Genomic DNA, 42,518 nt, shown 5'->3' on the forward strand with positions numbered 1-42,518 from the left:
CCTCCATCGTGCGGTATGCCCCGCACAGTGCGTTCTCATCACACACCCATAATGGTGGTGAAGAATTTTTGGTATTGGAGGGGGTATTTTCGGATGAACATCAGGACTACCCGGCAGGCACCTACGTGCGCAATCCTATTGACACCTCTCACACTCCGCGCATCGGCAAGGAAGGCGCAACGATACTGGTGAAACTGCATCAGTTCGATCAGGACGACACCGAGCAGAAAGTTATCGACACCCTGAACACGCCCTGGCGACCGGGGCTCGTGGAGGGGCAGGCATTCTAATTCGGGACACGCATAAATTTAATCAAAAGAAATCCTCATCAATCAGCATGCGATTAGGTTTTGTCCCGACACCCATTTACGGCCTGTCGAGGCGGCATAGGCTTTCAATCTTTCCAGGCTGCCGACCGCAACAGGCAGTCTCTGCTTGCGCGGCTGCATATGCCGCAGCCAGGCTCTTTCATCAATACCAAGGCGATCCAGAACCCCTGCGGCTCGCTCCGAGATTGCACCACGCTTGTCTACACGCACCGCCCTTCCCGTACTGTCCACGAGCTCCAGATAGTCCATCAACCGAAAACGGCAAACCGTATCATCGTCTTCAACTTCCACTGTCTCACTATCCACCATCGGTAGCAGGCGAGGCATTTTCTTCGTTGCGTGGCGACACTTAACCTCGCTGGCTCGTTGTTTCACCGAGGTATAATCCGAAGCTTCAGGAGTACTGGCCATATCCGCCCGAACAGGATTGAGGTCCACATAGGCCATACACTGGAATAGCGCCTTTTCATCCAGTAACGCCTGGCACTTGTAACGACCTTCCCAGAAGCGTCCCTTACAGCAATCCTCTTCATTCGCCCGCCGGGCGAGGTATTCATTCAGGCATTTCATGAACCAGCCAAGATCATAAAGCCGCTCCCGCCATTGGCCGACGATCTCAAGCGCTTTCAATGCCTCACCATCCGCTGACTTCCCGCTCAGCCAGCGCTTCACAATCAGTGGCCCACTGAATAACCGCATCCATCGCTCAGCGACTTCAGTATCGGACCAGGCCTGCGCCTGCTTCTGATTGAGCCGAACAACAACGTGATAGTGATTGGACATTACCGCATAGGCACAGAGATCAATGGCAAACACCTCGCCCAGCACCGCAAGGCGATCCACCACCCATTGGCGGCGATGCTCGTAATCCTGGCCGGAATAGTGGTCCTGACCACACAGAAAGGCTCGCCGCACACAGCGACAGATGCAGTGATAGTAGGGAGTGGAGTCCAGAGAAACCTGGGTATAGCGAGCACGAGTCATGGAGCGCCTCCTTGCTTATCCATGACATCAATGTACTGACCTTAAAGACAGTCAAGTATCAGACATCGTGCATTTTCAGCGTAGGAGATCTTCCAATTTATGGGTGTCCCTTATTTTTCCTTAGTGCGTCAAACAATCAGCATCAATCACAATGAACTTAAATGAAAAAGCCGCCAAACCGGCGGCTTTTCCGCCCCAGGCAAACATCAACTTAATAATGCCTGCGAGGGGTGAGTTGTGACTTGATTATTAAACAGTCTTCATAACTGGTCAAATCGCCCGCCTCACCGCCTTAGATCCTCGACGTTTCCCTTAGAAAACACCCCATAAAGACTCGGCAACACCAACAACGTCAACGCCGTGGCCGATACCAGCCCACCCACAATCACCACCGCCAGCGGCCGCTGCACTTCACTGCCCACGCCGGTGGCCAGCAACATGGGAATCAGCCCCAGCATGGAAGTGAGCGCGGTCATCAATACCGGGCGCAGGCGGGATACGGCGCCTTCGAAGATCGCGGTCTCCAGCGCTTCGCCATCACGAAGCCGATGATTGATGGCTTCTACCATGACCACACCATTGAGCACCGCCACCCCGAACAGGGTGATAAAGCCCACGGAGCTGGGCACGGACAGGTATTGGCCGCTGATCGCCAGGGCGAGGATGCCGCCGATGAGGGCCAGGGGCACATTGACCAGAATGAGAGCCGCCTGGGCCACGGAACCGAAGGCGAAGTAGAGCAGCAGGGCAATCAGGCCCACGGCCACGGGCACCACCATGGCCAGGCGTTGCTGGGCACGCTGCTGGTTTTCGTATTGGCCGCCGATGTCCACGCTGTAGCCGGCGGGCAGGTCGACGTCGCTGTCGATGGCCTGCTGGATGTCGGCCACTACGGAGCCCATGTCGCGACCAGCCACATTGGCCTGGATAACCACGCGGCGTTGCACGTCATCGCGGCTGATCTGTGGCGGGCCGGAGACCAGGGATACGTCTGCCACATCCATGAGGCGCACCCAGGCACCGTCGGCGGCTTTGAGGCGCAGGTTGCGGATGGCTTCGGCGTCCATGCGGGCGTTTTGCTCCAGGCGCACGTAGATATCGTAGCGTTCGTTGCCATTGATCACCTGCCCGGCGCTGCCGCCGCCCAGGCCGTTGCTGACCAGGTCCATGACCTGATCCACACTCAGGCCGTAACGGCTGAGGGCGTTGCGGTCCGGGGTGACCACCAGCTGGGCTTCCCCGGCGATCTGTTCCAGTTGCACGTCGGTGGCACCCTCCACTTCCTTGACGGCCTGGGTGATGGCTTCGCCTTTCTCCTGCAGCACGTCGAGATCCGGGCCGAACAGTTTGATGGCGAGCTGGGCCTTTACGCCGGAGAGCAGTTCGTCCACGCGCATGGCGATGGGCTGGGAAAAGTTGAGCAGCAGGCCGGGGTGTTTTTCCAGTTTCTGCTGAATCTTTTCCTGTAGCTCAAGGCGATTGCTGGCGCTCTCCCATTCATCTACAGGCTTGAGACCGATATAGATTTCCACGTTGCTCACCGGTTCCGGGTCGCCACCGATTTCGGCACGCCCTACCCGGCTGAGCGCGTAGGTGACTTCCGGGAAGGCCATGATTTCCTTCTCCAGTTTTTTCCCCACGTCCAACGCAGTATCAAGGCTGGAGGACGGCGCCAGCGTCACACGTAACGCCAACGTCCCCTCTTCCAGTACGGGCACGAATTCAGTGCCAATAAACGGCGTGGTAGCCAGCGCCAGGGCAAACAAACCCACCGCTCCACCGACCACCACTTTACGGGCCTGCATGGCTTTGCCCAGCAGGGTGCGATAGCGGGCTTCCAGCCACTGCATCAGTTTGTTGGGTTTTTCTTCCACGCCATTACGGAACAGGAACCCGGCCAGTGCCGGCACCACGATCAGCGCCACCAGTACGGCGGCGGTCATGGCAAGCATGATGCTGATAGCCATGGGCACGAACATCTTCGCTTCCACCCCCTCGAAGGCGAACAGGGGCAGGAACACCACCAGGATAATGCTGGCGGCAAAGAACACCGGCCGCGCCACTTCCTGGGCGGCGTCTTTGACTCTCAAGGCAATGCCGCCCTGTGAGTCGTGACTGCCCTCTTTCTGACTCAGGTGTTTAAAGATGTTTTCGACCATCACCACGGAGCCATCCACCAGCATGCCGATGGCCACGGCCAGGCCACCCAGCGACATCAGGTTGGCGGACATGCCCAGGCTTGCCATCGCCAACAAGGCCAGGCCGATGGAGAGCGGAATGGACAGCAGCACCAACGCGGTGGCGCGCAGGTTCATCAGGAAAAGAGCCAGCACGATGACGATAAACACGAAGGCCAGCAGCAAGGCGGTGACCACGGTGCTCACCGCTTTTTCCACCAGATCCGCCTGATCGTAGAACACCTCGAACTGCACACCGTCCGGCAGGGCCTGCTGGATGCGCGCTTCGCGGGCCTTGATGCCATCGATGGTGGCCTTGGTATTGGCGCCCATGCGCTTGAGCACGATGCCGGCCACCACTTCGCCCAGGGCTTCCGGTTCGCCGTTGGCATCGCGGCGGGTCATGGTGAGGGCGCCCTGACGAATCTCGCCGCCGAACTCCACCTTGGCCACATCTCTGACGCGCACCTGGGTGCCGTCCACTTCCTTGAGGGGAATGGCGGCGATATCACCGAGCCCTTGCTCACCGCTGCCTACCCAGCCCATGCCACGAATTACCAATTGCTCGGCGCCGCGATCCAGATACCAGCCACCGGCGTTGCGGTTGTTGGCGGCGATGGCGTCCATGACCTGTTGCAGTGACAAGTCGTAGGCCAGCAAACGGGTGGGGTTAACGTTGACCTGATACTGGCGCACTTCACCGCCATAGCTGAGCACATCGGTGACGCCGCCCACCGGCATCAGCAACAGTTTCACCACCCAGTCGTTGAGGCTGCGCAACTGCATGGCATCCACATTGGAGCCCGGCTCGGCGGTGAGCAGGTATTGATACACTTGGCCCAGGCCGGAAGTGTTGGGGCCCATTTCCGGGGTACCGACGCCGTCGGGGATATCTTCCCGTGCCGCCTGCAAGCGTTCGAACACCAGCTGGCGGGCGAAGTAGATATCCGTGCCTTCCTCGAACACCACGGTAACGATGGACAGGCCGGTCTTGGAGATGGAGCGCACCTCGGCCACCTGGGGCAACGCGTACATGACCGCCTCGATGGGATAGGTGATCAGTTGCTCCACTTCTTCCGCAGCCAGGCCTTCGGCTTCGGTGTTCACCTGTACCTGGACGTTGGTCACGTCCGGGAAGGCATCCAGTTTCAGGTTGGGGAGTTGCCAGCCGATCACGCCGATGGTGATGATCAGTAGTAGCAAGACAATGAGGCGGTTGTTCACCGCCCAATCGACAAGTCGATTAAACATGACGGTGATCCTCAGTGATTGTGAATATCGAAACCGGACTTGGCCATTTCACTGGCCAGGAAAAAGGCACCACGGGTGACCACGCGTGTGCCCGGTTTCATGCCAGTGACGATGCGGCGGTTTTCCAGTTGGCCGTTGAGTTGGATTTCCACGGGTTTGTAGTAACCCGGCTCTTCTTCCACGAACAGTTGCCAGTCGCCATCGGCGCTTCGAGTGAGCGCCTCTTCGGGCACGGTGAGCGCATTGTTGGGAGCAGCCAACGACAACGCCACATCGGCGAACATGCCCGGGTGCAACAGGTGGCCGGCATTGGGGATGGCCACGCGTACGGACAGGGTGCGGGTGACCGGGTTCAGGCGGTGGCCGGATTGGATCACTTGGCCGTCCACGGTGGTGTCACCCACAATGACCCGCGCCGGGGTGCCGGTGGCGATCTGCAGACCCGGCGTGGGAGGCAGCGCCGCTTCTGCCCACAGTTCGGATTCATCCACCAGGGTCACCAGGGCGCTGCCGGCGGTGAGCCACTGGCCTTGCTGAAAAGCATCTTCCAGCACCAGGCCGTCATCCGGGGCGGTGAGAGTGTAGACGCCCTTTTCGCTTTTGCCGGCTTCGATGGCAGCGATGGCTTCGTTATCCAGGCCATAGCCTTTAGCGCGGGCGCGCAGGGCCTGATAGTCGCCACGGGCATCCAGGTAACGCTGGTTGCCCACGGTGCGACGGCCCAGATTGTTGACCCGCCGCCAGGCATCGGCGGCCACCTGCAAATCACTTTGCAATTGCGCCATGGCCGGGCTGAACAGGGTGGCGATGGGCTCGCCCTTTTCCATGTGCTGACCCAGGGTAGCGCTGCGCGATTGCACCTGGGAGTCGATGCGTACCGGTACTACCCAGGTGCGATACTGGTTGCTGATAATTTCTGCCGGGACGGTCAGGGTCCGGGTGGCGTTGGGTTCCGGCTGCAGGGTGATGACCTGCAGGTTCAGCATGTTCTGCTGTTCGGTGGTTAGCTCCAGGACCGTTTCTTCCTCATGGGTATCTTCGGAGGCATCACCGTGGTCATGGCTATCGTGGCCGGCATTGTCGTCCGGTGCCAGTTGCTGGGCATGCTGCTGTGTTTCGTTGCTTTCGTTGTGGGCATGGGCGTGGTTTTCTTCGCCCCAGGCGGGGAGAGATAACGTCGCCAGCAGCGCTATCGCCAATGGCTTTTTCTGAAGTTTCATTTTGATTTTCATAAAATTTCCAATTTTTTTGTAGGAGCGCCGTTAAGGGCGCGAAGAAGTTGGCACCGCTTGTCGCAGAAACCATTCGCGCCTCAAGTGGCGCTCCTACAGCAATTGTTAAGGTCAGTCGTAACCTGATGGATTAGTTCGCCAGCTGATTCAGCCAGTCGTTGAGCTGGGCACTTTCCCGGAGCCATCGGACCCAAGCCTGTTGCATGGCTTCGCGCAGGGCGATACCGGACAGGCGGGTATCGAGACGCTGGTTAAGGGCCTGCAGGTAGTTCTGGGTGGTGAGCTCGCCTTGTTGCCAGACCCTTTCCAGCAGTGCGTCGCTGCGGGCCAGGGTGTCGCCGGTCAGTTGCTGCCAGGTTTGCCAGCGCTCACGACGCTGCTGGTAATCGCGCAGGGCACCGTCCAGGCGGGCGGCGATATCGGCGCGGGTTTTCTCCAGCAGGGCACGGCGGGCGTCGCTGTCGGCCAAGGCGGCCTGGTAGCCGGCTTTGCCGGTATTGAACAGTTTCAGGGGCAGGCTGATGTCCACGCCCCACAGGTTATCGTCGCCTTCCTTGCCGACACTGACACCCAGGGTGGGATCGGCCCGGCGCTGCCGGCCCGCCACGGTGGCGTCCTGCTCGGCCAGCGCCAGCTGCTGCTGGGCCAGACGCAGATCGAAGCTGGCCGGCAAGCGTTGTGAGGCATCGGTACTGACGGCAACCGCCTGCCAATGGCGAGCCGCCGGTAGAGGTTGGCCCGGCTGGGCACTGGCCAACACCTGCCGCAGCCGGGTGGCGGCAGCGGTGGCGTCACTTTCCGCTTGCGCCAGGGTCTGCTGGGCCTGGGCCAGCGATAGCCAGGCCAGCTGTGCATCCACCTGCCCCAGGTCACCGGCCTGTTCGCGGCGGCGTATCAGCTCGCTGAGTGCAGACAGCTGCTGTTCCTGTTGTCGGGTGGCCGCCAGGCGGGTACGGGCGGCATCGAATGCCACCAGGGCATTGAGGCTGTCGGCCAGCAGGCTGGCGCGGGCCTTATCGGCGCGCAGTTGTGCCAGGGTGTCGCGTACCACTACCGCATCGCGGCGGGCGCGGGCCTTGCCGGACCAGTCCAGGGTCTGGCTGAGGCCCACGGTTCTGGTGGTGTCGGCACTGTCTTCATAGCCGATGTTCAGTTCCGGGTTATAGAGCGGCTGGGCCGCATCGCGGTTTTCCGCCATCCAGCGCTCCTGCTCGGCATTGATGGCCCGACTGGCGGGCAGGCGGTTGAGTTGTTGCTGCAGCCAGCCGGCCCACTGGCCGGGGGGTGTTTCTGCCTGCGCGCCGGTGGCGCATAGCAGCAGTAGCAGTGCGCAACGGCGCACTACTGCGGACAGACTTTCCATGGGAAAGCTCCTGATCGATTATCCGAAATCTGTCGCGCTCAGGCGCGACACGGGGTCGGGAAAACGATCAGGCGATGGGAGGGCGGAACGGATTGTCAGCCGGGGCATCCGGCAAGGGAGGGCGCAGCGCCAGCACCCGGGCCGGCGGTGCGGGCAACCGTGCGGGGGCGCAATCCGCGCTGGCCATGAAACCATGGCACTGGCAGCAGTGATCACCACCGGCATCGAGCACATCCAGCTGAGCGGGAGCGGCGTCGAGCTGCTCCATGGCCACGTCGGCATCGTGCTCATGATGCATGGCATCAAGCACCAGCACGTGTGTGCAGATGATCAGCAACAATGTCCAGACCAGTGCTTTCATGGTGCCAGCCGTGGGTTAAGGGGGTTCTACTCTGCGGATAGTGAAGACCCCGGTCAAGGGATTTAGTTTCATTCGGTCATTCACAGCCCGCATCGCACGAGGCAGAGTAATAGCCCCCTTTACCTGACGAGAGAGACCATGAGCCGCCTGGAAGAAGTCCATGATTCCGTTCTTGCCCACCCCCTGCATAGCGCCTGCGAGCTGGAATTGCTGAGCGCCGGCGAAGGCCGCAGCGAGGTGCGTTTTGCGGTGAACGATTTCACTGCCAATCCCATGGGCGCCCTTCACGGCGGCATTGTCTATGCACTGATGGACGTGGCCTGTTTTTTTGCGGTGGTGCCGTCGCTGTCCGAAGATCAGCAGCCAGTCACCGTCGAAACGCACAGCAGCGTCCTGCGTGCCGCCATGAAGGGCGAAAGTGTGGTCATCCGCGCCCGGCTGGATCGACTGGGCCGCACCCTGGCAGCCATGCGCGCGGAAGCCCTGGCGGTGAATGCCAGCGGCGAAGAGCGGCTGATTGCCACCGGCTCGGTGACCAAGGCCATTACCACTGTCCGCTAGCGACGATTTTCCGAAATCGGGACATCCCTGACCAACGGCAGAACAGGCAGCATGACTGGGACACAGCACGGCCTGCCATCAATTGTCAGCACCGACACCGGCGAGTATCGTCAAAGATGACGGCCCGGCGCAGCCTCCCCCAATGCATTATTTAGCACTGCGCCCACAAGGCCAAGGATGAGGATCGCGATATGTATCAGGTCATGCTTGTCGATGATGAGGATTACATCCTCAAGGCCCTGAAGCGCACCATCAACGCGTACACCGACTGGGACGTGGAAACCTACCAGGATCCACGAGAAGCCTTACGTCGGGCACGCACTACCGTTTTTGACGCGGTCATTACCGATTACATGATGCCGGAGATCAACGGCCTGGAGCTGTTGCAGGAACTGCGCGATATCCAGCCGGATACCATCCGCATCCTGCTCACTGGCGTGATTGATATTGAAACCGTCATGTCCGCTATCAACAAGGCCGGCGCATTCCGTTTTATTCCCAAACCCTGGGATGACGAACAACTACTCGACAATATTCGTGAAGGACTGAAGTTCCGGGATATTCTTCTGGAAAATCGCATCCTGGCGGAAACCGTTCGCGAACAGAAAAAAACCCTGCGCAGTCTTGGCTATGAAAGCTGATCACGGCTAGCCAAATACGGGAAGGCGTTTTCCATGGAAAGCATCATGAACAAAACCGATATCGGTTTCGGCATGGAGGCACAAGGACTGTTCCTGGTCTCCTCCACTGTCATTCTCCTTATCATTATCTTCTTTCTCTATAAAACCTATCGCACTTCCATCAATGTGGAAGCCAAGCTGTCCGAGTTCGCCTCCCTGACAGACAACCGTTTCGGGCGCAAAATGCATCTGATCGAGGTCAATGCGGACGAATACAAGCTCAACAAAAGTTTGCTTGGGCCTCTGGCACGTATCATTGATGAATACTGTGTGCTGACCACAGACAGCCAGGGCACCATCACGTTTGCCAATGGCAAGTTCCTGTCACTCAGCGGCCATACCTTTTCCCATCTGGTCAGCAAAAACGAAAGCATCAATCATCCACAAGGCCATGACAGCTGCCTCCCCATCATGCAGTGCAAGCATGCGGAGAACGGTGTCTGGAATGGCGAGGTCTGCAATCAGCGCGCGGATGGCAGCCTTTACTGGATGAACATGTTCCTGTTCCCGCTTTCCTATATTTCGGATGAGGACGATGGCTACATTTACTTCGGCACGAACATTACCGATATCAAGACAGAGAACAATCAGCTGATCCAGGAGGTCAAGGAGAAGGACCAGAAACTAAGCCATGTGGAAACCATGCTACTGCACTCTGAAAAAATGGCATCCCTGGGCACTATCTCTGCGGGCATTGCTCATGAAATCAACAACCCGATTGCCATGCTGTCATCCAACCTGAATCGCTCTCGGGAATATATGGATGCCATGTCGAAAGTGATCAGCGGTCTGCAGAAACGCATCAGCGAAGAGAAATTCGAGCAGTTTCTTCAGGCTGAGACCAAACTGAAAATTGATCACAAGAAACTTCGCTTTATTCTGGAAGACCACCCCGCGCTGATTGATGAAACCAGCGAGGGCATTGAGCGCATCAAGCAGATCATCCGCGACTTGAAAAACTTCTCTCACAATCAGCCGGAATTCTTTTCACCTACCAACATTGCCACCTGCATCGCCACGTCGCTGAATCTGGCCAAGCACGAGCTGAAAAACCGTATCAATGTCACCCATACCAACCTGGAAACCCTGCCATTGATTCCTGGCTCGGAAAGCCAGCTTTCACAGGTTTTCATGAACCTGTTCGTGAATGCGGCACAGGCTATAGAGGGCAAAGGCACCATCACCATTACCGCGGACTATGACGATCAGTGGTGCACCTTGAAGGTGGCCGATGACGGGCCCGGCATAGCCAGCGAGACGCTGGAGCAGATCTTCGAGCCTTTCTACACCACCAAACCCATCGGCAAGGGAACCGGGCTGGGGCTGTCGATTTGTCATGACATCATTCGCCATCATGGCGGCGCCATGACCGTGGAAAGCCACCCAGGTACGGGTACGGCTTTCTTTATCAAGCTGCCACTGAAACAGTCTGAAAAAGTTCATGCAGCCTGATTATGCGTACACCCTCACCACACCGGAAGGCGGGCAGCAACGCATTGCCATCGAGCTCGTCGATGACACCATTGCCATACCGGACAGTTTCACCCCGCCTGCATGGGCAGAGCTGACTTACCATCAGTGCAGCCACTGCCCGCTGGAAAAAGAGACGCATCGCTATTGCCCCATCGCGCTCAACCTGGCTTTTCTGCTGCCGGAGTCGGCGCTGGGTGACTCTTTTCAGCCGGTTTCCGTGCAGGTGGAGACGCCACAGCGGCAGTACAATCAGACCAGCACTCTACAGCGGGCGCTCAGCTCTCTGTTTGGTCTGATTTGCGGTCTCAGCGACTGCCCACACACGCGTTTTCTGCGCCCGATGGCCAGATTCCATCTACCGCTCAGCAATCAAACGGAGACCCTGGTGCGCACCGCCAGCTTGTATCTGCTACAGCAGTATATGAATGGCCATCAGGAGAACGACAAGTCACTGGCAGATCTCAACGCGCGCTACGCAGCGCTCAACGAGTTGAACCGTTGCTTTACCAAACGTTTGCGCGGCAAACGTCAGTCCGATGCGCCCATCAATGCCCTAATACTGCTACACGTGACGGCCCGGGAAATGCATTGGAATCTGGAGGAGGAACTGGCAAGCCTGGCGCCGCTGTTTGGTGATGACAGCGACGCCTGAAGCTTGTTAGTGACGGGGGCTCAGGACTACTGGTCTGCACCAAGATAACGATTCAGCACCAGCCGCCAGTCCTGAGAAGGCACGATATCAAGCATGGCCTGATCAATAGGTTCACGCAGCTGGCTGCCATTCGCCACCGCGAACGCATAGCTTTCCTCGCGTACCAGCTTGGGCAACACCAGCACCTGGGAGGTTTCCCGTTCGCGCAACATGTAGCGCATTACCGGGGCATCTGCCACGAGCGCGTCCACCTCACCAAGCACCACCGCACGCATGGCCTTTTCCAGGTTCGGGTATGGGCGGTAGTTGAGCCCTTCGCCCACCAGCCATTGCTCGCCACTGGTGTTTTCCACGACCGCAGTGTCCACCCGGGGCAGATCACCAGCCCCGGCCACCCGGGTCTGCAACTGGTTGACGGTGACGCTGGAGGCGATGGCGGCGGTGAAACCGGAAATGGTGATGATGCTGACGAACATCCACACCAGCCCGATAACGCGCCCGGCGGCACTGACCGGTGCCTTGTCACCATAGCCCACGGTGGTCATGGTCACTGCCGACCACCAGAAGCCGCTGCCGATACCCTGGCCCACGGAACCACCGAACTGTTCCGGGTTTTTCTTGCGTTCAAACAGCCACACCAGCAGCCCTACCAGCAGCAACACCAACCCCAGGGCGAGCACCGCGGAGAAGAACTTCCAGGAAAACAGACCTTGCAGGGTGGTCATCCAGCCGCTGGCTTCGGTGCGCGTGGCAATACCCAGGCCGCCCCGATACATGGGCTGGGTGAAGTCCAGCCGCCGCTCCCGGTCGGCGGTGACACTGATCGCGCCAATGGCCACATCCGCCTGGCCCAGCTCTACCGCTGCCAGCATGTCGGACACCGTCTTGTAGGGGCGGAAGCGGTATTCATAGCCGGCCTGCTCGGCGATCTGTTCCCACAGCTCAACGCTGACACCATCCCAGCGATCACCATTCTGGAAACTGAATGGCGGCGAGGCCTTCACTGCCACAGTGAGTGGTGCGGCACTGGCGCACGCCACCCACATGCACAGGCAAGCCATCAGCAAAACACGTATTCTTGTTCTCACAGAGATCCCTCCATTTCATACACGATGCCATGCCTGACCGACTGACATACCCTATTCTTTTGCTGCTGGCCGGCACGCTGTCTTTATCGCAGGGTAGCGGGGCCCATGGCTTTCTGCCAGACGAGATCCCCATGGCGGCGGGCACGGCACTGCGAAACCCGGTGGATTTACCTATCCTGGCGGCGAGTTTTTACAATTCCTGGACGCCAGCCCGCCTCGAGATCCCGCATCAACACAGTGTGCGGTTAAGCCTGACAAACCTCAGTGATGATTGGCACCTGTTTGCTCTGGGAGATGACACAGCTCTTCGCGACCAGGATCTGATCCACAAGTTGATGCCGGATCTGCGCAAGGATTACCCCAACACCCGCCTGAGCGAGCCGGGCACGACGGTAACCTTGCCATGGCGATTTGACCGGGCAGGAACCTTCAGCCTCCGCTGTGTAAGGGCGGCGCATCAGGGTGACGGGGCCGTGCTTTCCATTCAGGTGCATGAATAGTTGAAAGTTTAAAGCTCAAAGTTGAAAAGCGCGGGCCGGGCCCATTATTACGGAAAGGCTGCGCCCGCGTTCCACCTTAAGCAGAAACGCGGAACCAAAGATCCCAGCAGGCAACGCCATTTTTCGCGTTTCCACTTTGAGCTTTAAACTTTTAACTGAAAAAAAAGCCCCGGCAGTACCGGGGCAAGGGGAAGCCGGTGATGACCGGCATTTCATCAGCGTTCGTTGTGTGTAACAGGGGCGTGCTCTTCCTTGACGCGGAACCAGGCGGCATAGAGTGCCGGCAGAAACAGCAGGGTCAATGCTGTTGCCACGATCAGCCCACCCATGATGGCTACTGCCATGGGGCCGAAGAAAACGCTGCGTGACAGCGGAATCATGGCCAGTACAGCGGTCAGGGCAGTCAGCACGATAGGACGGAAGCGGCGCACGGTGGATTCAATGATGGCATCCCAGGTGCTGAGCCCCTGGTCCATGTCCTGGCCAATCTGGTCCACCAGAATCACCGCATTGCGCATGATCATGCCGGCCAACGCAATGGTGCCGAGCATGGCCACGAAACCGAACGGCTTCTGGAAAATCAGCAGGAAGAAGGTCACCCCGATCAACCCCAGCGGTGCGGTGATAAACACCATTAGCGATAACGGCATGCTGCGCAGTTGCAGCATCAGCAAAGTGATCACCACAAGGATGAATAACGGCATACCGGCATTCACTGATTTCTGCCCGCGAGCGGATTCCTCCACGGTGCCGCCCACTTCCAGCAGGTAGCCCGGTGGCAGATCGGCACGTACCCCTTCCAGTTGCGGCATGATCTGGCTGACCAGGGTGGCCGGCAGGGCATCGTCCTTCACGTCGGCGAGAATGGTCACCGTCGGGAGACGGTCGCGATGCCAGATAATGCCTTCCTCGAAACCGTACTCCAGGGTGGCAATCTGGTTCAGCGGTACGCTGCGGCCGCTGTCGGTCTGTACCGCCAGGTTGCCGAGCAGTCCCAGGGCATGGCGTTCGTGGCTGTCGCCGCGCACTTCCACATTGATCAGCTCGTTATCTTCCCGGTACTGACTCACTGCCACACCCGACAGGGAAGCCTGCAGGGCAGTGGAGAGCTCTGCAGTCGTGATGCCCAGCGTTCGTGCACGATTCTGGTCCACGTTCAGGCGCACCACCTTGCTGGGTTCTTCCCAATCCAGATGCACGTTCTGGGTGTGAGGATTATCGCGGACATGTTCTGCCACCCGCCGGGCCAGTTCACGAACCTGGGGAATGTGCTCCCCGGAGACCCGGAACTGCAATGGATAGCCCACCGGAGGCCCGTTTTCCAGCCGCGCCACACGGGTACGGACCATGGGGAAATCCCGGTTAAGGATCTCTTCCAACCAATCCATTACCTGTTCCCGCTCCTCGATATTGCGCGTCAGAATAACGAACTGGGCCACCGAAGCCGCCGGCAGTTTCTGGTCCAGGGACAGGTAATAACGGGGGGAACCACTGCCCATGTAACCCACGTAGTTTTCTATCAACTCGTTCTCAGCAAGCATGGCTTCCAGACGCAAGGCTTGCTCCTGGGTGGCGGTGAGCGAGGCACCCTCCTCCAGCTTCATGTCTACCATCAGTTCCAGCCGACTGGACGACGGGAAGAATTGCTGGGGCACCAGGCTGAACAACAGTAGGGAAAACACGAAGATCCCCACGGTCAGACCGATAACGGTTTTGCGGTAGCGCACGCACCACTCCACCACGTTACGAAAGCGCTGGTAGAAGGGTTTCTGATAAGGGTCGTGCACGTCGCCACTGGCATCGCGTTTTGCCAGGTTCGGCAGCAGCTTCTCACCCAGATAGGGCACAAATACCACCGCCGTAATCCAGGAAGCCAGCAGCGCAATGGTCACCACCTGAAAAATCGAGCGGGTGTATTCCCCGGTGCTGGATTGTGCGGTGGCAATAGGCAGAAAGCCGGCAGCGGTAATCAGGGTGCCGGTGAGCATGGGAAAGGCGGTACTTTTCCAGGCAAAACCAGCGGCCTTGATACGGCTGAAGCCCTGCTCCATTTTAATCGCCATCATTTCCACGGCGATGATGGCGTCATCCACCATCAGGCCCAGCGCCAACACCAACGCGCCCAGAGAAATCTTGTGCAGGCCGATGTCGAAATACTTCATCGACACGAACGTCATGGCCAACACCAGCGGGATGGACAGGGCCACTACCATGCCGGTACGCCACCCTAGCGAGAAAAAACTCACCAGCAGCACGATCACCAACGCTTCTATCAGTACCTGAACAAATTCACCGACGCCGGCTTCCACCGCCGCCGGCTGGTCGGAGACCTTGCGAAGCTCCATACCCAGCGGCAACGATAGCTGTAGTTCCCGGAAAGCCTGGTCCAGATTTTCGCCGAGGGCGAGTATGTCGCCGCCTTCTTTCATGGACACGGCAATACCAATGGCATTCTCGCCCATGAATCGCATGCGCGGCTGGGGCGGATCGCTGAAACCACGATAAACGGAGGCAATATCACCCAGTTTGATGGTGCGGTTGTCCACCTGGATGGGGAAGTGACGAATGTCTTCCACGCTGGTGAATTCTCCAGACACCCGCAGGCGCACCCGACTGCTTGGGGTTTCAAAGAAACCCGCGTCGGCCACCGCATTCTGCGACTGCAACGCCTGCTGCACGGTGACCAGGGGAATGCCCAGGGACGCCAGCTTGGTGTTGGAAATTTCCACCCAGATCTTTTCGTCCTGCAGGCCGACCAGCTCCACCTTGCCCACATCGTCCACCCGCTGCAGGGCCAGCTGCAGGCGGTCGGCGTAGTCTTTCATGATGGCGTAGTCGAAACCCGGGCCGGTGAGGGCGTAAATATTGCCGAAGGTGGTGCCGAATTCGTCGTTAAAGAAAGGCCCGCGCGCATCCTGGGGCAGGGTATGGCGAATATCACCCACCTTCTTGCGCACCTGGTACCACAGGTCCTTGATCTCCTTGGAGCGCATTTCGTCACGAGCCATAAACATGACCAGCGACTCACCCGGGCGGGAGTAGGACGTGATGCGCTCGAAGTCACCGGTTTCCATCAACTTCTTTTCGATACGCTCAGTGATCTGCCGGGAGACTTCTTCAGCGCTGGCGCCGGGCCACTGGGTATTGATGGTCATCAGCTTGAAGGTGAACGGCGGGTCTTCGCTCTGCCCCAGGCTGGCATAGGAGATCGCTCCCATGACGCCGAGAAGAAGCATGGCGTAGAGCACCAGAGCGCGGTTCTTCAGCGCCCATTCCGAGAGATTGAATGACATGGTGGTACTCCCCTATTCGCTCTCGGTCTCGGCGTCGACATCCGTTTCCGGGCCAGCCGAGTCAGCACTCGCCAGCTCGATCTGTCGGTTCTGGCGATCCACGGGGATCACCGTTTGCCCTTCACGCAACAGATGGGTGCCTGCCGCTACCACCCAGGCATCCGCCGACAAGCCGGACAGTACCGGTACGGTTTCCGCGCTATAGGGGCCGGTTTCCACGGGGGTTTTCACCAGCGAGGTGTCATCGGGATTCACCACCCACACATAGCGCTGGTCCCCTTCCGCAGTGACGGCCGGCAGGGGGAGGGTGAGCACGCCATTACCGGCAACACCACTTGCCACCACCCGTGCCGACTGGCCCAGGTCTGCGCCCACATCATCGTTGTCGAAGGCCACCCGGGCTTCAAAGGTCCGCGAACGCGGGTCCGCCGACGGGGACAGCTCCCGCAGGGTGCCGGGGAACACCTTGCCCTTGCGTGACCACAGCTCGATAGCCACCGGCATGCCGATCACGAAACGACCTACGTCCTGCTCCGGCAGGTCGATACGCACTTCCCGGTCTCCATCGACCGCCAGCACAAACACTGGCTGCCCGGCAGCGACCACCTGGCCGGCTTCCGCCCGGCGCTGGGCGATCACCCCATCCTGGGGCGCTTGCAAGGTGGCGTAGTCAGTCTGGTTGCGGGCCACATTCAGGTTGGCGCGGGCCTGGCGCAACTGAGCCTGGGCTGCATCGAAACGACTCTCTACCGCATCGTACTGGGAGCGGCTGATGACCTGGCGTTCCAGCAGCGCCTGATGGCGATCCAGCTCGGTGCGGGCCAGCTTGTGGTCCGCCTGGGCGGAGGCAAAACGGGCACGGGCCGCATCCAGCTGCAGGTTCACATCATCGGTATCGAGGGTGGCCAGCACATCGCCCTTGCTGACGCGATCGCCCACATCCACCTTGCGCTGGCTGATCTTGCCGGCAATACGAAAGCCCAGCTCCGGCTCGTAGCGGGCGCGGACTTCGCCGGGGAAAACATCCTGACTGGCCCCGGCGGTCAGCGGCTGGACCACCAGCGCCGGACGCGGCGCTTCGGTTTTCCCTGACTCTGCATCGGAGCAACCCTGCAGGCCGAGAGCCCCCACGGCTCCGACAATCAGCCCCGATATCAACAATGAACGAAACATGGCAGCTACCCTCTAGCCTTGCTAACCCGTGTATACCTCGAAAGCCACCGACGGCGACCTTTCCAGTATGCTATACTGTCCGGTATAGTAATTTTATTAAACTGAACCGTCCAGTATTGAAATATGACCGAGATGACAGACACCTCAGCCCCTGCCGCCCGTGGCCGCCCCAAGGATCCAGCCAAGCGTGCTGCCATTCTGAATTCCGCCAAGAAACTCTTTGTTTCCCAGGGGTTTGCCGGCACAAGCATGGATGCGGTGGCCAAGGAGGCCCAAGTCTCCAAACTGACGGTTTATAGCCATTTCAGCGACAAGGAAACGTTATTTTCCGCGGCTATCGAAGCGAAATGCCAGAATATGCTGCCGGTGCCGATCTTTGAGCTGGACGAAAACCAGCCTCTACGCACTACCCTCACCAAGATCGGCCTGGCTTTTCTCGAGCTGATCCACAGCCCGGATGTCGTGGCGCTGCAACGGCTGATGAACAGTCAGGCTACCCAGGACCCGGAAATGTCCCGGTTGTTTTTCGAGGCGGGCCCGCTACGCACCCTCACCGCCATGGAAAATCTGATCCGCAGCGCCAATGCCTCCGGTCAGCTTGACGTCAGTGACCCCAAGCAGGCATCGGAAAACTTCTTTGCCCTGTTGCAGGGCTGCCAGCACATGCGGGTGATGATCGGCTATCAGCCGCCGATGACTGCCAGCGAAGCTCAGCCCCATGCGGAACAGGTGGTGAGTTTGTTTTTGCAGGCGTACGGGACAGGCAGTTAAGAGTTAGTAGTTCGCGGAATGGTCCCTGCTGGCACTGAAAACAAAGAGGCCGCGTTCCTGGATGGAGCGCGGCCTCTTTTTTAAAACCAAAAAGACACTCGATCACTAAACTGGTGAAATAAAATTATCCGTTGAATGATAAAGATAGAAGTATTTTTCCTGGAGCAAGAAGAAAAACGGGATCCGAAAGCGGATCCCGGGTCAGGATGATCAGAAGGATTTCCTTACACCAATGGAGAAGTGATCGTAATCCACGTCAACCTTGGTATTGCCAACCTCGGCTTCGTGACTCGCATCCACATAACCCAGCACCAGTTCAGGCGCATCCGGTGCAAATGCAATAGCCACATCCAGACCTAGCAATTCCGGATCAATATCAACACTACCCGGCCCCACGCTAGCATCAGTATCGGTATCGCCCATATTGTACCAAAGGGATGCTGTCACCATATCAAAGTTGGCCCGAGCACCCACTTCAAAGCCGAACCCTTCGCCTGCAAAACTTGTCAGAGTGGGGCGACTAAAGCCTACTGCGCCATAGAGATCCACCACATCGGCAAGCGGAAAATGTGCGCCCACGCCAATAAATGTCATGTCATTTAGCGCAGTATTCTCAACACCGGTAAGACCGGCGCCCTGATCATCGTCATAGTCCAGCGACAGATGTCGCCCCAGGACCATGACATAATCACCCACTTCAAAACCGCCTTGCAGCCCAAAACCCTGCTGAAGGTCTAATGAGTCCGACAATCCTCCACTGCTAACTTCCGAGTCACCGGATACAACATAGTCGAACTGCACGTAATTGAAAGAAGGCGCTTCAGCCATGGCAGTCTGGCTGATGGCACCGGCAAGCGCGGCAATCGCAAACACTGAAATTTTCTTATTCATGACTTTCTCCCTGATTAATAAAAGTGAACCAAGGCCATCCTGAGCCCGTTCATGGACTCCCTTGGTCCGCGTTAAGTAGTAACCCAATTGTAAAAAAACCGCAATATTCACAAGATTGCCTTTGGATCGGCGTTGATTAATGGATTCCTCGTTATCAAAAGAGCCCAACAGGCCTATGCAAACCACAACCTTGAGAGTGATTGAGTGCTTTCAGCATTTCCCTGCCGCGTCTGCGTGCGCCCAGCTGCCACCAGATAAGGCCCAGCCACAACAACGCATCCCTGTCCTCAACATTACTGGCCAAGGCCTGCTGGGACAGGCGCAGAGCCCGTTCCAGCAAGCCGCGGCGAAGAGCGGGGAAACGTCGGCTGGCACGCAGTAAGCGTGCAATGCGGCTACTGCTCATGCCGATCATCCTGGTCGCTTTTTGCTTTCGCCATGGCCTTGCCGGGGACGGCAAAGGCATACCAGTCAAGGTTTCGGGTAACGACCATAACCAGGGTCAGGGCAGCAAACAGCAACAGGGCACCGAGTAACAGGGCATAGTCTTCCGCCATCAGGATGCCGTAGATCAGGCCCTGCACCAGCAGCAAACTGATGGCAAAGATCCAGCCTGCTTTCGGTGATCGCAGTACGGCCATCAGGTAGACGCCGATCAGGGCACAGCAGGATAGCGCCGCCACCAGGTAGGCCAGGGCAAAATCAATATGCTCGCTTAACGCCACCAGCAACAGATAGAACATGGCCAGCGCCAGCCCCACCAACAGGTACTGCATGGCGTGTAACGGGTAGCGGCGCAATATTTCGAACAGGAAAAAGGCAGCAAACGTCAGCCCGACAATCAGGTAGCTGTACTTCAAGGCCCGCTCGCTCGACAGCAAACCGGTTACCGGCTGCACCAGTCTTACCCGGAGTGCCTGACTGGCATCACCGCAGGCACCGTCACCCCGGGCACAGAGAATGGCACTGGCCGCTGCCAGGCTGTTGGTGCGCCACTGGCTGGTGAAGCCGTCCGCATTGATCTCTCTTTCTACCGGTAATACCAGCCCTTCGAAGCTGGGATGCGGCCAGTCTGCGCGCAAGCCGATGCGGGTTTCCTTGGCCAGCGGCAAGGCAGCTAAGGATTCCGTACCGTTCAGGTTCAGGCGCACCTTGACGGTAAAGGCACCGGCCAGTTCATCGGGCAATTGCACTGCCACCGCGTTCGCGCCCAGCCCCGACGGCAACTGTTCTGTTTCCACCAATGGCAGAGGCACATCGTTAACCAGAATTTGCGGACGCTCCACCAGACCACGCAGATCACTGATCTGCAGCACCAGCAACGATGGCCGCGACGCCAAGACTTGCTCCGGCTGTTTGATTTTCTGCCAATTGGCCGGAAACACCGCTTCCAGATGTAACAGGCTGCGATAGACCGGCGTTCCGTAGATGCCCCGGTAACGCATCTGCGTCTGTAGCTGGCCATCCACATTCAGCACATCGGGAATCTGGCTTTCCAGTACGGTGCGTTTTTCCACCACGGTACAGCTGTCGCCGCGACGACAGTCCGCCTTCTCCACCAGTTGTTTGCGAACCCGCTGGGTCACAATCACCGGGCCACTGATCTGCTGCTCGCCACTGACCTGCCGGGCGATTTGTTGTTTTACCTGCCAGGCTTCCTGGCTGCGGTCGATAACCTTGTCCTGGATCATCAACAGGGGGATCACCAGCACCAGGAGCAGGCCGGCAATGGTGAGCATCTTCAATAACAGGTTGGGTCGCATGGTTCCTCTCCCTCATATGGAGAGGCCAGTGTGCGAAGTCAGCTTGGGGGTTTTGTGGGGATTGTGTGGGGGAAGATAGCTACAAGCTTCAAACTGCGAGCCACAAAGAGAATCAAATCCAGACCTGGCCGTAGGAGCCCCTCTTGAGGGGCCAAATAGAATGCAATGGAAGCGCCAAGCAGGTGCCCGTCTATTCTGTGAAGAGCTGTCGAGCGATAAAAGCGCCTGATCGTCCTGCGGGCGATTTCCGCACAAGCGCGGTTCGCGGCTCAAGCGCCGCTCCTACGAATATCCCCTGTAGGAGTCTACTTGCAGACGAATCGGGTGTTCTCTGCGATCAAAGTGGTTCGCTTGCAAGCAAGCCCCTAGAGGAGGTTAGTGCTCCTGTTGGGGGATGGTCAGGGTGGAGCGGACGCCGTTGTCGGTGTTGGCCAGTGCCAGACTGCCGCCGTGCAGGCTGGCGATTTCGTTCACCATGGCCAGGCCCAGGCCGGAGCTTTTGTCGTGGCCTGGGGCGGGCAGGGAGTAAAAGCGTTCGGTAACGCGGTCCAGGGCGTAGTCGGGGATGGCCGGGCCGATGTTTTCCACAGTCAGGGCGTTGCCTTCAACGTGTACTGTGAGTGCGGTTTCCGCATTGGCAAAACGCAGGGCGTTGTCCAGCAGGTTGAACAACGCTAACGTCAGCGTTTCCTCTTCCGCTTGCAGAGTGCCGTCGTTGACACTGACGTGCAGATGTTTGTCCGCTAACAACGCATAGCGGCTGCGCCGCCACTCTTCCACCAGCGTGGCGATATTGACGCGACGCTTGCGGGCCGGCAGGCTTTCCAGTTTTTCCAGCCTGGCCATGGCCAACAACCGATCGAGTAGATCACAAAGCCGCTGACTTTCATGGATCACGTTATCGGTGAAACGCGTCAGTGACGGGTCGCTGATTTCATCGTGGAGAATTTCCCCGGCACCGCGAATGGCCGCCAGCGGGCTTTTCATTTCATGGGTCAGCAGGCTCACGTTATCTTCCAATCGCGCCCGCTCTTCCAGGCGACGCCGCATGGCGGTAACCGCATGCGCCAGATCACGGATTTCATCGCTACCCCGAAACACTGGCGGCGCCGGGCGTTCGTTGTTGGCCACCGCCTCCGCATAACGGCGCAAGCGATTGACCCGACGGCTTAGCCACCAGGCCAGCAGCACACCTACCACCAGACAGCCGAACAGGGCCAGACCGCCATACAGTATCAGATGACGCTCTGCCTGCTGCACAAAAGGCTCGATGGCCCGGCCCGGTTTGCCCAGGCTGATCACGCCGACCAGGCTGCCGCCATCGCGGATCGGCGCGGCCACATACATCACCGAGGTGGATGGGTCCTCAGGGTCCGTGCGGGTGGTGCGCGCTCCGTAGCGCCCCTGCAGGGTCAGGTGCACATCGTTCCAGCGGGAAAAATCCTCGCCTTCATCTTTTCCTCTGGAGTCGAACAGCACCACACCGGTGGGGCCTGTGATATAGATATGGGTATGAATGCGATCTTTTTTCAGACCCCAGATATCCGCATCCGGGGTACGGCCGGCATAACGATTGAGTGCCTGGCGCAGGGACGGGGTAATCACGATCTCGCCGTTATCCGCATCCTCAGCAACGATTTCCGCCAGCAGGTTGGCCGCGTCCACCAGGGTTTCTTCGGCGGACTGGCGCACCAGCGGCTTGGCCTGGCCGAACACCAGATCCAGCACGAACCAGCCCACCAGCCCGAGAATCAGGAAGTAGAACACCAGTAAGCGCTGCCCGAGTTTCATCTGTTTTTAACTCTCAAGGTAGTAGCCGATACCGCGACGGGTGGCGATAAGACTCTCGCCGTCCAGCGGCCGTAATTTCGCGCGCAGGGTCTTGATATGGGTATCCACACTGCGCTCGAAGCTGTCTTCATCGCTGTCGCAGATATCCAGTAACTGCGCGCGGGTGAATACCTGCCCGGGGTGTTTCAGCAGGGCGGAAAGAATACGAAATTCGGAACGGGTCAACGTCAGCGCAGCACCCCGGAACAGGATCCTCGCTGCGGCCTCATCCAGTTGCCACAGACTGGTAGAACTATCATCGGCGCGCGGGGAAAGCCGCTTAAGGATGGCACGGATACGTGCCACCACTTCGCGAGGGCTGAAAGGCTTGATCACGTAATCATCGCCGCCCAGTTCCAGGCCGAGGATACGATCCACTTCATCCTGACGGGCGGTGAGAAACAATACCGGTACCTGGCTGGTTTGTCGTAGCTGCTTGAGCACCTCGAAGCCGTTCAGGTCTGGCAGGCCCACGTCAAGCACCACCAGATCAAAGACCTGAGTGACCAGACAATCCAGCGCCTCCTGACCAAGCAGCACATGGTCCACCGCGAAATGTTCGCGCTCCAGCGCAAACATCAATGGCTCCGCGATGCGTGGTTCATCGTCCACAATCAAGATTCGACTCACAGCCACCCCCTCCCAAGACCATCGCATCATAACCACAGAGGACAGTCAGCCCAAGGAAAGGGCGCATGGATCATCACAATGGCGTCATCAGGAGGCCTGTCGGACGGCCAGTTTCAATGCCTCCAGCAGATCCTTGCCGGCACTATGCAGCTCGCGGATATCCTTCAGGAAAAAAGTCTTCTTCGCTTCCGTCTGCACCACCAACACCCCGTAAAGCCGACCGTCTTGTTCCAGGGGAATACCCAAATAACTCTGAAAGCGCTCCTCATCGGAGCCGGTCACATAGTGATATTCAGCGTGGGCCTTGATGTCACGGGCCACCACCGGCCCTCGGCTGCGGGCCACCTTGCCAGTAAGCCCCTGCTGGAAAGAGAGCATGGCGCCCCGCGCTTTCTGGTTGAGGCCACTGGTGGCAACTATCACCAGAATTTCCCGGATCTCATCCGCCTGGTAGAGACTACATACCGGCACATCCAGACGGTTCTTTACCGCATCCACGCGGGCCTGCATAAAATCCGGAGGTAACGACACAAGCGCCCCTTGTATGGCATTGGGAGTTCTCAGTTATCCATTCAATTTGTGTGCCGGTTTCGGTTGCAGGGCGCAGTTCGTTTACACTGTAAGCCCAAACCCCGGCACCGGAGCTCCAGCTTGGCGAAGAAGCCCAAAACCGACGAAGAAATTGCCGCTTTCCGCGACAAGGTCTGTGATGTGGCCACCCGGCTGTTTATCGAGCGGGGGCCGCAGAATGTGACCATGCGTCAGATCGCCAGCACCCTCGGGGTCAGCCCGATGACTCCCTACCGCTATTTCCAGGACAAGGACGAGATCCTTGCCACCGTGCGCGCAGAAGCCTTCCATCGCTTTTCCGCCAACCTGGAACAGGCGGTGCAGCAGGCCCCGGATGCCCGCGCCAAGGCCCGGGCGGTGGGCGATGCCTATGTGGCCTTTGCCAAAACCTACCCGGCGGCCTATCAGCTGATTTTCTCGTTCACCCAACCCGACGAAGAGCGTTACCCGGAGCTGCGTCAGGCCAATCTCCGTGCCCAGGAAACCATGGTGGCCTACGTGCGCGAAATGATTGACGCCGGGCTGCTGGAAGGGGACGCCCAGCTGATCGGCTATATGTTCTGGGCCACCCTGCACGGCATCGTGGTGCTGGAGCTGGCCAGCGGCCTGCGCGGCATGGATGGTGACACCCTGCGCGAGAAAATCATGCGCACCTTGTATGCGGGTATGCGCGTTAATCCCCCTACCCTGGAGCATTGACCGATTCGCTCAGCGGCCTGGGCCGGCAAGACTTGACCTTTAACTTATACAGTGTAAATTTTACAGGGTAAATCAATTATTGGAGGACCCATCATGTCCCTGCCCGCTTCCATTGCTGACCGCCTGCGCCTGCCCGTGATGGGCTCACCCCTGTTCATTATTTCCAACCCGGATCTGGTGCTGGCCCAGTGCAAGGCCGGCATCATCGGCTCCTTCCCTTCCCTGAATGCCCGTCCTTTATCGCAACTGGACGAGTGGCTGCACCGCATTACCGAGGAGCTAGCCGCCTGGGACCGGGATCACCCTGACCAACCCGCGGCCCCCTTTGCGGTCAACCAGATCGTGCATCGCTCCAACGACCGCCTGGAGAAAGATCTGGAGCTGTGTGAGAAGTACAAGGTGCCGATGGTGATCACCTCACTGGGCGCCCGCGTGGAAGTGAACCAGGCAGTGCACGGTTGGGGCGGCCTGGTGATGCACGATGTGATCAACGATCGCTTCGGTCGCAAGGCCGTCGAAAAAGGGGCCGACGGCCTCATCGCGGTCGCCGCTGGCGCCGGTGGCCATGCCGGCACCCAGTCCCCCTTTGCCCTGATTCAGGAACTGCGCACCTGGTTTGATGGCCCGCTGGCCCTGTCCGGGTCCATCGCCAATGGTCGCAGCGTGCTGGCCGCCCAGGCCATGGGTGCCGACCTGGCTTATATCGGCTCCATGTTCATTGCCACCGAAGAAGCCAATGCGGCCCAGGGCTACAAGCAGATGATCGTGGACAGTCGTGCGGACGATATCGTCTACAGCAACCTGTTCACCGGAGTGCATGGTAACTACCTGGCACCCTCCATCATCAACGCGGGCATGGACCCCAACGACCTGCCGGAAAGCGACCCGTCTGCGATGAACTTCGGTTCCGGCGGCGATTCCGACAAGAAAGCCTGGAAAGATATCTGGGGCTGCGGCCAGGGCATCGGGGCAGTGGACGCTATCCAGGGTGCCGGCGACGCCATCGCCCGGCTGGCAGACGAATATGAGCAGGCCCGCCGCGCACTGAATGCAGCCTGAAGGAGATAACCCATGGCGAATATTGATGCCTGGCACGCAGTGGTGAAAACCCGCGATCCGCAATTACTCAGTGATCTGATTGCCGACGAAGCCGTGTTCCACTCTCCGCTGGTACATACCCCGCAAGCCGGCAAGGTACTGACCACCGCCTATCTGACCGCGGCCCTGCACGTACTGCTGAACGACAGCTTCCATTACGTGCGTGAAGTGCATGACGGCGAGCATTCGGTGCTGGAGTTCGCCCTGGAACTGGACGGCATCGCCGTCAACGGGGTGGACATGATCCAGTGGGACGCAGACGGAAAAATTCTGGACTTCAAGGTGATGATCCGTCCCTACAAAGCCATTGAGGTGGTGCGTACCCGCATGGCGGCCATGCTGGAAACTCTGAAATAGCGACACATTTCACGACGCAAGCGCCTGATCCAATGTGGGAGCGGCGCTTCGACCGTGATTAGCGGATATGGCCATGGCTGGATACACTGAATGGACCATTCCGCAACCTGGACACCGTCACTTCCCATCGCATGGAGCGCCGCCCCGTGACTCTCTTTATTGTCGTTCTGCTGGCCAGCCTTGCGGTGGCGTATTACCTGAAAACCGCCGCGCGCAAACCACAGCTTGTCTACCGCGATACCGGCTTTAACCGGAATATGCTGGCTCGACTGCCGCAGCTGTCACAACGGTTTTTTCCCACACCCTGGCTGTTCAATACACATCTGCAGCTGATCGTGCTCGGGCTGAAAAAAGCCTTTTCTCCGGCACTGGATTATTCCCACACCGATATTCTCACCATGCGCGACGGCGGCACCACCTCGCTGGATTGGGTCGGCCTGGATACCCCCACCGACACCCCCACCTTGCTGGTCCTGCATACCATTACCGGTTCACCGAAAAGCATGCGCGAGTTGGTAAGGGATCTGCATCAGCAAACGGGCTGGCGGGTGGTAGTCTGCACCCGGCGCGGCCACGGCGATCTGCCATTGACTGCACCGCGCATCAACACCATGGGCGACACCGATGACTTGCGCGAACAGATCGCTGTCATCCAGCAACGCTATCCGCAGTCTCCTTTGTACGCCGTTGGCATTTCGGCGGGTTCCGGGCTACTGGTCCGCTACCTGGGTGAAGAAGGAGAAAGCGCCCCGTTTCGCGGCGCCATGGCCTATTGCCCCGGCTACAACATTGAGGTGGCCTTCCGCCGTGCCCGGCAACCCTACAACCGCATGATGGCCCGCAAACTGGCGCGCACCTTTGTCACCGCCAATGCCGAAACATTCAGAAAACTGCAAAGCTATGACGCCTGTGCCAGCGCCCCGGACCTGCATGCGTTCCATGCCAACCTCCATGAAATGGCCGGTTACCATAGCCACGCCGATTTTCTGGAAGCCAGCAATCCCATGGTGGTCATGAAGCGAATCAGCATCCCTTTGCTGGTGCTGAACGCGGAAGACGATCCGGTGTGTGTGATCGGCAATGTGCGCGAATACGAATCGCTGGTGCGCGAGTTGCCGCGAACCCTGCTGGTGGTTACCCGCAGGGGCAGTCACTGTGCTTATTTTGAGGGCTGGCGACCGCGAAGCTGGGCCAACCGGTTGATCGCGGATTTCTTGCTGAATCTGGAGAAGAATCCCGGCCTGAATCCGTGATGGCGAAGCATCAGACCAGGACTTCTTCTATTCGTAAAAACCCGCCGTATTCCAGGACGTAGGGTGCACTGAGCCTAAGGCGAACTGCACCCTACGCAATCTGTGGTGGCGGTGAGGAATTCAGATTTGCGATTTGGTCACCCGGAAGGATGGCCCCGGGGCAAGCCGCCTCACGCCTTGCCCGGGAACTGATCGATTCCGTTTTCGCTAATCCGCAATAGTTTTCAGACTACAGGGAGAAGTTTATCCGGCAGAACCAGCTTTTCAGATAGGACGTTTCCGTAATGGCCGGGTGTACCGGATGGTCCGGCCCCTGCCCTTGATAACCGATCACCTGCACGCTGCGGTCGATGTGTCGGGCGCTGCTGTGGATCACGTCCAGCAAACGGTCCGCCGGCATATGCATGGAGCAGGACGCGGAGATCAGATAACCGCCCGGCTTGATCAACCGCAGGGCCAGCTCGTTGATAGCGTGATAACCGGCCAGGCCGTTCTTGAAATCCCTTTTGCGTTTCACGAACGCCGGCGGATCCAGCACCACCAGATCATACTTTTCGCCATCGGCGATCAGCTGCTTCATGGCGGCAAAGGCATCGCCCTGGATGCTGCCTACCTTGTCCGCGACCCCGTTTAGCTTGGCATTGCGATGCACATAGTCGATGGCGGTTTCCGAGGCATCCACGCAGGTGACCGATTCCGCGCCGGCCATTGCTGCCTGCACACCCCAGCCACCGCAATAGGAAAACACGTCCAGCACCCGCGCCCCTTTGGCCAGTGGCACCATGGCCTGGCGGGCACTGCGGTGGTCGTAGAACCAGCCTGTTTTCTGCCCTTCAGCCAGCGGCGCCACAAAGCGGGCGCCGTTTTCGGTGAGTGACACCTCGTCGACCAGATCGCCTTTCAACGCCTTGGTATAGCGCTCCATACCCTCGATTTCCCGGGCCGCCGCTTCGTTCTTGGCAATGATATGGGTGGGATTAAGTACCGCATCCAAGGCACTGACGATAGTGTCCAGGTGCGCTTCCATGGCTCCGGAACCGGTCTGCACCACCAGCACATCACCGAAACGGTCCACCACCAGCCCGGGCAGGCCGTCGGCTTCGCCGAAGATCAACCGGTAGCTGTGTTCATCGAACAAAGTCTCGCGCAGGGCCAATGCCTGCTCGATGCGTTTCTTGAAGAAACTGCGCGACAGCTCCTGCTTCACGTCGCGACTATAGAGACGGGCCGCAATCAACGAGTGAGGGCTTAGAAGAGCCCGGCCCAGCGGCTTGCCCTGACTGTTCTCCACAATGCAGGCGGCACCAGCAGGCAGATCCTTGAGCGGGGTCTGGCGGGTATCAATTTCGTTGGCGTAGACCCACAGGTGGCCGGCCTTGAGGCGGCGTTCTTCGTTCTTACGCAGGCGGATAACAGTGGTTTCGCTCATGGTGCTCACAGACAGCTGGCGGGAAAGGCCGCATGATAACACAGGGGTATGGCACCACTGATCCTGCAACGATGGCGAATGACGAGAGGCGAGAAACGACAACATGGCTTTCCCGAACGCCGGGTTTTGCTTTTCGTGACTCGGTCCTCGTAACTGGTATCACGCAATCGATCTATCGCACCGGCATTGGCAACCCTGCAAACGCCCAGCGACCCTGTTTGTGAAAACAAAAAAAGGGCGCCCGAAGGCGCCCTGTCATTTCAAGGAAATCGTTGTGAAGGATTAACCTTTCACGAATTCCGGGTAGGCTTCCATACCGCAGTCAGCCATATCCATGCCTTCGTACTCATCTTCTTCTGCAACCCGGATGCCCATGACGGCTTTCAGGATGCCCCAGACGATCAGGCTGGCCACGAATACCCAGATGAAGATGGTAGCTGCACCGATGATCTGGCCGGAGAAGGACACATCAGCGTTGGTAACCGGTACCAGCAGCAGACCCAGCAGACCAACCACACCGTGTACGGAGATGGCACCGACCGGATCGTCGATCTTCAGCTTGTCCAGAGTCAGGATGCTGAACACTACCAGCACACCACCAGCGGCACCGAACAGAGTAGCCAGCAGCGGAGTCGGAGTAGACGGCTCGGCAGTGATGGCAACCAGACCCGCCAGGGCACCGTTGAGCAGCATGGTCAGGTCAGCCTTGCCGAACAGGATGCGGCCAACGATCAGGGCAGCAACAGCACCACCAGCGGCAGCAGCGTTGGTGTTCAGGAACACCATGGCAACAGAGTGTGCGCTTGCAGCATCGCCCAGCTTCAGTACAGACCCGCCGTTAAAGCCGAACCAGCCCATCCACAGGATGAAGGTACCCAGAGTCGCCAGGGGCAGGTTGGCACCCGGGATAGCGTGCACTTCACCGTTAGGACCGTATTTGCCTTTACGAGCACCCAGCAGCAGCACACCAGCCAGAGCAGCAGCAGCACCAGCCATGTGAACGATGCCGGAACCAGCAAAGTCAGAGAAGCCCAGGTCGCCCAGGTTGTACATGCCAAACACGTCAGCACCACCCCAGGTCCAGGAACCTTCCAGCGGGTAGATCACACCGGTCATGAATACCGCGAAGACCAGGAAGGCCCACAGCTTCATACGCTCGGCAACCGCACCGGAGACGATGGACATGGCGGTAGCCACGAACACCACCTGGAAGAAGAAGTCAGACGCACCAGAGTAGACGGAATCACCATCGAATCCGTTCTCGGTAGATGCGCTCAGCACACCGGCCAGATCGAAGGCTTCGATACCGTCCAGGAAGATGCCGCCGCCGTACATGATGGCGTAACCACACACCAGGTACATGATGCAGCTAATGGCAAACAGCGCCACGTTCTTGGTGAGAATTTCGGTGGTGTTTTTCGCACGCACCAGACCGGCTTCCAGCATGGCAAAACCGGCAGCCATCCACATTACCAATGCGCCACACACCAGAAAGTAAAAGGTGTCCATGGCGTACTGAAGTTCAAAAATTTGATTTTCCACAATGCAACCCTCCGAAAATGGAAGCGTGTTCTCTAAACCCTGGCATGGGTCGATTTACAACACGGTAAAACTTAAATCGCGTCCTCACCGGTCTCACCGGTACGGATACGAATCGCTTGCTCCAGGGAAGTGACGAAGATCTTACCGTCACCAATCTTGCCGGTATTGGCAGCTTTCGCGATGGCTTCAATCACCTGATCCAGAGAGGACTCAGCGATGGCCACCTCGATTTTTACCTTGGGCAGAAAATCCACCACGTACTCGGCACCCCGGTACAGCTCGGTGTGACCTTTCTGGCGTCCAAAGCCTTTCACCTCGGTAACGGTGATGCCTTGCACGCCGATCTCGGAGAGTGCTTCACGCACGTCATCCAATTTGAACGGCTTAATTACGGCAGTAACCAGTTTCATTTCATTCTCCTCAGCTTTCACCGCGTCCGGTGTCGTCCGTTTCACTTCGAGCCCCGTTATGGTTCCCGATCCACAGTTTGCTCGAACGCTCTGACCCAATAAGTGCACGACCCATGCCAGGTTTAGAAAATCATGCATTTTCAGCGGGTTATATCCCGATCCCGATTCAAGGAACGGGTTCGGCGCGCCATTATAGCGCACCACCTTGGGGCGGGTTCCAACTTGGTGCAGAGCGGTTGCCCTGCACCGCCGGTGCCGCGCCAGCGAACACCGTGCTACCATCCGCCCATCAATACAAGCACCGCCGCCACAGACCGCATTACTGGCGGCCCGGGCCAGCCATTACCCCTGGTCCTCGATGGAGATTCAAGATGCCTGATCAACCCTTTATCGACCGCCTGATGGCCGACATCAGTGGGCGCCTACCCACCGATCTGGGCGGCCTGCGCAACGAAGTGGAGCGCAATGTGCGCAGCGTACTGGCGGAAGCGGTCAGCCGCCTGGATCTGATCACCCGGGAAGAGTTCGATATTCAGCAACAGGTATTGATGCGCACCCGGGAAAAACTGGAGGCGCTGGAGAAGCAGGTAGCGGAGCTGGAGAAAACGACGGACGCCTGACGCCCGGTATTTCCCGTAGGAGCTAGGCTTGCATGGCGAACAACCGCAATCGCGAGCAAGTTCGCCATGCAAGCCTAGCTCCTACGAAAGTCTGATTTCCTACATCTACCGCCGACAACCTCGCACACGTAGCACGCTCCCCTCCCCGTACACTGCCTCGCACACACTGAATTCTGCGAGAACACGTGACGCATGCATTGCTCTACAGCCGGGCACCACTGGGCATCCAGGCCCGGGAAGTGCGGGTGGAAACCCATCTGGCACCGGGCCTGCCTGCCTTCACCATTGTCGGCATGGGCGACACCGCCGTGCGAGAAAGCCGGGACCGGGTGCGCTCGGCGCTGGTCAACAGCGGCTTCGAGTTTCCCCAGCGGCGCATCACCGTGAGCCTGGCCCCGGCGGATCTACCCAAGGATGGCGGCCGTTTTGATCTGCCCATTGCCCTGGGCATCCTGCTGGCCAGCGGGCAGCTCGGAAAACTGGACAGCAACCAGTACGAATTTATCGGCGAGCTGGCATTGAATGGCGCCCTGAGCCCGGTTCCCGGCATGTTGCCCTGCGCCCTGGCCTGCCAGCCCACCGGCCGCACCTTGATCGTTCCCCGTGACAACGCAGATGAAGCCGCACTGGCAGGTGCCAGCACCGTGGCCGGCGACCAACTCGCCCAGGTGGCAGCCCACCTGGTGGGCCAGTCCCCGCTGCCACTGCACGATCACCCGGCCCCGGACACCACCACCTATGAAGGAGGCTGCCTCTCGGAAATCCGCGGCCAGGCAGCCGCCAAGCGGGTACTGGAGATTGCCGCCGCTGGCGGCCATTCACTGCTGCTCAGTGGCCCGCCCGGTGCCGGCAAAAGCATGCTGGCCTCGCGCCTGCCGGGGCTGGTGCCGCCGCTGCATCCGAAACAGGCTCTGGAAGTGGCAGCCATTCATTCCCTGAAGCAGCCGCGCCCGGCTCACCTGTTCCACCAGCGCCCCTACCGGGCGCCCCACCACACCGCCTCGGCCACCGCCCTGGTCGGAGGCGGCAGCCACCCGCGGCCCGGGGAAATTTCCCTGGCCCACCACGGCATCCTGTTTCTCGATGAGTTACCGGAGTTCGACCGGCGAGTACTGGAGGTATTACGTGAACCGCTGGAAACCGGTGAGGTGAGCATCGCCCGGGCTGCCCAAGAGCTCACCTTCCCGGCCCGCTTTCAATTGATCGCCGCCATGAACCCCTGCCCCTGCGGTTACCTGGGCGACCCGGAGAAGGGCTGCGGCTATCGTTGCGACAAGGCCAAGCGCTACCAGAACAAACTTTCCGGCCCCTTGTTGGACCGTATTGATCTGCACCTGGACGTACCCGCGGTGGAAGCCCGGGAACTACTGGGCGACCGGCAGGGAGAAACCAGCGCGACAGTCCGCGCCCGGGTACGCGACGCCTGGCAACGGCAATGGCAGCGCCAGCGACGCCTGAACCGGGAACTGGGCAGCGATCACCTGGATCCGCTGCTACGCCCTCATCGGGACTGGCTGGCCAACGTCATGACCCGCATGGGGTTGTCCGCCCGGGCCCTGCATCGCAGTGCCCGGGTGGCACGCACCATTGCCGATTTGGCCGGAACAGATACCGTCGACCGGGATCACCTACGCGAAGCCCTGAGTTATCGACAAACGGTAGCGGACACCCGGTAACCCTGGTCAGGTTTCCTGTGGTCTGCTGACGCTGGTCAGCCAGCGATCAATATCGCCATCAGCACAGCCAGAAGTGACAGTGGCATGATGATGAGTGCGCTCTTGAGGAATTTCTCTACATAGAGATGTCTGGTGTATTGATCCAGCATGATGTATTTCCCCATAACCCGTTAAAATGACAACCGCGCCACTACCCCCGTAGAAAGACGCTTTTACTGAATCCCCCCATACACGGTGCCAACCAACAGCGGACTTCTGACAGAACGCCTTTCTTACCAATTGGCACACGCAAGGCAATGAGGGAGGCGTGACTAGCGTCACGTCATTTTTTCCAGACTATCATAGTTATGAAAAAATAAGCATTTGCCAGTTAGCATTATTTTACATATTGCATTGGTCTCAATTGACACACGCAAACCTTGCAGGATACCGATACGACATTCAGGGAAAGGAACGCTGCCGGTATCGTGGTGACTAGGAAACCAAGACATGATGAAGACATGACGACTCAGCCATGACAAGTCGTTGCTTTAGAATGACTTTGCTGGCCACAGCCATCAACAGGGTTACTCCCCGCCGCCTCGCCCAGAAGGTGGTGCGCGGCGGCAAGGACTGGAACACAGGGTTGTCGCTAGCAGACGACATTAACCCCACTGAAAGAAATCGCGTTTCTCTTTCAGATAGAACCGCGACAGCACCATCTTGTGCACCTCGCTGGCACCGTCCACCAGACGCGCCTGGCGGGCGTAGCGGTAGATCCATTCCAGTAGGGTGTCCTTGGAATAGCCACGGGCACCGCATAGCTGGATGGCGGTATCGGCGGCCTTGTGCAGGGTGTCGGCCACGTGGATCTTGGCCATGGAAATCTCCTTCTTGGCGAAATCCCCCTGATCCAGTTTCCAGGCGGCCTGCATGGTCAGCAGACGGCCCACTTCGATATCCTTGGCCACGTCACCCAGCATCCACTGCACGCCTTCGTGCTCGGCCAGGGTGGTGCCAAAGCTCATGCGGTTTTCCACATAACCGGCGGCTTCTTCCATGCAACGCTTGGCCAGACCCAGCCAGCGCATACAGTGGGTAAGACGAGCGGTGCCGAGGCGGATCTGGGTGACTTTCAGGCCATCGCCCACTTCCAGAAGACGATTTTCATCCGGGATAATCAGACCATCGAATTTCAGCTCGCAGTGACCACCATGCTCTTCCGGCCCCATGATCGGGATGCGACGAACGATTTCCCAACCGGGCTGATCCGCATCAAACAGGAAGGCGGTAAGCCCCTTTCGCGGGTCATCGCTGGTCTTGGCAATCAGGATGAAGGTTTGCGCCCCTTCCGCGCCGGTGATAAACCACTTACGACCGTTAATGATCCAGTTGTCGCCGTCCTTGGTGGCAGAGGTATAGGTCAGGGACGGGTCAGAGCCACAGCCACCTTCCGGCTCGGTCATTGCAAAAGCGGACCGCACCTTGCCGTCGATCATCGGCTGTAGCCAGCGGGCTTTCTGTTCGTCGTTGAGAATCTTGTTGAGCAGAATCATGGTGCCGTCATCTGGCGGCGCACAGTTGAATACCACCGGCCCGAACGGACTGCGAGCGGCCTCTTCGTAGAGCACCGCCATACCGGCCACGCCCACATCCAGGCCGCCACGCTCCCTGGGCAACTGGAAGCCCCAGAGTCCTGTGGCTTTCGCTTTTTCTCGCAGAGTATCGACCACGCTTTCCTTGAAGTTTTCGTGGTCGTCGTAATTCGCCTTGTCGTTTTCCAGCGGCATGATTTCCGCTTCCACAAAGGCGGCCACTTGCTGGCGCAGGCTTTCCAGCTCCGGGGTCAGGGAGAAATCCATGGTCTGTCCTCGATCTAGGTTAGAGAGTATTGCAGAGGTGGCCGCCATCCACGGCGATCACCGAACCGGTCATGTAGGACGACGCATCGGACGCCAGCAGCAACAGCGGGCCGACCAGTTCGTCGATCTGCCCCAAGCGGCGATAGGGAATGCGCTTGAGCATTTTTTCCGCCAGCGGGCTGTTGAAGAAGTCCCGGTTGATATCGGTTTCTACATAGCCGGGGCAGATAGCATTGCAGCGGATGTTGTAGCGGGCAAAATCCAGCGCCAGAGACTTGGTGAGCTGCACCACCGCCGCCTTGGAGGCGGTGTAGGGCGCCACCCGGCCACCCACACGCAGGCCGAGAATGGAGGCGATGTTGATCAGGCTGCCCGGGCGATCGTCCCGCCGCCATTGCTGGATGGCAAACTTGGACACCGCCCAGACTCCTTTCAGGTTGGTATCCACCACCGCATCCCAGTCTTCTTCGCTAAGCTCGTCGGTGGGGCCTTCGTGGGATATGCCAGCATTGTTGACCACCACATCCACCGCCGGCATAGCGGCAAAGGCGTCTTCCACACTGCCGTGATCACTCACGTCCATGGGCACCACGGTGGCCTCACGGCCCAGAGCCCGTACCGCTTCGGCAGTGGCTTCGAGCTTTTCCACCCGGCGAGCCGCCAGCACCACGTTGGCCCCTTCTTCGGCCAGGGCAATGGCGAAGTGGGCACCAAAGCCGCTGGACGCGCCGGTGATCAGAATACGTTTACCGGCCACACTGAATCGTTGGGACATAACTTCCTCACCCTTCTCTGCATCAGTGAGAGAAGCTACCCAGCCCGCCAGCCGGCCACAAGGACGAAAACGCTCAGGAGGAGGATGACAACAGCAAGGACAGTGCGTGGCGGGTATCAGGGGTGGCATCGGGCAATAGCAGCGCGTCCCGGCCCGGCAGCCATTCAATGGCGACCACTTCATCGCTGAGCGAGACCGCCTGCGGACACACCACCACGGACGCCAGCGCGCCCCAGACCTGGTGATGGGGATTGGTAAAGAAGAACCACTGCCAACGGGAAAACTGACGTTGCACGCCCACTTCCTCGAACAATTCCCGCGACAGATTTTCGCCCACGGTTTCATTGGGGCGCATGACACCACCAGCAGCCAGATCCCAGCCACCGGGGTAAAAATGTTTGTCGGCGGCACGCTGTTGCACACAAACCCGCCCGGCCAGATCCCGCACCACCACGTAGGACGCGCGATGAATCAGCCTCTGACGCTGCATGCGCCCACGCTGACAACTGCCACGGGGTTGGTTGTGCCGGCTGACCAGAAGGACCGGTTCGCTGTTGCTCATGGGATGCTGTTTTCGGCTGACGCGGACAGGAACACTATCGTCATGAGAAAGGGATTGCTACAGGGAGAAGGCCAGGGAGCACCTTTATGTCGGAGTTCCCTTTCAGGGGACGAACCGCGCGCGTCAACGCGAAATTGGGGAAACCCGATCCGGTTTCGCCGGGTTTGCTGAAGAGGATAGGTTGCCGCCTCGCGTCGCCCGATTCGTCGCCTGGAAGGGAACTCCTGCAGGAGCTAATTCCCCCCACAACCGGTCGCCCTGAGGTTTTACCTCAGTGATCTCAGTGACCTCTGTGGTAAAAAATTTACGGCTGGAAGTGACTCGGCGGGTGGCCGGTCCATTTGCGGAAGGCACGGGCGAAATTGCTGGGGTCGGCATAGCCCAGTTTCGAGGCCACCTGCTGCACGGTGATATTGGCCTGCAGATACGCCATGGCCTTGGTCATGCGTACCTCTTCCAGCAGGGAGCGGTAGCTCACGCCCAGGGCATTGAGATAACGACGCAGGGTGCGGGAGGTAACGTGGAAATTGCACGCCAGCTGTTCCAGGCTGGGCAGCATGCCCTCTGCCTGCATCAACCGGGCGCGCACGCGGCTGGCCCAGTCCTGATCGGCTTCCAGCCGTTGCAGTTCTTCCTCGCATTTCTGTGCGGCCATCTGCCGGGACGCCGGATCAGACAGGGTAAAACGCTCGTTGAGCAGGGCCTTGGGTAACCGCAGGGCCGCCACCTCGGCCCCGAACTCCACCGGCATGGCCAACAATTCCCGGTAACGATCCGCATGGGCCGGCGCCGCATAAGGCAGCTCCAGCACCGCTCCCTGGAAACGATCGCCCAGCAGATAGCGAATCCCGCCGACCACCGCAGCCACTACCACTTCCAGATAGGTTTCACGGATATCGCCCAGCGGCACGCTTTCCATGAGGCAGAAACGCACCCCTTCCTGGGAGGGTTCGATACGGGGAACGCACAGGCGGGTACGGGTGCGGAAGTAGCGCTCCAGCAGCCGCAGGGCATCGCCCAGATCAGCACTGCTGATGGCGGCATAGCCGAGCAGGCCATGGGCGGTGAGGGTCAATTGTTGACCCAGCGCCAGGCCCAGGGCCGGATCACCGGTTATTTCACGGGCGCCCACCATGACCCGGCGGAACTGCTCGAAGCGCAGCGCCGGTTCCGGGTTATAGACCTCATCCTCGCTCAGCCCCACTTGGGAAAGCAGCCGACGACTATCCACGCCAACCTCGGCGATCAGTTCCACCAGGTTGCGCACATAGTTGACCGGGACCGGGGAACGACCAGTACCAGGGTCCAGCTGTATAAAGCGCTCGTGATTCATGGCTCTACTATACGCTAATTTTGCACCTGTCCGAAAATGACTGCTTTCTGTCCAGCCTTGCACTTCGCCCAAACACAACTGTTCACCAGAATGCCTGCATCCGAATTTCCCGGCCTCGACCGTCAAGGATAGTCATGACCATGAAAGACACCACTTACAGCCGCCATTTTGGTGCCGATGATGCCCGCGCCATCCGCGATGCAGTGAAGAAGGATCTGGGCCCGGCCACTTTCAAGGCCCGCCCACTGCGCGCCCTGTGGTTTATTCCCATGAGCGCCGTGATCATCGGCAGCATCGCCACCATTCTGGCGCTCAATCTGCCCTGGTGGGGCAATCTGCTGCTGGCCATTCTTGCCGGACACACCCTGGCCTGCCAGGCACTGCTGGCCCACGAAGTACTGCACGGCGCTCTCGGCATGAGCCGCCGCATGCAGGACGTTCTCGGCTGGATCGGCTTTGGCCCGGCCCTGATCGCCCCGGAATTCTGGCGCCGTTGGCATAATGTGGCCCACCACGCCAACACCAACCTGGGCGACAAGGACCCGGATTCCTTCGGCACCCTGTACCGCTACGAGAAACACCCGCAGACCGCCAATTTCACCAAGCTGGCCCCCGGCGGGCGCACCTGGTACAGCTTTTTGTTCCTGTTCTATTCCTTCATGTTCCACGGCCAACTGGTGCTGCGCATGCAGACCCGCAAGCGTGAGGAGTTCAAGGGATTCAACCGCAAGAAAGCGATCCGCCAGTCCTACCTGTGCATGGCGGCATGGATAACGCTGGCCATCGTGTCCGGCCCACTGGCGATCTTCACCGTGCTGATCCCCATGGCGATCATCAACTTCATCGGCCAGAGCTACATTCTCACCAACCACATGCTGCGCCCGCAGATGGACAACAACCACCCGGTGGACAATTCCATGAGCGTGCGCGCCTGGCGCTGGATCGATCCGCTGCATTTCCATTTCAGCCATCATGTGGAGCATCACCTGTTCCCGAAAATGGGCTCCGATCAGGCACCGAAAGTGCGCGCCTGGCTGCAGCAGGAAATGCCTGAACGTTATGTGTGCCCCAGCCATGTCAAAGCGGTGGCCATGCTCTACAAGACCCCGCGCGTCTATCAGGATGCCAACACCCTGGTCGATCCCCTTAACCGGGAACGGACCGTGGATGTGATGGAGCTGCAGGGGCAGTTGAACTAAGCGGGTTCCCGTGGGATCTGCTGCAGAAACGGAGTGCAGCGGAGTAACGCAACTGGTTCCGTGCGGCCCGAAGGGTAAGCGAAGGGAATCACATCGCTAGCGGCGCGACCATTAGCGTAAAAATGCAACTCACACGGCCAAAACGAAGCCGCTGTAGGAGTTCCTTTTGAGGGACGAATCCGAGCCTAGGCGAGGAAACGGACTATGCTGATACCGCCAGATCACTCTGACGACGTCGCTCTCTTCTGATTGCCCGCAGGCGATTTCCACGCTGACGCGTGGTTCGTCCCTCAAGAGGAACTCCTAAGCGGCTTCGCTTTAAACGTCGCTGGTGATCGCGCCGCCAGCGACGCTCCTATGGAAACCCTTACAGACTGTGAATCTCTTCCTCGCTCAGGGCCCGGAACTCTCCCGGCGCCAGATCCGCATCCAGCACAATCTCACCGATCTGCTCCCGGTGCAGGGCCACCACCTTGTTTCCCCGCGCCGCCAGCATCCGTTTTACCTGATGGTAACGCCCTTCCCGGATGGTCAGCAGCAACTGGTCCACACCTACCCGCTCCGCCTTGGCGGGCAAGGTGGGAGAGTCTTCGCCACGCAGCAGAATGCCATCACGCAGGGCCTGCAGATCTTCATCACCGACCGGTTCCGCGCAACTCACCCGGTAACGCTTGTCGCACTGGTGGCTCGGCGAGGTGAGCCGGTGGGACCACTGGCCATCCGTGGTCAACAACACGAGGCCGGTGGTGTCCCGGTCCAGGCGGCCCGCCGGGTGCAGATCCTGGCGCAGTTCCGCAGGCAGCAGGTCCAGTACGGTGCGATGCTCCGGGTCGTCCGTGGAACACACCACCCCCGCCGGTTTGTGCAGCATCAGGTAGCGGTGGCCCGGCAATTGCACCGGCTCACCATGCAGCCAGACGCCCTGCCCCTCCCGCAGTTGCAGGTTAGCTTTCGAACGGGCTTCGCCCTCCACGGTGACCGCACCGCGGCTGATCAGCTGTTTGGCCTCCTTGCGGGTCAGGCCGGCACTGTGGGCGAGAAAATAGTCCAGACGCATGGGCAAAACCGTTATCGGGAAAACCGCCATGATAACCGACATAAGGTGTCTGGAGTGCAGGGCCATCGCTGGTATCATAGCGGCCCGATTTCACACCCCAAGATTGTCCGGAGCCCTATGAGTCAGCTCAACCCCCGCCAGCAGGAAGCCGTGCACTATGCCGATGGCCCGTTGCTGGTACTGGCCGGGGCGGGTTCCGGGAAGACCAGCGTGATCACCCGCAAGATCGCCTGGCTGATCCAGGAAAGGGGCATGTCGGCCCGGCATATCGCCGCGGTGACCTTCACCAACAAGGCCGCCCGGGAAATGAAGGAGCGGGTGCAGTCCCTGGTGAGCCGGGACCTGACCCGGGGGCTGATTGTCTCTACCTTCCACAACCTGGGCCTGCGCATTCTCAAGTCCGAGCTCAAAGCCTGCGGCCTGCGCAACGGCTTCTCCATTCTCGACGGCGCCGACAGCAAGGAAATTCTCAAGGAGATCCTGCGCCAGGGGGAATCGGAACGGGACCTGGACGCGGTGGACGTGATCCACAAGCGCATTTCTGACTGGAAGAACGCGCTGGTGCTGCCAGAGGAAGCGGTGAGCACTGCCGAGACCGACGAGGACCTGCGCGCCGCCATGGCCTACGGCGGCTACGACCGCATGTTGCGGGTCTGCAACGCGGTGGATTTCGATGACCTGATCCTGATGCCGGCGCGCATGTTCCGCGAACAGCCGCGCATTCTGGAAAAGTGGCGCAACCGCATCCAGTACCTGCTGGTGGACGAATACCAGGACACCAACGGCGCCCAGTACGAAATGGTGAAGATGCTCACCCTGCCGGAAGGCAAGTTCACCGTGGTGGGCGATGACGACCAGTCCATCTACGCCTGGCGCGGCGCCCGCCCGGAAAATCTGGCGCAGCTGCAGCAGGACTGGCCCACCCTGAAAGTGGTCAAGCTGGAGCAGAATTACCGCTCCACCGGCCGCATCCTGAAAGCGGCCAATACGGTGATCGCCAACAACCCCCACGAATTTGAAAAGAGCCTGTGGTCCGACTACGGCTACGGCGAGCCGATTCGTTTTTCCGCCCTGCGCGATGAAGAAGCAGAAACCGAATGGATTGCCAGCGACATCTTCCATCGCCGTCTGCAACAGGGCTTGAAGTGGAAAGACTTTGCGGTGTTGTACCGAGGTAATTTCCAGTCGCGGATTCTGGAAATGAAACTGCAGAGCCTGTCGATTCCCTACAAGGTATCCGGCGGCAAAAGTTTCTTCTCGCGTAGCGAGATCAAGGACCTGATGTGTTACCTGCGCCTGCTGGTCAACCCGGATGACGACAACGCCTTCCTGCGCATCATCAACACCCCGCGCCGGGAGATCGGCCCTGCCACCCTGGAAAAACTCGCCACCTGGGCCCTGAAACGGGAACAGGGGCTCTACCATGTCTGTGACGACATTGCCCTCAGTGAAGTCATGAACCCCAAGGCCGCCGAGAAACTGCAGAAGTTCAAGGCCTGGCTGGATGCCAAACGGCAGTTCTGTTTCGGCCACAACAGCCTGCAGGCGGTGCAGGAACTGATCCGCGACATGGATTATGAGGGCTGGCTGATGCAGAACGCCTCCAGCCCACGCATCGGCGAAAAGAATATCGAAAATATCTGGCAGCTGGTGCGCAGTATTGAACGCATGCTGGAAAAACAGGAAGACGAAGAAGACGGCGCCAGCGACCTGGAAGCGGTGATCAAGAAACTGGTGTTGCTGGATATGCTCGAACAGCAACAGGAAGAGGACGATTCCGACCGGGTACAGCTGATGACCCTGCACGCCTCCAAGGGGCTGGAGTTTCCCCACGTCTACATGATGGGTGTGGAAGAAGAATTCCTCCCTCACCGCACCAGTATTGAAGAAGACAACATCGTCGAGGAACGCCGGCTGATGTACGTGGGCATCACTCGCGCCCGGGAAACCCTGGCCATGACCCAGGCGCTGACCCGCAAACAATACGGCGAGAAAATCGATACCACCGCCAGCCGCTTCGTGGACGAAATGCCCCAGGACGATATCGACTTTCTGGGCATCGGCATGATTAAAGACGAAGCGAAGGAAACGGCAGTGGCGGAGGCCAGCATTGCCAATCTTCGGGCGTTGCTGGATTAGCAGGCTGCTGAAAGACTCTCAACACTCCTGGATTTTCCGTGAAGAACAGAGCGTAATGGAGTAACGCCAGTAAGGCTGGACCACAGGCTTAACGCAGCAAATAGCCGATGCTTGTTGCATCGCTAAGGAGCTTATAAACCCGCGATTATTAACGATGCAACTATTACTTTCTACGGCAAAAAGGGTTTTCAGAGGTTCCCTCGCACGCAGAAATGCAAATCAAAGCGACTCACGCCCCCGCGGGCCTTTTTAGCTCTAAAGCGAACTCCCCCTCCATTGAAGCAATGCGATCATCGCGACTCCTCCTGCAACCACAATGGACCATGCCAGTTTCTTCCTCCCTCTTCGGTAATGATCCGGCATAGCAATTACCCAAACACCCAAAAATGCTGCCAAACCAGCAAGATACCAATAGCCTTTCAACAGCCCGCCCGTTGCAACCAACCAAAAAAAACGATAAGCAGTATTCTGAAAATCAAGCCCAATGATTTCATTTTTTTACTCTTTACAGCTCCACTGTGCAGTGAAAAATGATGAAATGATCCCGGCAATGAAGAATGACGCCCAAATTGCTAGTGAGAGCGTAATCAATAACGCAAAGAACGGCAAAAGAAGGAAAGCAGCCCCAATAGTCACAAATATCCCTGCAAAGAACTTGGCTATCGCAAATGCAAAGCCACATTCTCTAATATCAAAATAAAGACCTATAGCGGAAATCACTTCATCAAGAACGCCTCCAAGTGATTTCAACCATGGCGACTGTCCAAACTTATCTAGCAACCCTAAAAGCCATGAGACAGCATCCGTTCCTCCTGGTGTGGATATACTTCCCCCATTCTCCCCACTCGAAATCAAATAGCCTCCGGCGCCCGTTTTCGGATCAATAACAGTATAACCTGCAGACTGTTTTCCGAAAAAATTCACCGGCCTCTCATGAGCCGTCACTTCCTTGCCCG

General features: G+C 58.8%; 37 protein-coding genes and 1 pseudogene. 15 read left to right on the forward strand and 23 right to left on the reverse strand.

Annotated elements, in window-relative coordinates:
* Positions 1-278: pseudogene (locus T9A_RS16100) on the forward strand (cupin domain-containing protein); the annotation flags it as partial.
* A 54-nt stretch (positions 279-332) separates the two neighbouring features.
* On the opposite strand, the gene T9A_RS16105 reads toward T9A_RS16100, so the two are convergent.
* From T9A_RS16105 to T9A_RS16125, 5 genes are all read right to left on the reverse strand, one after another.
* The gene (locus T9A_RS16105; protein ID WP_035250540.1) at positions 333-1,313 is read right to left on the reverse strand and encodes a hypothetical protein; all 981 of its coding nucleotides are present in this window, start codon (positions 1,311-1,313) and stop codon (positions 333-335) included.
* A gap of 284 nt (positions 1,314-1,597) precedes the next feature.
* Positions 1,598-4,741: an efflux RND transporter permease subunit gene (locus T9A_RS16110; protein ID WP_035250543.1), complete on the reverse strand. Its 3,144-nt coding sequence runs from the start codon at positions 4,739-4,741 to the stop codon at positions 1,598-1,600.
* A gap of 11 nt (positions 4,742-4,752) precedes the next feature.
* Complete coding sequence (locus T9A_RS16115) at positions 4,753-5,961, reverse strand: efflux RND transporter periplasmic adaptor subunit (RefSeq protein ID WP_232222153.1); 1,209 nt, start codon at positions 5,959-5,961, stop codon at positions 4,753-4,755.
* Between the two features lie 142 nt (positions 5,962-6,103).
* Positions 6,104-7,336 (reverse strand): TolC family protein, encoded by a 1,233-nt coding sequence (locus T9A_RS16120; RefSeq protein WP_035250551.1) that lies wholly within the window; start codon positions 7,334-7,336, stop codon positions 6,104-6,106.
* A 67-nt stretch (positions 7,337-7,403) separates the two neighbouring features.
* Positions 7,404-7,697 (reverse strand): hypothetical protein, encoded by a 294-nt coding sequence (locus T9A_RS16125; protein WP_035250560.1) that lies wholly within the window; start codon positions 7,695-7,697, stop codon positions 7,404-7,406.
* Between the two features lie 138 nt (positions 7,698-7,835).
* On the opposite strand from T9A_RS16125, the gene T9A_RS16130 reads away from it, so the two are divergent.
* The 4 genes from T9A_RS16130 to T9A_RS16145 all read left to right on the forward strand — a co-directional run bounded on the left by T9A_RS16130 (position 7,836) and on the right by T9A_RS16145 (position 11,063).
* Positions 7,836-8,258 carry a PaaI family thioesterase gene (locus T9A_RS16130; protein ID WP_035250562.1) on the forward strand — a complete coding sequence of 141 codons (423 nt, stop codon included), beginning with the start codon at positions 7,836-7,838 and terminating at the stop codon, positions 8,256-8,258.
* Positions 8,259-8,449: 191 nt separating this feature from the next.
* Positions 8,450-8,899 carry a response regulator gene (locus tag T9A_RS16135; RefSeq protein ID WP_035250564.1) on the forward strand — a complete coding sequence of 150 codons (450 nt, stop codon included), beginning with the start codon at positions 8,450-8,452 and terminating at the stop codon, positions 8,897-8,899.
* A gap of 45 nt (positions 8,900-8,944) precedes the next feature.
* Positions 8,945-10,390 (forward strand): PAS domain-containing sensor histidine kinase, encoded by a 1,446-nt coding sequence (locus T9A_RS16140; RefSeq protein WP_232222154.1) that lies wholly within the window; start codon positions 8,945-8,947, stop codon positions 10,388-10,390.
* Entirely contained in the window at positions 10,380-11,063 is a 684-nt protein-coding gene (locus T9A_RS16145) for a DUF6901 family protein (protein WP_035250567.1), read from the forward strand. The genes T9A_RS16140 and T9A_RS16145 overlap by 11 nt, the downstream gene beginning before the upstream one ends.
* A gap of 26 nt (positions 11,064-11,089) precedes the next feature.
* Here T9A_RS16145 and T9A_RS16150 read toward each other — a convergent pair whose 3' ends face one another.
* Positions 11,090-12,151: a transporter substrate-binding domain-containing protein gene (locus T9A_RS16150; protein ID WP_232222155.1), complete on the reverse strand. Its 1,062-nt coding sequence runs from the start codon at positions 12,149-12,151 to the stop codon at positions 11,090-11,092.
* A gap of 29 nt (positions 12,152-12,180) precedes the next feature.
* On the opposite strand from T9A_RS16150, the gene T9A_RS16155 reads away from it, so the two are divergent.
* Positions 12,181-12,651 (forward strand): cupredoxin domain-containing protein, encoded by a 471-nt coding sequence (locus tag T9A_RS16155; RefSeq protein ID WP_035250571.1) that lies wholly within the window; start codon positions 12,181-12,183, stop codon positions 12,649-12,651.
* Positions 12,652-12,866: 215 nt separating this feature from the next.
* On the opposite strand, the gene T9A_RS16160 is transcribed toward T9A_RS16155, so the two are convergent.
* Together T9A_RS16160 and T9A_RS16165 are read right to left on the reverse strand one after the other, a co-directional pair.
* Positions 12,867-15,944, reverse strand: coding sequence for an efflux RND transporter permease subunit (locus T9A_RS16160; protein ID WP_035250574.1), 3,078 nt, complete (start codon positions 15,942-15,944; stop codon positions 12,867-12,869).
* Between the two features lie 12 nt (positions 15,945-15,956).
* Complete coding sequence (locus tag T9A_RS16165; protein ID WP_035250576.1) at positions 15,957-17,117, reverse strand: efflux RND transporter periplasmic adaptor subunit; 1,161 nt, start codon at positions 17,115-17,117, stop codon at positions 15,957-15,959.
* A 123-nt stretch (positions 17,118-17,240) separates the two neighbouring features.
* Between T9A_RS16165 and T9A_RS16170 the strand changes: the two genes are divergently transcribed.
* Positions 17,241-17,888, forward strand: coding sequence for a TetR/AcrR family transcriptional regulator (locus tag T9A_RS16170; protein WP_035250578.1), 648 nt, complete (start codon positions 17,241-17,243; stop codon positions 17,886-17,888).
* 210 nt (positions 17,889-18,098) lie between these two features.
* Here T9A_RS16170 and T9A_RS16175 read toward each other — a convergent pair whose 3' ends face one another.
* The 6 genes from T9A_RS16175 to T9A_RS16200 form a co-directional block, all read right to left on the reverse strand.
* Entirely contained in the window at positions 18,099-18,779 is a 681-nt protein-coding gene (locus T9A_RS16175) for an outer membrane beta-barrel protein (RefSeq protein ID WP_035250579.1), read from the reverse strand.
* 154 nt (positions 18,780-18,933) lie between these two features.
* Positions 18,934-19,185: a hypothetical protein gene (locus T9A_RS17130; RefSeq protein ID WP_156964927.1), complete on the reverse strand. Its 252-nt coding sequence runs from the start codon at positions 19,183-19,185 to the stop codon at positions 18,934-18,936.
* Positions 19,175-20,542: a cell envelope integrity protein CreD gene (gene creD, locus T9A_RS16185; protein ID WP_035250584.1), complete on the reverse strand. Its 1,368-nt coding sequence runs from the start codon at positions 20,540-20,542 to the stop codon at positions 19,175-19,177. Before creD ends, T9A_RS17130 begins: the two co-directional genes overlap by 11 nt.
* A gap of 375 nt (positions 20,543-20,917) precedes the next feature.
* The gene (creC, locus tag T9A_RS16190; protein WP_035250587.1) at positions 20,918-22,333 is read right to left on the reverse strand and encodes a two-component system sensor histidine kinase CreC; all 1,416 of its coding nucleotides are present in this window, start codon (positions 22,331-22,333) and stop codon (positions 20,918-20,920) included.
* A gap of 6 nt (positions 22,334-22,339) precedes the next feature.
* Positions 22,340-23,002, reverse strand: a complete 663-nt coding sequence (creB, locus tag T9A_RS16195) for a two-component system response regulator CreB (protein WP_156964928.1) — start codon at positions 23,000-23,002, stop codon at positions 22,340-22,342.
* Positions 23,003-23,089: 87 nt separating this feature from the next.
* Positions 23,090-23,533, reverse strand: coding sequence for a GAF domain-containing protein (locus tag T9A_RS16200; protein WP_084573540.1), 444 nt, complete (start codon positions 23,531-23,533; stop codon positions 23,090-23,092).
* 120 nt (positions 23,534-23,653) lie between these two features.
* Here T9A_RS16200 and T9A_RS16205 point away from each other — a divergent pair, with 120 nt between their 5' ends.
* The 4 genes from T9A_RS16205 to T9A_RS16220 all read left to right on the forward strand — a co-directional run bounded on the left by T9A_RS16205 (position 23,654) and on the right by T9A_RS16220 (position 26,979).
* Entirely contained in the window at positions 23,654-24,271 is a 618-nt protein-coding gene (locus T9A_RS16205) for a TetR/AcrR family transcriptional regulator (protein ID WP_035250594.1), read from the forward strand.
* Between the two features lie 93 nt (positions 24,272-24,364).
* A complete protein-coding gene (locus tag T9A_RS16210) occupies positions 24,365-25,330 on the forward strand; it encodes an NAD(P)H-dependent flavin oxidoreductase (RefSeq protein WP_035250597.1) in 966 nt (321 codons plus the stop codon).
* Positions 25,331-25,342: 12 nt separating this feature from the next.
* Positions 25,343-25,726, forward strand: a complete 384-nt coding sequence (locus tag T9A_RS16215; RefSeq protein WP_035250599.1) for a nuclear transport factor 2 family protein — start codon at positions 25,343-25,345, stop codon at positions 25,724-25,726.
* 146 nt (positions 25,727-25,872) lie between these two features.
* Positions 25,873-26,979 carry a YheT family hydrolase gene (locus T9A_RS16220; protein ID WP_052043113.1) on the forward strand — a complete coding sequence of 369 codons (1,107 nt, stop codon included), beginning with the start codon at positions 25,873-25,875 and terminating at the stop codon, positions 26,977-26,979.
* A gap of 229 nt (positions 26,980-27,208) precedes the next feature.
* Here the strand turns inward: T9A_RS16220 and T9A_RS16225 are convergent, their stop codons facing one another.
* From T9A_RS16225 to glnK, 3 genes are all read right to left on the reverse strand, one after another.
* Complete coding sequence (locus tag T9A_RS16225) at positions 27,209-28,408, reverse strand: class I SAM-dependent rRNA methyltransferase (RefSeq protein ID WP_035250605.1); 1,200 nt, start codon at positions 28,406-28,408, stop codon at positions 27,209-27,211.
* Between the two features lie 282 nt (positions 28,409-28,690).
* Positions 28,691-29,950, reverse strand: coding sequence for an ammonium transporter AmtB (locus tag T9A_RS16230; RefSeq protein ID WP_035250608.1), 1,260 nt, complete (start codon positions 29,948-29,950; stop codon positions 28,691-28,693).
* A gap of 71 nt (positions 29,951-30,021) precedes the next feature.
* The gene (glnK, locus tag T9A_RS16235; protein WP_008930504.1) at positions 30,022-30,360 is read right to left on the reverse strand and encodes a P-II family nitrogen regulator; all 339 of its coding nucleotides are present in this window, start codon (positions 30,358-30,360) and stop codon (positions 30,022-30,024) included.
* A gap of 371 nt (positions 30,361-30,731) precedes the next feature.
* Between glnK and T9A_RS16240 the strand changes: the two genes are divergently transcribed.
* Positions 30,732-30,980, forward strand: coding sequence for an accessory factor UbiK family protein (locus tag T9A_RS16240; RefSeq protein WP_035250611.1), 249 nt, complete (start codon positions 30,732-30,734; stop codon positions 30,978-30,980).
* A 185-nt stretch (positions 30,981-31,165) separates the two neighbouring features.
* On the forward strand, positions 31,166-32,656 hold the full coding sequence (locus tag T9A_RS16245) for a YifB family Mg chelatase-like AAA ATPase (RefSeq protein ID WP_035250615.1): 1,491 nt from the start codon (positions 31,166-31,168) through the stop codon (positions 32,654-32,656).
* Positions 32,657-33,300: 644 nt separating this feature from the next.
* On the opposite strand, the gene T9A_RS16250 is transcribed toward T9A_RS16245, so the two are convergent.
* The 4 genes from T9A_RS16250 to T9A_RS16265 all read right to left on the reverse strand — a co-directional run bounded on the left by T9A_RS16250 (position 33,301) and on the right by T9A_RS16265 (position 37,167).
* Complete coding sequence (locus T9A_RS16250) at positions 33,301-34,497, reverse strand: acyl-CoA dehydrogenase family protein (RefSeq protein ID WP_035250620.1); 1,197 nt, start codon at positions 34,495-34,497, stop codon at positions 33,301-33,303.
* Between the two features lie 19 nt (positions 34,498-34,516).
* Positions 34,517-35,272, reverse strand: a complete 756-nt coding sequence (locus tag T9A_RS16255; protein WP_035250623.1) for an SDR family NAD(P)-dependent oxidoreductase — start codon at positions 35,270-35,272, stop codon at positions 34,517-34,519.
* A 73-nt stretch (positions 35,273-35,345) separates the two neighbouring features.
* Positions 35,346-35,834: an NUDIX hydrolase gene (locus T9A_RS16260; RefSeq protein WP_035250625.1), complete on the reverse strand. Its 489-nt coding sequence runs from the start codon at positions 35,832-35,834 to the stop codon at positions 35,346-35,348.
* Positions 35,835-36,138: 304 nt separating this feature from the next.
* Complete coding sequence (locus tag T9A_RS16265) at positions 36,139-37,167, reverse strand: AraC family transcriptional regulator (protein WP_035250627.1); 1,029 nt, start codon at positions 37,165-37,167, stop codon at positions 36,139-36,141.
* Between the two features lie 134 nt (positions 37,168-37,301).
* On the opposite strand from T9A_RS16265, the gene T9A_RS16270 reads away from it, so the two are divergent.
* A complete protein-coding gene (locus T9A_RS16270; protein WP_232222156.1) occupies positions 37,302-38,366 on the forward strand; it encodes a fatty acid desaturase family protein in 1,065 nt (354 codons plus the stop codon).
* A 367-nt stretch (positions 38,367-38,733) separates the two neighbouring features.
* Here T9A_RS16270 and T9A_RS16275 read toward each other — a convergent pair whose 3' ends face one another.
* On the reverse strand, positions 38,734-39,423 hold the full coding sequence (locus tag T9A_RS16275) for a pseudouridine synthase (RefSeq protein WP_035250631.1): 690 nt from the start codon (positions 39,421-39,423) through the stop codon (positions 38,734-38,736).
* Between the two features lie 117 nt (positions 39,424-39,540).
* Between T9A_RS16275 and rep the strand changes: the two genes are divergently transcribed.
* Positions 39,541-41,562 (forward strand): DNA helicase Rep, encoded by a 2,022-nt coding sequence (rep, locus tag T9A_RS16280; RefSeq protein ID WP_035250634.1) that lies wholly within the window; start codon positions 39,541-39,543, stop codon positions 41,560-41,562.
* A gap of 498 nt (positions 41,563-42,060) precedes the next feature.
* On the opposite strand, the gene T9A_RS17200 is transcribed toward rep, so the two are convergent.
* Positions 42,061-42,518, reverse strand: a 458-nt coding sequence (locus tag T9A_RS17200; protein WP_232222157.1) for a hypothetical protein, incomplete at its 5' end; no start/stop codon positions are given.

Source organism: Alcanivorax jadensis T9 (assembly GCF_000756655.1).
Lineage (GTDB): Bacteria > Pseudomonadota > Gammaproteobacteria > Pseudomonadales > Alcanivoracaceae > Alcanivorax > Alcanivorax jadensis.

What these genes read in the sequence shown, in the direction of transcription:
- T9A_RS16170 (WP_035250578.1), top strand. Translation starts at nt 17,241, where the DNA reads ATGACCGAGATGACAGACACCTCAGCCCCTGCCGCCCGTGGCCGCCCC.
- T9A_RS16225 (WP_035250605.1), bottom strand. Translation starts at nt 28,408, where the DNA reads ATGAGCGAAACCACTGTTATCCGCCTGCGTAAGAACGAAGAACGCCGC.
- T9A_RS16255 (WP_035250623.1), bottom strand. Translation starts at nt 35,272, where the DNA reads ATGTCCCAACGATTCAGTGTGGCCGGTAAACGTATTCTGATCACCGGC.
- T9A_RS16270 (WP_232222156.1), top strand. Translation starts at nt 37,302, where the DNA reads ATGACCATGAAAGACACCACTTACAGCCGCCATTTTGGTGCCGATGAT.
- T9A_RS16130 (WP_035250562.1), top strand. Translation starts at nt 7,836, where the DNA reads ATGAGCCGCCTGGAAGAAGTCCATGATTCCGTTCTTGCCCACCCCCTG.
- T9A_RS16135 (WP_035250564.1), top strand. Translation starts at nt 8,450, where the DNA reads ATGTATCAGGTCATGCTTGTCGATGATGAGGATTACATCCTCAAGGCC.
- T9A_RS16145 (WP_035250567.1), top strand. Translation starts at nt 10,380, where the DNA reads ATGCAGCCTGATTATGCGTACACCCTCACCACACCGGAAGGCGGGCAG.
- T9A_RS16155 (WP_035250571.1), top strand. Translation starts at nt 12,181, where the DNA reads ATGCCTGACCGACTGACATACCCTATTCTTTTGCTGCTGGCCGGCACG.
- T9A_RS16175 (WP_035250579.1), bottom strand. Translation starts at nt 18,779, where the DNA reads ATGAATAAGAAAATTTCAGTGTTTGCGATTGCCGCGCTTGCCGGTGCC.
- T9A_RS16275 (WP_035250631.1), bottom strand. Translation starts at nt 39,423, where the DNA reads ATGCGTCTGGACTATTTTCTCGCCCACAGTGCCGGCCTGACCCGCAAG.
- T9A_RS16160 (WP_035250574.1), bottom strand. Translation starts at nt 15,944, where the DNA reads ATGTCATTCAATCTCTCGGAATGGGCGCTGAAGAACCGCGCTCTGGTG.
- glnK (WP_008930504.1), bottom strand. Translation starts at nt 30,360, where the DNA reads ATGAAACTGGTTACTGCCGTAATTAAGCCGTTCAAATTGGATGACGTG.
- rep (WP_035250634.1), top strand. Translation starts at nt 39,541, where the DNA reads ATGAGTCAGCTCAACCCCCGCCAGCAGGAAGCCGTGCACTATGCCGAT.
- T9A_RS16215 (WP_035250599.1), top strand. Translation starts at nt 25,343, where the DNA reads ATGGCGAATATTGATGCCTGGCACGCAGTGGTGAAAACCCGCGATCCG.
- T9A_RS16210 (WP_035250597.1), top strand. Translation starts at nt 24,365, where the DNA reads ATGTCCCTGCCCGCTTCCATTGCTGACCGCCTGCGCCTGCCCGTGATG.
- T9A_RS16125 (WP_035250560.1), bottom strand. Translation starts at nt 7,697, where the DNA reads ATGAAAGCACTGGTCTGGACATTGTTGCTGATCATCTGCACACACGTG.
- T9A_RS16165 (WP_035250576.1), bottom strand. Translation starts at nt 17,117, where the DNA reads ATGTTTCGTTCATTGTTGATATCGGGGCTGATTGTCGGAGCCGTGGGG.
- creC (WP_035250587.1), bottom strand. Translation starts at nt 22,333, where the DNA reads ATGAAACTCGGGCAGCGCTTACTGGTGTTCTACTTCCTGATTCTCGGG.
- T9A_RS16240 (WP_035250611.1), top strand. Translation starts at nt 30,732, where the DNA reads ATGCCTGATCAACCCTTTATCGACCGCCTGATGGCCGACATCAGTGGG.
- T9A_RS16115 (WP_232222153.1), bottom strand. Translation starts at nt 5,961, where the DNA reads ATGAAACTTCAGAAAAAGCCATTGGCGATAGCGCTGCTGGCGACGTTA.
- T9A_RS17130 (WP_156964927.1), bottom strand. Translation starts at nt 19,185, where the DNA reads ATGAGCAGTAGCCGCATTGCACGCTTACTGCGTGCCAGCCGACGTTTC.
- T9A_RS16105 (WP_035250540.1), bottom strand. Translation starts at nt 1,313, where the DNA reads ATGACTCGTGCTCGCTATACCCAGGTTTCTCTGGACTCCACTCCCTAC.
- T9A_RS16110 (WP_035250543.1), bottom strand. Translation starts at nt 4,741, where the DNA reads ATGTTTAATCGACTTGTCGATTGGGCGGTGAACAACCGCCTCATTGTC.
- T9A_RS16265 (WP_035250627.1), bottom strand. Translation starts at nt 37,167, where the DNA reads ATGAATCACGAGCGCTTTATACAGCTGGACCCTGGTACTGGTCGTTCC.
- T9A_RS16140 (WP_232222154.1), top strand. Translation starts at nt 8,945, where the DNA reads ATGAACAAAACCGATATCGGTTTCGGCATGGAGGCACAAGGACTGTTC.
- T9A_RS16120 (WP_035250551.1), bottom strand. Translation starts at nt 7,336, where the DNA reads ATGGAAAGTCTGTCCGCAGTAGTGCGCCGTTGCGCACTGCTACTGCTG.
- creD (WP_035250584.1), bottom strand. Translation starts at nt 20,542, where the DNA reads ATGCGACCCAACCTGTTATTGAAGATGCTCACCATTGCCGGCCTGCTC.
- T9A_RS16250 (WP_035250620.1), bottom strand. Translation starts at nt 34,497, where the DNA reads ATGGATTTCTCCCTGACCCCGGAGCTGGAAAGCCTGCGCCAGCAAGTG.
- T9A_RS16260 (WP_035250625.1), bottom strand. Translation starts at nt 35,834, where the DNA reads ATGAGCAACAGCGAACCGGTCCTTCTGGTCAGCCGGCACAACCAACCC.